The organism is Nocardioides ginsengisegetis (assembly GCF_014138045.1).
GTDB lineage: Bacteria > Actinomycetota > Actinomycetes > Propionibacteriales > Nocardioidaceae > Nocardioides > Nocardioides ginsengisegetis.
Map to the genome: position 1 here is coordinate 224,961 of NZ_JACGXA010000003.1, position 56,842 is coordinate 281,802.

General features: G+C 73.0%; 51 protein-coding genes (2 of these 51 only partly in view). 21 read left to right on the top strand and 30 right to left on the bottom strand.

What is annotated here, in order from left to right; all coding sequences use genetic code 11:
• From FB382_RS20620 to FB382_RS20640, 5 genes are all read right to left on the bottom strand, one after another.
• Positions 1–1,414, bottom strand: partial view of an FAD-dependent oxidoreductase gene (locus FB382_RS20620; RefSeq protein WP_182541835.1) — the 5' portion only. It extends 626 nt beyond the left edge of the window; only the first 1,414 of its 2,040 coding nucleotides appear in the window; its start codon is at positions 1,412–1,414; the stop codon falls past the left edge of the window.
• Positions 1,414–2,160: an anti-sigma factor gene (locus tag FB382_RS20625; protein WP_182541836.1), complete on the bottom strand. Its 747-nt coding sequence runs from the start codon at positions 2,158–2,160 to the stop codon at positions 1,414–1,416. The genes FB382_RS20620 and FB382_RS20625 overlap by 1 nt, the downstream gene beginning before the upstream one ends.
• Entirely contained in the window at positions 2,157–2,759 is a 603-nt protein-coding gene (sigK, locus tag FB382_RS20630; protein ID WP_182541837.1) for an ECF RNA polymerase sigma factor SigK, read from the bottom strand. The genes FB382_RS20625 and sigK overlap by 4 nt, the downstream gene beginning before the upstream one ends.
• 37 nt (positions 2,760–2,796) lie before the next feature.
• The gene (locus FB382_RS20635) at positions 2,797–3,432 is read right to left on the bottom strand and encodes a fasciclin domain-containing protein (protein ID WP_182541838.1); all 636 of its coding nucleotides are present in this window, start codon (positions 3,430–3,432) and stop codon (positions 2,797–2,799) included.
• 115 nt (positions 3,433–3,547) lie between these two features.
• Positions 3,548–5,077 carry a molybdopterin-dependent oxidoreductase gene (locus tag FB382_RS20640; RefSeq protein ID WP_182541839.1) on the bottom strand — a complete coding sequence of 510 codons (1,530 nt, stop codon included), beginning with the start codon at positions 5,075–5,077 and terminating at the stop codon, positions 3,548–3,550.
• Positions 5,078–5,133: 56 nt separating this feature from the next.
• On the opposite strand from FB382_RS20640, the gene FB382_RS20645 reads away from it, so the two are divergent.
• Positions 5,134–5,892, top strand: a complete 759-nt coding sequence (locus FB382_RS20645) for an enoyl-CoA hydratase-related protein (RefSeq protein ID WP_343055708.1) — start codon at positions 5,134–5,136, stop codon at positions 5,890–5,892.
• A 266-nt stretch (positions 5,893–6,158) separates the two neighbouring features.
• Positions 6,159–8,327: a HelD family protein gene (locus FB382_RS20650; RefSeq protein WP_220481947.1), complete on the top strand. Its 2,169-nt coding sequence runs from the start codon at positions 6,159–6,161 to the stop codon at positions 8,325–8,327.
• Here the strand turns inward: FB382_RS20650 and FB382_RS20655 are convergent.
• The gene (locus FB382_RS20655) at positions 8,320–8,856 is read right to left on the bottom strand and encodes a dihydrofolate reductase family protein (protein ID WP_182541842.1); all 537 of its coding nucleotides are present in this window, start codon (positions 8,854–8,856) and stop codon (positions 8,320–8,322) included. The genes FB382_RS20650 and FB382_RS20655 overlap by 8 nt on opposite strands.
• A 98-nt stretch (positions 8,857–8,954) precedes the next feature.
• On the opposite strand from FB382_RS20655, the gene FB382_RS20660 reads away from it, so the two are divergent.
• From FB382_RS20660 to FB382_RS20675, 4 genes are all read left to right on the top strand, one after another.
• Complete coding sequence (locus FB382_RS20660) at positions 8,955–10,868, top strand: anthranilate synthase family protein (RefSeq protein ID WP_182541843.1); 1,914 nt, start codon at positions 8,955–8,957, stop codon at positions 10,866–10,868.
• 277 nt (positions 10,869–11,145) lie between these two features.
• Positions 11,146–12,966 carry a sulfatase-like hydrolase/transferase gene (locus tag FB382_RS20665; RefSeq protein ID WP_182541844.1) on the top strand — a complete coding sequence of 607 codons (1,821 nt, stop codon included), beginning with the start codon at positions 11,146–11,148 and terminating at the stop codon, positions 12,964–12,966.
• A gap of 38 nt (positions 12,967–13,004) precedes the next feature.
• Positions 13,005–13,589, top strand: coding sequence for a glutamine amidotransferase-related protein (locus FB382_RS20670; protein ID WP_182541845.1), 585 nt, complete (start codon positions 13,005–13,007; stop codon positions 13,587–13,589).
• Positions 13,586–14,872 (top strand): chorismate-binding protein, encoded by a 1,287-nt coding sequence (locus FB382_RS20675; RefSeq protein WP_182541846.1) that lies wholly within the window; start codon positions 13,586–13,588, stop codon positions 14,870–14,872. Before FB382_RS20670 ends, FB382_RS20675 begins: the two co-directional genes overlap by 4 nt.
• A gap of 9 nt (positions 14,873–14,881) precedes the next feature.
• Here FB382_RS20675 and FB382_RS20680 read toward each other — a convergent pair whose 3' ends face one another.
• From FB382_RS20680 to FB382_RS20690, 3 genes are read right to left on the bottom strand one after another with little or no spacing between them, the layout of a single operon-like run.
• The gene (locus FB382_RS20680) at positions 14,882–15,430 is read right to left on the bottom strand and encodes a DUF3558 family protein (protein ID WP_182541847.1); all 549 of its coding nucleotides are present in this window, start codon (positions 15,428–15,430) and stop codon (positions 14,882–14,884) included.
• Positions 15,427–16,887: a HAMP domain-containing sensor histidine kinase gene (locus tag FB382_RS20685; RefSeq protein WP_182541848.1), complete on the bottom strand. Its 1,461-nt coding sequence runs from the start codon at positions 16,885–16,887 to the stop codon at positions 15,427–15,429. The genes FB382_RS20680 and FB382_RS20685 overlap by 4 nt, the downstream gene beginning before the upstream one ends.
• Entirely contained in the window at positions 16,884–17,588 is a 705-nt protein-coding gene (locus tag FB382_RS20690; protein ID WP_182541849.1) for a response regulator, read from the bottom strand. Before FB382_RS20690 ends, FB382_RS20685 begins: the two co-directional genes overlap by 4 nt.
• A 115-nt stretch (positions 17,589–17,703) precedes the next feature.
• Between FB382_RS20690 and FB382_RS20695 the strand changes: the two genes are divergently transcribed.
• Positions 17,704–18,060 (top strand): VOC family protein, encoded by a 357-nt coding sequence (locus FB382_RS20695; RefSeq protein ID WP_182541850.1) that lies wholly within the window; start codon positions 17,704–17,706, stop codon positions 18,058–18,060.
• A 15-nt stretch (positions 18,061–18,075) separates the two neighbouring features.
• Here FB382_RS20695 and FB382_RS20700 read toward each other — a convergent pair whose 3' ends face one another.
• From FB382_RS20700 to FB382_RS20710, 3 genes are read right to left on the bottom strand one after another with little or no spacing between them, the layout of a single operon-like run.
• Positions 18,076–18,933 (bottom strand): fructosamine kinase family protein, encoded by an 858-nt coding sequence (locus FB382_RS20700; protein WP_182541851.1) that lies wholly within the window; start codon positions 18,931–18,933, stop codon positions 18,076–18,078.
• Positions 18,930–19,454 (bottom strand): low molecular weight protein-tyrosine-phosphatase, encoded by a 525-nt coding sequence (locus FB382_RS20705; protein WP_182541852.1) that lies wholly within the window; start codon positions 19,452–19,454, stop codon positions 18,930–18,932. The genes FB382_RS20700 and FB382_RS20705 overlap by 4 nt, the downstream gene beginning before the upstream one ends.
• Positions 19,454–19,852: a phage holin family protein gene (locus FB382_RS20710; RefSeq protein WP_182541853.1), complete on the bottom strand. Its 399-nt coding sequence runs from the start codon at positions 19,850–19,852 to the stop codon at positions 19,454–19,456. The genes FB382_RS20705 and FB382_RS20710 overlap by 1 nt, the downstream gene beginning before the upstream one ends.
• A gap of 72 nt (positions 19,853–19,924) precedes the next feature.
• On the opposite strand from FB382_RS20710, the gene FB382_RS20715 reads away from it, so the two are divergent.
• Positions 19,925–20,488 (top strand): VanZ family protein, encoded by a 564-nt coding sequence (locus tag FB382_RS20715; RefSeq protein WP_182541854.1) that lies wholly within the window; start codon positions 19,925–19,927, stop codon positions 20,486–20,488.
• Positions 20,489–20,498: 10 nt separating this feature from the next.
• The gene (hisC, locus tag FB382_RS20720; RefSeq protein ID WP_343055709.1) at positions 20,499–21,578 is read left to right on the top strand and encodes a histidinol-phosphate transaminase; all 1,080 of its coding nucleotides are present in this window, start codon (positions 20,499–20,501) and stop codon (positions 21,576–21,578) included.
• Here the strand turns inward: hisC and FB382_RS20725 are convergent.
• Together FB382_RS20725 and FB382_RS20730 are read right to left on the bottom strand one after the other, a co-directional pair.
• The gene (locus FB382_RS20725; RefSeq protein ID WP_182541855.1) at positions 21,550–22,842 is read right to left on the bottom strand and encodes an MFS transporter; all 1,293 of its coding nucleotides are present in this window, start codon (positions 22,840–22,842) and stop codon (positions 21,550–21,552) included. The genes hisC and FB382_RS20725 overlap by 29 nt on opposite strands.
• Entirely contained in the window at positions 22,839–23,417 is a 579-nt protein-coding gene (locus tag FB382_RS20730; protein ID WP_182541856.1) for an ArsR/SmtB family transcription factor, read from the bottom strand. The genes FB382_RS20725 and FB382_RS20730 overlap by 4 nt, the downstream gene beginning before the upstream one ends.
• Before the next feature lie 116 nt (positions 23,418–23,533).
• On the opposite strand from FB382_RS20730, the gene FB382_RS20735 reads away from it, so the two are divergent.
• The 3 genes from FB382_RS20735 to FB382_RS23020 are packed head-to-tail and all read left to right on the top strand — an operon-like array spanning position 23,534 to position 30,173.
• Positions 23,534–26,803 carry a transglutaminase family protein gene (locus tag FB382_RS20735; RefSeq protein WP_182541857.1) on the top strand — a complete coding sequence of 1,090 codons (3,270 nt, stop codon included), beginning with the start codon at positions 23,534–23,536 and terminating at the stop codon, positions 26,801–26,803.
• On the top strand, positions 26,800–29,304 hold the full coding sequence (locus FB382_RS20740) for a circularly permuted type 2 ATP-grasp protein (RefSeq protein ID WP_182541858.1): 2,505 nt from the start codon (positions 26,800–26,802) through the stop codon (positions 29,302–29,304). The genes FB382_RS20735 and FB382_RS20740 overlap by 4 nt, the downstream gene beginning before the upstream one ends.
• On the top strand, positions 29,301–30,173 hold the full coding sequence (locus tag FB382_RS23020; protein ID WP_182541859.1) for a transglutaminase N-terminal domain-containing protein: 873 nt from the start codon (positions 29,301–29,303) through the stop codon (positions 30,171–30,173). The genes FB382_RS20740 and FB382_RS23020 overlap by 4 nt, the downstream gene beginning before the upstream one ends.
• Position 30,174: 1 nt before the next feature.
• Here the strand turns inward: FB382_RS23020 and FB382_RS20750 are convergent, their stop codons facing one another.
• Positions 30,175–31,584, bottom strand: coding sequence for an ATP-binding protein (locus FB382_RS20750; RefSeq protein WP_182541860.1), 1,410 nt, complete (start codon positions 31,582–31,584; stop codon positions 30,175–30,177).
• Positions 31,581–32,126, bottom strand: coding sequence for a heme NO-binding domain-containing protein (locus tag FB382_RS20755; RefSeq protein WP_182541861.1), 546 nt, complete (start codon positions 32,124–32,126; stop codon positions 31,581–31,583). The genes FB382_RS20750 and FB382_RS20755 overlap by 4 nt, the downstream gene beginning before the upstream one ends.
• A 143-nt stretch (positions 32,127–32,269) precedes the next feature.
• Between FB382_RS20755 and FB382_RS20760 the strand changes: the two genes are divergently transcribed.
• Positions 32,270–33,283 carry a putative zinc-binding metallopeptidase gene (locus FB382_RS20760; protein WP_182541862.1) on the top strand — a complete coding sequence of 338 codons (1,014 nt, stop codon included), beginning with the start codon at positions 32,270–32,272 and terminating at the stop codon, positions 33,281–33,283.
• Between the two features lie 3 nt (positions 33,284–33,286).
• Here FB382_RS20760 and FB382_RS20765 read toward each other — a convergent pair whose 3' ends face one another.
• The gene (locus FB382_RS20765) at positions 33,287–34,384 is read right to left on the bottom strand and encodes a family 43 glycosylhydrolase (protein ID WP_182541863.1); all 1,098 of its coding nucleotides are present in this window, start codon (positions 34,382–34,384) and stop codon (positions 33,287–33,289) included.
• Positions 34,385–34,516: 132 nt separating this feature from the next.
• Here FB382_RS20765 and FB382_RS20770 point away from each other — a divergent pair, with 132 nt between their 5' ends.
• From FB382_RS20770 to FB382_RS20780, 3 genes are all read left to right on the top strand, one after another.
• On the top strand, positions 34,517–35,449 hold the full coding sequence (locus tag FB382_RS20770; RefSeq protein WP_182541864.1) for a cation diffusion facilitator family transporter: 933 nt from the start codon (positions 34,517–34,519) through the stop codon (positions 35,447–35,449).
• A 34-nt stretch (positions 35,450–35,483) separates the two neighbouring features.
• Positions 35,484–35,693 (top strand): hypothetical protein, encoded by a 210-nt coding sequence (locus FB382_RS20775; RefSeq protein ID WP_182541865.1) that lies wholly within the window; start codon positions 35,484–35,486, stop codon positions 35,691–35,693.
• A gap of 571 nt (positions 35,694–36,264) precedes the next feature.
• The gene (locus FB382_RS20780; protein ID WP_182541866.1) at positions 36,265–37,605 is read left to right on the top strand and encodes an HNH endonuclease signature motif containing protein; all 1,341 of its coding nucleotides are present in this window, start codon (positions 36,265–36,267) and stop codon (positions 37,603–37,605) included.
• Between the two features lie 3 nt (positions 37,606–37,608).
• Here the strand turns inward: FB382_RS20780 and FB382_RS20785 are convergent, their stop codons facing one another.
• From FB382_RS20785 to FB382_RS20800, 4 genes are read right to left on the bottom strand one after another with little or no spacing between them, the layout of a single operon-like run.
• Positions 37,609–39,402, bottom strand: a complete 1,794-nt coding sequence (locus FB382_RS20785) for a sugar phosphate isomerase/epimerase and 4-hydroxyphenylpyruvate domain-containing protein (protein ID WP_182541867.1) — start codon at positions 39,400–39,402, stop codon at positions 37,609–37,611.
• On the bottom strand, positions 39,402–40,277 hold the full coding sequence (locus FB382_RS20790) for a shikimate dehydrogenase (protein ID WP_182541868.1): 876 nt from the start codon (positions 40,275–40,277) through the stop codon (positions 39,402–39,404). Before FB382_RS20790 ends, FB382_RS20785 begins: the two co-directional genes overlap by 1 nt.
• A complete protein-coding gene (locus tag FB382_RS20795) occupies positions 40,258–40,731 on the bottom strand; it encodes a type II 3-dehydroquinate dehydratase (protein WP_182541869.1) in 474 nt (157 codons plus the stop codon). The genes FB382_RS20790 and FB382_RS20795 overlap by 20 nt, the downstream gene beginning before the upstream one ends.
• A gap of 20 nt (positions 40,732–40,751) precedes the next feature.
• Positions 40,752–42,149: an MFS transporter gene (locus FB382_RS20800; RefSeq protein WP_182541870.1), complete on the bottom strand. Its 1,398-nt coding sequence runs from the start codon at positions 42,147–42,149 to the stop codon at positions 40,752–40,754.
• A gap of 124 nt (positions 42,150–42,273) precedes the next feature.
• On the opposite strand from FB382_RS20800, the gene FB382_RS20805 reads away from it, so the two are divergent.
• Positions 42,274–43,299, top strand: a complete 1,026-nt coding sequence (locus tag FB382_RS20805) for a LacI family DNA-binding transcriptional regulator (RefSeq protein WP_182541871.1) — start codon at positions 42,274–42,276, stop codon at positions 43,297–43,299.
• On the opposite strand, the gene FB382_RS20810 is transcribed toward FB382_RS20805, so the two are convergent.
• Both FB382_RS20810 and FB382_RS20815 read right to left on the bottom strand, forming a co-directional pair.
• Positions 43,268–43,702 carry an SRPBCC family protein gene (locus FB382_RS20810; RefSeq protein WP_182541872.1) on the bottom strand — a complete coding sequence of 145 codons (435 nt, stop codon included), beginning with the start codon at positions 43,700–43,702 and terminating at the stop codon, positions 43,268–43,270. The genes FB382_RS20805 and FB382_RS20810 overlap by 32 nt on opposite strands.
• A 23-nt stretch (positions 43,703–43,725) precedes the next feature.
• Positions 43,726–45,057, bottom strand: coding sequence for a PQQ-binding-like beta-propeller repeat protein (locus FB382_RS20815; RefSeq protein ID WP_182541873.1), 1,332 nt, complete (start codon positions 45,055–45,057; stop codon positions 43,726–43,728).
• 292 nt (positions 45,058–45,349) lie between these two features.
• Here FB382_RS20815 and pdhA point away from each other — a divergent pair, with 292 nt between their 5' ends.
• The 4 genes from pdhA (at position 45,350) to FB382_RS20835 (ending at position 50,300) form a co-directional block, all read left to right on the top strand.
• Positions 45,350–46,507 carry a pyruvate dehydrogenase (acetyl-transferring) E1 component subunit alpha gene (gene pdhA, locus FB382_RS20820; protein ID WP_425490141.1) on the top strand — a complete coding sequence of 386 codons (1,158 nt, stop codon included), beginning with the start codon at positions 45,350–45,352 and terminating at the stop codon, positions 46,505–46,507.
• Positions 46,507–47,487 (top strand): alpha-ketoacid dehydrogenase subunit beta, encoded by a 981-nt coding sequence (locus tag FB382_RS20825; protein ID WP_125037259.1) that lies wholly within the window; start codon positions 46,507–46,509, stop codon positions 47,485–47,487. The genes pdhA and FB382_RS20825 overlap by 1 nt, the downstream gene beginning before the upstream one ends.
• 10 nt (positions 47,488–47,497) lie before the next feature.
• Positions 47,498–48,970: a dihydrolipoamide acetyltransferase family protein gene (locus tag FB382_RS20830; RefSeq protein WP_182541874.1), complete on the top strand. Its 1,473-nt coding sequence runs from the start codon at positions 47,498–47,500 to the stop codon at positions 48,968–48,970.
• Positions 48,971–49,064: 94 nt separating this feature from the next.
• Positions 49,065–50,300, top strand: a complete 1,236-nt coding sequence (locus FB382_RS20835; protein ID WP_182541875.1) for a protein kinase domain-containing protein — start codon at positions 49,065–49,067, stop codon at positions 50,298–50,300.
• On the opposite strand, the gene FB382_RS20840 is transcribed toward FB382_RS20835, so the two are convergent.
• The 7 genes from FB382_RS20840 to FB382_RS20870 all read right to left on the bottom strand — a co-directional run.
• Positions 50,275–51,081 carry an SDR family oxidoreductase gene (locus FB382_RS20840; RefSeq protein ID WP_182541876.1) on the bottom strand — a complete coding sequence of 269 codons (807 nt, stop codon included), beginning with the start codon at positions 51,079–51,081 and terminating at the stop codon, positions 50,275–50,277. The genes FB382_RS20835 and FB382_RS20840 overlap by 26 nt on opposite strands.
• 7 nt (positions 51,082–51,088) lie before the next feature.
• Entirely contained in the window at positions 51,089–52,567 is a 1,479-nt protein-coding gene (locus FB382_RS20845; RefSeq protein WP_182541877.1) for a carboxyl transferase domain-containing protein, read from the bottom strand.
• On the bottom strand, positions 52,564–53,565 hold the full coding sequence (locus tag FB382_RS20850; RefSeq protein ID WP_182541878.1) for a Rossmann-fold NAD(P)-binding domain-containing protein: 1,002 nt from the start codon (positions 53,563–53,565) through the stop codon (positions 52,564–52,566). The genes FB382_RS20845 and FB382_RS20850 overlap by 4 nt, the downstream gene beginning before the upstream one ends.
• Positions 53,566–53,644: 79 nt before the next feature.
• Positions 53,645–55,129: a M1 family metallopeptidase gene (locus FB382_RS20855; RefSeq protein WP_182541879.1), complete on the bottom strand. Its 1,485-nt coding sequence runs from the start codon at positions 55,127–55,129 to the stop codon at positions 53,645–53,647.
• A complete protein-coding gene (locus FB382_RS20860; protein ID WP_182541880.1) occupies positions 55,126–55,692 on the bottom strand; it encodes a sigma-70 family RNA polymerase sigma factor in 567 nt (188 codons plus the stop codon). Before FB382_RS20860 ends, FB382_RS20855 begins: the two co-directional genes overlap by 4 nt.
• 117 nt (positions 55,693–55,809) lie before the next feature.
• Positions 55,810–56,628: an ABC transporter permease subunit gene (locus tag FB382_RS20865; RefSeq protein ID WP_182541881.1), complete on the bottom strand. Its 819-nt coding sequence runs from the start codon at positions 56,626–56,628 to the stop codon at positions 55,810–55,812.
• A protein-coding gene (locus FB382_RS20870) for an ABC transporter ATP-binding protein (protein ID WP_182541882.1) crosses the window boundary here: on the bottom strand, positions 56,625–56,842 show its 3' portion. 694 nt of this gene lie beyond the right edge of the window; 218 of the gene's 912 nt are visible here — the last part of the coding sequence; the start codon falls outside the window, past its right edge; the stop codon is at positions 56,625–56,627. Before FB382_RS20870 ends, FB382_RS20865 begins: the two co-directional genes overlap by 4 nt.

Sequence of the window (56,842 nt, forward strand, 5' to 3'; positions counted from 1 at the left end):
CGACCCACGTGCGGCTGCGGTGGGTGAACGTGCGCGTGAAGGGCTGGCGGCGGGTGTGACGGATGGTGGTCTCGTAGACCCCGGTCGTGGCCCGCTCGGAGGGTGCGGACGGCGCGCTGGGCCAGGTGAGGCCGAGGTGCCCGACCGCGGCCAGGCCCGAGCGCGCACCGTCCTCGTGGAAGCCCCAGCCGTGGTACGCGCCGGCGAAGGCGACCCGGTCGGAGTTCAGCGAGGGCAGACGCCGCTGGGCCGCGACCGAGGTGGGGTTGTAGAGCGGGTGCTCGTACTCCATCCGGTCGATCACGGTGGCGGGGTCGACGAGGTGCTCGCCGCCCAGCGTCACGAGGTAGTGCGTCTCGGTGTCGAGGCGCTGCAGTCGGGTCAGGTCGTAGGTGACCGTGACGCCGTCTGCCTCCGGTCGTCGAGCCTGCCGAGACGGGCGGCGGAAGTTCCAGGACGCGCGGGCGTTCTCGGCCCGCGGCAGCAGCGAGGTGTCGGTGTGTAGCAGCGCGGTGTTGGGGGAGTAGGGCATCGCGCCCAGCACCTCCCGCTGCTCGGCGGTCGGCTCGGCCAGCATCGTCAGCGCGTGGCTCGGGTGGGTGGCGATCACGACGGCGTCGTACGTCGTGGTGTCGCCGTTGCCGTCGGTCACCTCGACCCCGGTCGCCGTCTCCAGCACGGAGGTGACCTTGGCGCCGAGCCGGACCTCCTGGAGGGCGGCGCCGACGCGGCGGACGTACTCGCGGGAGCCGCCGGTGACGGTGCGCCAGGTCGGCGAGCCGTAGATCGAGAGCATGCCGTGGTGCTCGAGGAAGGCGAAGAGATAGCGGGCCGGGTAGTCCAGCGAGACCTCGGGGTCGCACGACCACACGGCGGCCACGACGGGCTCCATGAAGTGGCGGGCGAAGTAGGGGGTGAAGCCGCCGGTGCGCAGGAAGTCGCGCAGCGTGGTGTCGTCGCCGGCGTCGGTGCGGCTCTCGGCCAGCAGCGCGCGGGCACGGCGGTGGAAGCGGGGGATCTCGGTGAGCATCCGGAGGTACGCCGGACGACGCAGGTTGTCCGAGGTCGGGAAGACGCCCTTGCGACCCAGCGCACCGGCCCACTCCAGGCCGGTCTCGTCGTCGCGGATGGACATCGACATCTCCGACTCCTGGGTCTGCACGCCGAGCTCGGCGAACAGGCGGAGGAGGGTCGGGTAGGTGCGCTGGTTGTGCACGATGAAGCCGGTGTCGATGGCCAGCTCGCGGCTCTGCCCGTTGCTGACCTCCGGCACGAGGTGCGTGTCGGCGTGGCCGCCGAGCCGCTCGTCGGCCTCGAAGAGGGTGACGTGGGCGCTGCGGGAGGCGACGTAGGCAGCGGTCAGCCCGGCGACGCCGGAGCCGATGACGGCGACCCGGCTGGGTGGCGTGCGCATCAGGCGTTCTCGAAGGCGAAGAGCGCCACGGGCTCGGTGGTGGGGACGTGCGAGCCGCCGGCGGGCTCGACGGTGATGCCGGCCCCGAGCGCGTTGGCAAGGTTGCCGTCGAGGACGACGGTCGCGTCGGCCGCGGTCATCAGCCCGCCGGGCACCGGGACCATGCCTTCGTCGGCGTCCTGGAGCCACATCTCGTAGACCTTCCCCGCCGGCAGCGGGGGCAGGCCCTCGGTGCTGACGAGGAGCTGGTTCAGCGACTTCGAGGCGATCACGGTGGCCTGACCGCCGTCGACGCGCTGGGTCACGGTCACCGCGTCCGGCGCGTTGCGGATCCGGTCGGCGGCGCTGAGCTGGGTCTGGCTGGTGGAGTCGTGCCAGGGCTGCCAGACGGCGCCGGTGCCGATCGCGGCCACGGCGGCCGCGGCGGCGACCAGGCCGGTCAGCCGGCGGCGCAGCGGACGACGCAGCGGCACGACGTTCGCGGGGGCGTCCGCGGGCTCGAGGTTGGTGCCGGTCAGCGGCGGCAGCGGGCGGATCGCGGTGATGTCGGCCAGCACCCGGGCCCGGAGGCCCTCGGGCGGGGCGGCCATGGTGGTCTCGGGCAGCAGCGCCGACGCCTCGCGGAGGCTGTCGACCTCGGCCTGGCAGTCGGCGCACACCGCGAGGTGGCGCTCGAACTGGGCGCGCTCGATGTCGTCGAGGGCGTCGATGGCGTAGGCGCCGGACAGCGCGTGGATGTCGATCATGCTCCTACTCCCATCGTGTCTCTGAGTCTGATGAGGCCGTCCCGTATTCGGGTCTTGGCGGTGCCGACCGGCAGGTCGAGCATGCTCGCCACCTCGGTGTGGGTGTATCCCCCGAAGTACGCCAGCTCCAGTGCCTCGCGCTGGACCTCGGTGAGGGTGGCCAGTGCGGTGCGGACCCGGTGTGCCTCGAGCGAGGCGTGTGCGGCCTCGGCGGTCGAGTCGTGCTCGACCGGCTGGTTCTGCTGGTGGTACGACGTGTCGCGTCGGGTGGACGCCTCGGCGGACCTGACCCGGTCGACCGCCTTGCGGTGGACGATCGTGAGCATCCACGCGAGCGGGCTGCCCTTGGCGGGGTCGAACCGGCCCGACGTCCGCCAGATCTCCGTGAAGGCCTCCTGGGCGACCTCCTCGGCCTGGGCCCGGTCCCGGACCACCCGCACCGCGAGTCCGAAGACCCGCGTCGAGGTGGCGTCGTACAGCTGGGCGAAGGCGGCCTCGTCACCCTTCCCGGAGAGCTTGAGCAGCTCGGCGAGGTCGGGCGCCACCGGCGCTCCCCCCTCGGAGGGAGCGCCGGAGGCCACAGGCCGGATCTGGTTCACGGAGTGATCCTTGCGTGTTTGTCCCGGGATCGGAACGTCAGGACGGCATCAGGACGGAGTCGATGACGTAGACCGTGGCGTTCGAGGTGGGGATGTTGCCGCAGAGGACGTTCGCGGGGGTGTCGCCGTTGTCGACGGTCATCCCGTTGGTGTCGCCGGAGACGGTGACCTGGTCCTTGTTGAGCGTGTCGTGCGTGCCGACGATCGCGGAGGGGTCCATCTGGCCGGCCAGCACGTGGTGCGTGAGGATCGCGGTCAGGGTGGCCTTGTCGGCGAGCACCTTGTTGAGGGTCGCGGCCGGGATCTTCGCGAACGCGTCGTCGGTCGGCGCGAACACGGTCAGGGCGTCGGCGGAGTTCAGGGTGTCGACGAGGCCGGCCTTGGTCACCGCGGCGACCAGGGTCTTCAGGAGCGGGTTGGCGCTCGCGGCGGAGGCGACCGGGGCGGTGGCCATGCCGTTGAAGGAGCCGTCACCGGAGGCCGGGATGGCGGAGCAGCCGGGGCCGAACGTCTGGGCGCCCGCGTCGTCGGCGGAGGCCGAGGCGCTGCTGCCCATCGAGTCGTCGGCGGCCTTGGCGCTCGAGTCGTCGGAACCGCAGGCAGCGAGGCCGAAGGAAGCGGTGAGCGCCAGGGCGGCGATGCCGGTGGCCTTGCGGAGGTTGGTGCGCTTCATGGTGGGACCTTTCGTTGTGGTGCGGTGGTGTGTTGGTGACATCTGGTGTTCGGTGCCGGGGGACCGGCGGATTGGGCCGATGGGCCCGAATGCGGAAACTTCTGTGTGGGCTGGGTCACTCGACGGTGACGACGACCTCCTGGATGCCCGACGAGCCGTCGGGGAAGGGGGTCGCGCGAACAGCGGTCTGGTCGCCCTGCGAGCTGACGGCGCGTACCGCGAGGGAGTGCTGGCCGGGCTCGGCGGTCCAGGGGAGGTACCACTGGCGCCAGTAGTCCTGGCCGCCCGACGGGCCGAGGCGGGCCTCCTGCCAGGCGGAGCCGTCGATGCGGACCTCGACCTTGTCGATCCCGCCCTGGTGCTGGGCCCAGGCCACGCCTCCGATGACGGTGCGGCCCTTCTTGACGGTCGACAGCGGCTTGGGGGTGTCGATCCGGCTGGAGATCTTGATCGGGGCGTCCGTGGCCCAGTCGCGCTGGGTCCAGTAGACGTCGGTGTCGGCGTACGTCGTCAGCGTGATCCGGGTGATCCACTTGGTCGCGCTGATGAAGCCGTAGAGGCCCGGGACGATCATGCGGGCCGGGAAGCCGTGCTCGCGGGGGAGCGCGGCGCCGTTCATGCCGACCGCGATCATCGCGTCGCGGCCGTCGGTGGCCAGGTCGAACGGCGTGCCGATCGTCATCCCGTCCACGTCGGTCGAGACGATCTGGTCGGCCCTGGTGTTGTCGATGCCGGCCTTGTCGAGGAGGGTCTTGAGCGGGACGCCGAGCCAGCGGGCGGCGCCGATGTACTTGCCGCCGATGTCGTTGGAGACGCAGGTGAGCGTGATGTCGCGCTCGATCAGGTCCATCGCCAGCAGGTCGTCGAAGGTGAAGGTGACCTCGTTGTCGACGTCGCCGTCGATGGTGAGGCTCCAGCCGTCGATGCTCACGACCGGCAGCGAGAGCCGGGTGTCGACGCGGTAGAAGTCGGCGGTGGGGGTGCGGAACGGCGAGATGCCGGGGACCCGGTCGTCGAGGCCGGCGGGGAGCGCCTTCGCGGCGTCCTTCGCGGCGGGGAGCTGCACGTTCTCCGGGCGGGTCCGGTAGGAGGTGATCCAGCGGCCCGCGCCGCCCATGACGGCGGCGGCCGCGGTGAGCACGCCGGCGGCGACGAGCACCGTACGGCGGTTGGTGCCGGCTCCCTCGACCGCGGGGGCGCTGTTCGCGGCGCCGGTCTCGGGGTGCCGGGAGCGGTCCAGCCACCAGAGCGAGGCGACGCCGGCGACCGCGGCGGCCAGGCTCGGCAGCAGGTCGCCCACGTCGGCGCTGGGCCGGTTGAGGGCGGTGAACGCGGCGACCGCGACCAGCAGGACCAGCAGCGCGGCGCCGTACACGAAGCGCTTGAGGGCCAGCAGGCCGGCGACGGCTGCAAGGAGCAGCACGCCCGCGAAGACGTTGCCGATCAGGATGGTCTTGTCGTTGCTGCCGAAGTGGGCGATGGCCCACTCCTTCATCGGGGTCGGGGTGAGGTCGATGACCTGCGAACCCACGGCCAGGACCGGGGAGGCGGAGGGGTTGGTGAGCGACGCGACGAGGTGGCCGAGGGCGACACCCACGACCGTGGACAGCACGCCGAAGAAGGCGTACAGAAGTCGGGTTCTCATGGGTGTTGTTCGGAGCCGCGGCCGGTTCGGATGGGTGGTGCGGCAGGATGACCGGCATGTCTGAGACCCCCGCCGAGCTCGTGCACCTGTCCGTCGCCGACTCCGTCGCGACGATCACCCTGGACTCCCAGCACAACCGCAACGCCCTGTCGCGGCAGCTGGTGACGGAGCTCTTCGGGCACCTCGAGGCCGCCGAGGCCGACGACACGGTGCGGGTCGTGCTGGTCCGGGCCGAGGGCCGGGTCTTCTGCTCCGGCGCGGACCTGGCCGAGGCGAGCACCGAGGGCATGGAGGTCGGCGCCCGCCGGATCGTGGACCTGCAGCGCCTGATCGCGACCATGTCCAAGCCGGTCGTGACCCGACTGCACGGCGCGGTCCGGGCCGGCGGCATCGGCATCGTGGCCGCCTCCGACATCGCGATCGCCTCCGAGGACGCCACCTTCGCGCTCACCGAGGTCAAGCTCGGCCTGGCCGCCGCGATCATCTCGCTGACCGTGCACGCGCGCATGAACCCGCGCGCCGCCGCGCTGACCACGCTGGGCGGCGAGGTCTTCACGGGCGCCGACGCCGCGGCGTACGGGCTGGTGACGAAGGCGGTCCCCGCCGACGCCCTCGACGACGAGGTCGCCGCGGTCTGCGCCTCGCTCGCCACCGGCGCGCCCCAGGGGCTGCGCGAGTCCAAGCGGATCCTCAACCGGGACCTGGTCGCCCGGATCGACGCCGGTGGCGAGGAGATGGCGCGCCTCTCGGCCTCGCTGTTCGCCTCGGACGAGGCGCGCGAGGCGATGACCGCCTTCCTGAACCGGAAGAAGTAGCTCGTGCGGAGATAGTCCCCACCGCAATTGCTGCCGATCGGCTGAATGTTCGACAGTTTCGTTGGGGACTATCCCGGCGGTGCGCCTCGACGTCCACTTCTCGAACGGTTCCGGGTGTCCCGGGAGCGGGGTGCGCGCGATCACCCCTTCGGGCCATGAAAACCGGTCATTGGCGTGTTCGGGGGCAGGTAGGCTTGTCGACTCGCCAGTCCCGGGTCGGGGCTGGACGTTTCGGGGGAAGTTTTTCGGGTCTGAGGGGAACGGCGTTGTCAGAAGAGCTCGTCGAGAACGAGATCGCCCAGGAGCAGGCGTTCGTCGACCGTGTCCAGGTGCAGCTGGTGAAGTCCGCGAAGGCGGCGCAGGAGCTGGCCCGGGAGGGGCACGGCCGCGGCCGGCTCGGCCACGAGGGTGGCTTGGTCGAGCGCGACGCGATGGTCTTCCAGGCCGCCAAGCGGATCGCCCAGCTGGACGCCGCCCACGAGGGCCTGGTCTTCGGCCGGCTCGACCTGCGCACCGAGCTCGACGCGGCGCCGCGCTACATCGGCCGGATCGGGCTGCGCGACGAGCAGCGTGACTCCCTGCTGATCGACTGGCGCGCCCCCGCCGCCGCGGTGTTCTACCAGGCGACCGCTGCCGAGCCGCAGGGCGTCGTACGCCGTCGCGTGCTCCGCTCGACCGGGCCGACGGTGATCGGCGTCGAGGACGAGCTGCTCGACGCCGAGGCCGAGACCGACCTGCCGATCGTGGGCGAGGGCGCCCTGATGGCGCAGCTCTCGCGCGCCCGCGATCGCTCGATGCACTCGATCGTGGCGACCATCCAGGCCGAGCAGGACAAGGCGATCCGGGCGCCCGGCAAGGGCGTCGTGTCGATCTCCGGCGGTCCCGGCACCGGCAAGACCGTGGTCGCGCTGCACCGCGCCGCCTTCCTGCTCTACACCGACCGTCGCCGCTACGAGGGCGGCGGCGTGCTCGTCGTCGGCCCCAGCGGCGTCTTCATGCGCTACATCGAGCGCGTCCTGCCGAGCCTCGGCGAGACCGCCGTCGCGCTGCGCTCGCTCGGCGAGGTCGTCGACGGCGTGAAGGCCTCCCGCCACGACGAGCCCGCCGTGGCCGACGTGAAGGGCTCGGCCCGGATGGCCGAGCTGATGCGGCGTACGGCGCGCCAGCAGGCGCCCGGCAGCCCGCAGGAGTTCAGGGTTTTCTGGCGCGACGACACGATCGTGCTCGACCGCGGCACGCTCGGCCGGCTGCGCCGCCAGCTGATGAGCCAGGGCCGCCGCAACCGCCAGCTGCCCCGCGTCGCCACCACGCTCCTCGACGCCATGTGGCGCCAGGTCCGGGGCGAGCGCGGCCGTGACCGCGGGCGCGAGGCCTTCAACGACGACATGCTCGGCAACCAGGCCTTCGTGGAGTTCGCGGTCGCCTGGTGGCCGCCGCTCGACGCCCCGCAGGTGCTCGGCTGGCTGCGCGACCCCGAGCTGCTCGCCCGCGTGGGCGAGGGCCTGGTCTCGCCGGAGGACCAGCGGCTGCTGGCCAAGTCGTGGAGCGGCGACGGCTCGCTCTCGGTCGAGGACGTGCCGCTGCTCGACGAGCTGCGCTACGCCCTCGGCGACGTGCCGGCGCGCACCGAGGAGGACCACGACCTCGACGACCACATCGGTGGTGACCTCCAGGAGCTGACGACCGCCGCCGAGCGGGAGTACGCCCCGTCGGGTCGCGCCTGGGCCCCGCCCACGCACCGGATCGAGGACGACGGCTACGCCCACGTGCTCGTCGACGAGGCCCAGGACCTCACGCCCATGCAGTGGCGGATGGTCGGCCGTCGCGGCCGCGGCGCGTCGTGGACGATCGTCGGCGACCCCGCGCAGTCGTCGTGGCCGGTGCCCGCGGAGTCCGCCGAGGCCCGCGCCGCTGCGCTCGAGGGCAAGGAGCTCCACGAGTTCCACCTGTCGACCAACTACCGCAACTCCTCGGAGATCTACGCCTACGCCGCGGCCTATGCCGAGCGCGTCGGGCTCGACGCCGACCTGCCCACCGCCGTCCGCTCGACCGGCATCGACCCCAAGGTCGTCACCGGCTCGGCCGACCTCGAGTCGGCCACCCGGGAGGCGGTCCGCGAGGTCGCCGACCAGGTCGCCGGCACCGTCGGCATCGTGGTCCCGGTCGCCCGGCGCTCGGAGGTCAACGCCTGGCTGGCGTCCTGGCCGGAGTTCGCGGACGACGCGCCGGGCGCCCGTGCCGCGGTCGACTCGGCCGTCGCCCCCTCCGGCGAGGACCGGGTCGTGGTGCTGACCGGCCTCGACACCAAGGGCCTGGAGTTCGACGGCATCGTCGTCGTCGACCCCCAGCAGATCGAGGACGAGTCGGTCACCGGGCGCGCGACGCTCTACGTCGTGCTCACCCGCGCGACGCAGCTGCTCACCACGGTCAGCTGACGCGGCGGTAGTGCACGAGCAGCGCCCCCGACGGGGTGGCGCTGCTCGACACCAGCTCGTACGCCGTCGGCGTGCCGTCGCCGAACAGGCGTCGGCCCTTGCCGGCGACCCGCGGGGCCACCACCAGGCGCAGGTCGTCGACGAGCCCGGCGGCGAGCAAGGACGAGGTCAGCTCCATCGACCCGTGCACCCCGACGTCGCCCCCGTCACCGGCCGCGAGCCCGCGGACGAACTCGAGGACGTCGCCCTCGATGGCGCGCGCGTGCGGCCAGTCACCGGTCAGGGGCGACGACGTGGCGACGTGCTTCTCGACCGCGTTGATGAAGTCGGCGAAGGGCTGGATGTCCGAGGACGGCCAGTAGCGCGACCACTCGTCGTACATCCCGCGGCCCAGCAGCACCGTGTCCTGGGTGCCGATCACCTCCGCGAGGTCGGCGTCCATCTGCTCGTCCCACTCCAGGACGAACTCGTCGGGGTCCTGCGCCACCCCGTCGATCGACACCAGCATGTAGGCCACGATCCTGCGCATCTCTCCACCTCTCGGAAGCATCCTCGACGGCCCGTGACCGGGCCACCACGCGTTGGACCGCGCCCGGCGGCCGAAATCATCGCAACTAGGCTTTGCCCATGACTGCGACGACCTCTGCCCGGGAAGCCATCGAGGCGCTCCAGGGGCACGAGGCCTGGGCCATCATCCGGCGCTCGACCCGCGGTGGCGACCGCGACACGGTCGGACTGGTCGGCGGCCGGCGCAGCGTGGTCGAGTCGATCCTGGACGTGCCGCTGGCCGACGGGGCGCCCGACGACGGGCACATCGCCGACCGGCTGCTGGCGATCCCCTTCCGCCAGGTGGCGGAGCGTGGCTTCGAGGCGCACGACGACGGCACCCCGCTCGTCGTCGTGGACGTCGAGACCGAGCTGGAGTTCTCCGTGGCCGAGGTGGTCGACGCGATCGACGACACCGGCGTCGAGTTCGCCGACCGGGGCGGCTTCGAGACCGACGACGCGACGTACGGCGAGCTCGTCGACGCCATCATCCGCGACGAGATCGGGCAGGGCGAGGGCGCCAACCTCGTCATCGGCCGCCACTACCGCGCCACCGTCGCCGACTGGGGCGCGGACAAGGCGCTCACCGTCTTCCGCCGCCTGCTCGAGCGCGAGCGCGGTGCCTACTGGACCTACGTCTTCTTCACCGGCGACCGCTACCTGATCGGCGCGAGCCCGGAGCGGCACGTCTCGATCCACGGCGGCGACGTCCGGATGAACCCCATCAGCGGCACCTTCCGGATCCCTGCCGACGGCGACACCACTGAGCCGTCTCTGAGGGCCAAGCTCCTCGACTTCCTGCATGACGAGAAGGAGATCTACGAGCTCTTCATGGTCGTCGACGAGGAGCTGAAGATGATGTGCGACATCTGCAACGAGGGCGGCCAGGTGCTCGGCCCGTTCCTCAAGCCGATGAGCCGCCTCGTCCACACGGAGTACCTCCTCGCCGGGCGCACCAGCCGCGACCCCCGCGAGGTGCTGCGCGACACGATGTACGCCGCCACCGTCACCGGCAGCCCGGTCGAGAACGCCTGCCGCCTGATCAAGCAGTACGAGCGGGACGGGCGCGGCTACTACGGCGCCGCCCTCGCGATCCTGGGCCGGGACGCCGCCGGCGGGCCGGTCGTGGACAGCCCGATCGTGATCCGCACCGCCGACGTCGACCTCGAGGGCAACCTCACCGTGACCGCCGGGGCCACGCTCGTGCGCGACTCGGACGCGGCGTACGAGGTCGCGGAGACCCACGCCAAGGCCGGCGGCATCCTCAGCGCCTTCGGTCTCGTGCCGCCGGCGCCGGTGCCGACCGCCAACCTCGCCGAGCTGGTCATCGACGAGGACGTGCTGCTCGCCCTCAACGCCCGCAACCGCCGCCTCAGCCGGTTCTGGCTCACCGACCAGGGCGGCTCGCCGCCCGACCCGCGCCTCAAGGGCCGGTCGGCGGTGATCCTCGACGGCGAGGACGACTTCGTGAACATGCTGCGCCACGTCCTCGGCGTGCTCGGCATGACCAGCGAGGTGGTGCGCCACGACGAGTACGTCGACGGCGTGCTCGACGGCTTCGACCTGGTCGTCGTCGGGCCCGGCCCGGGCGACCCGCGCGACGACGCGGACCCCAAGATGGCCAACCTGCGCGCCGCCGTCGCCCGGCTGCTCGAGCGCAAGCAGCCGTTCCTCGCGGTCTGCCTGGGCCACCAGGCGCTGTGCCACCAGCTCGGCATCCCGCTCGCCTACAAGGACATCGTCTTCCAGGGCACCCAGTCGCCGGTCGAGATCGACGGCCGGACCGAGCGGGTCGGGTTCTACAACACCTTCGTCGGCCGTGCGGACGGCGCGCTCCCGGACGGGGTCGAGGCCTCGGCCGACCCCGTCACCGGCGACATCCACGCGCTCCGCGGGCCGCACTACCGGGGCATCCAGTTCCACGCGGAGTCGATCCTCACCGAGCACGGCTACGACCTGCTGCACGACCTGGTGGGCGGCCTGCTCCTCGACTGAGCGGGCAGCACGCACCTCTCAACGGACGCAAACCGTCCAAATCGTGATGATCGTCGCGCCCGATCGGCTTCGGCCGGGCCCGCCGGGGAGGTACCGTCAGAGGTGCCAAGTGGCTCATGGGCCCGGTGGAGACTGCCCCCCAGCTCCATCGGGCCCACCGCTTTTGCCAGACCTTTTGCCAGACCAGGGCACCTCTCGGGCCCCCGACCAACATCTTTGGGTATTCCTTGGGCAACTCACATGTTTCCTCGCACGTCTCACCGGTAGGTATGGAGAGGTGAGGGGACCGATGCTGCGCAGGCTGTCCGGCAGGCTGACGGGCCGAGTGTCGGCCGTCGCGGGGGTGCTCGCGCTCGCGACCGCCTGCACGGCGACGCCGGCCGTCGGGCCGTCGCCGTACGCGTCGCGCCCGCTGCCGCACGTGCCGCAGTCCGCGGTCCCGGTCCAGCAGGTGAGCGGCAAGAGCCCCAACATCGTCTTCGTCCTCATGGACGACTTCTCGATGGACCTGGTGCCCACGCTCAAGCACGCCCGCACGATGACCCGGCTGGGGGCGTCCTACCAGAACGCCTTCGTCGTCGACAGCCTCTGCTGCGTCTCGCGGGCCGCCACCTTCACCGGGCAGTACCCCCACCAGACCGGCGTGCTCACCAACACCGCCAACATGCCCAACCGGGTGGGCGCGATGGGCGGCTACCGGGCGTTCGCCGCCCACGGCGACGAGCAGCGCACCTTCGCGGTCCGGCTCCAGCAGGCCGGCTACACGACCGGCTTCGTGGGCAAGTACCTCAACCAGTACGAGTACTACCCCACCAAGGGCGTGCCGAGGCCGCCGCTGGGGTGGTCGGACCTGCGCGTGGTCTTCGGGACGGCGTACGACGGCTGGGACTACAACGCGACCTACACCCAGGACGGGCAGGTGCGCGTCCAGCACTACGACGCCCCCGCCGCGTCGGAGCCGGACGTCGTGAAGGACAAGGCGTACGCCGGCACCGTGATCGACAACGACGCGCTCGACTTCATCCACGAGCACCGCCACGACACCAAGCCCTACTTCCTCGAGGTGGCGCCCTACGCCCCGCACGGGCGGATCAACAGCAACCCCGCCTACCCCGGCGACCCGATGTTCCCGCCGGCGTTCCGCGACCGGCCCGGGCACGGCTCGGCGCACGGCAACTGCGGCCCCGTCGACTGCCACGACCTGACGGTGGCCGACCTGCCCGGCTACGACGACTGGCAGGGCGACAACGCCCCCGTGCGGGCCGACGGCACGCTCGCGCCGGCGTGGAGCCGCTCGGGCAAGGGGCTCTCGGTCGCCGACGCGGAGACCTCGATGCGCGACCGGGCGCGCATGGCGCAGTCGATCGACCGGATGCTGGGGCGGATCCTGCGCAGCGTGGACGACAACACCTACGTCGTGCTCACCTCCGACAACGGCTTCCACCTCGGCCAGCACGGCCTCACCCGCGGCAAGGGCACCGCCTACGACACCGACGTGCACGTGCCGCTCTACGTCATGGGTCCCGGCGTCGTCCCGGGCCCGCGCGACGGGATGGTGTCCAACATCGACCTCGCGCCGACCTTCGAGGACCTCGCCGGCATCGGGTCGCCCGACTACCGCTCGGGGCACTCCTTCGCGCCGTCCTTCGCCGACCCGGCCAGGGACACCGGCGACTACGCGTTCTTCGAGCACACCTGGTCGCAGTCGCCGGGCAACGACCCGGACCGGCCGTTCAGCGGCCACGACCTGGACCACATCCCGTCGTACGTCGCCGTCCGCAGCCGCACCGGCCTGCTGATCCGCGACGACCTCGACTACAGCTACACCGGCACGGACTACGCCTACGAGTTCTACGACTATGCGACCGAGCCGTGGGAGCGCCGCAACCTCTACGGCGACCCGCGCTACGCCGCCCAGGTCTCGGAGCTGATGGCCAAGCTCGACGAGTTCGACCGGTGCGCGCGCGAGCAGGCGCTGACGCCGGACGTGTCGGACACCTGCAAGGCGCTGCCGTTCGCCGACAAGGCCGCCTGGGAGCAGCGGATCCCGCGGCACGCCGTGGCGCACACCTCGCGGAGCGGCTCCGGGAAGGCCTGAGCGTTCGGCGTGGGGGCCGGCACCAGTAGGTTGGGCCGGTGGTCGTTCCGGACGTGGTCGTCGTGGACCACCACGACTCCTACACGTGGAACCTCGTCCACCTCGTCGCCTCCGTCACCGGACGCCTGCCCACGGTCGTCCAGCACGACGAGGTCGAGGCCGCCGAGGTGCTGCGGCACTCCCACGTCGTCCTCTCGCCGGGCCCGGGGCGTCCCGACGACCCCCACGACTTCGCGGTCGGTCGCGCGGTGCTCGAGGCGGCGACCCGTCCGGTGCTGGGCGTCTGCCTCGGCATGCAGGGCCTCGTGACGACGTACGGCGGGGCCGTCGACCGGATCCTGCCCGCGCACGGCGAGGTCGGGCCGGTGGTGCACGACGGCCGCGGGGTGTTCGCCGGGCTGCCGCAGCGGTTCCGGGTCGTCCGCTACCACTCGCTGGCGGCCCTGCACGTCCCCGACGTGCTCGAGGTCAGCGCGCGCGCCGACGACGGGACGGTCATGGGCGTGCGGCACCGGGAGCTGCCGCTGGAGGGTGTGCAGTTCCACCCCGAGTCGGTCCTGTCCGAGCAGGGCGCCGCCCTCGTGGCGAACTTCCTGGCGCCGGGCTTCGGGGGTGCGTCGTGACCGCGGACCCGGCCTCGGTCTTCCGCGCGGTGGCAGCCGACCACGCCCGCTGCTTCTGGCTCGACGGCGGCGGTGCCCGGGAGTGGTCGGGTCGCCGGTCGATCATCGGCTGGCTCGACGACGACGACGTCTCGCTGACCTACTCGGCCGCCCGGCGCGAGGTGCTGCGCCACTCCGGCGGCCGGGCGACCGTCGTCGGGTCGGACGTCTTCGCGGTCCTCGAGGCGGAGCTCGCCTCCGGCGACCCGGCCGACCAGTGGTTCGGGTACTTCGGCTACGCGTGCCGTCCCGACCTGCCCGCCCGCCCGGACCCCCTCCTCCCCGACGCCGTCTGGATGCGGGCCCGGCACGTCCGCCTCTTCGACCACCCGGCGCCGGGGGTCGCTGCGTTGCCGTTTGGTCCCCAACGGCATGAAATCGACCCCGAAACATGCCGTTGGGGACCAAACGGCAACGGAAACGGCGCCCCGGCCGACTACGCGGCGGCCTTCGAGGAGGTCCAGGAGGCGCTGCACGCCGGCAACTCCTACGAGACCAACCTGACCTACCGGGTCGGCATCGACAGCGACGTCGACCCGGCGGCGGCCTACCTGCGGCTGCGCGAGCTCAACCCGGCGCCGTACGCCGGCTTCCTCCAGCACGACGTGCCCGGGCAGCGCGCGTGGCTGCTCAGCTCCAGCCCGGAGCGCTACGCGCTGGTGACCGGCGACCGGACCCTGGAGACCAAGCCGATCAAGGGCACGACGCCCCGCGGCGAGAGCGCGGCCGAGGACGAGGTGCTGCGCGAGCGGCTGGCCACGGAGCCGAAGTTCCGCAGCGAGAACCTGATGATCGTCGACCTGCTCCGCAACGACCTGTCGCTGGTGTGCGAGCCGGGCAGCGTCGAGGTGCCGGTGCTGATGGAGGTGGAGTCCTACGAGGCCGTGCACCAGCTGGTCTCCACCGTCCGCGGCCGGCTGCGCGACGACGTCACCACGATGGGCGCCCTGAGGGCGCTGTTCCCCGCCGGCTCGATGACCGGGGCGCCCAAGCTGCGGACCATGGAGGTGATCGACGCGGTCGAGGCGACGCCGCGCGGCGCCTACTCCGGCGCGTTCGGCTGGGTCGCCGCGGACGGCCGGGCCGACCTGGGGGTGGTGATCCGCTCGCTGATGACGGCCGGCGACGGGCGGTGGTCGCTCGGCACCGGCGGGGGCATCACGGTCCGGTCCGAGGTGGCCGAGGAGTGGGCCGAGTCCCGCTGGAAGGCCGACCGGCTGCTGCGGGTCTTCCAGCCCGACTGACCAGCAGGCTCAGGGCGCCGTGGCGACGAGGGTGCGCATGACGGCCTCGGTGGCGTCGCGCATGGTGCCCGCGTCGTACGGCGCCAGCTGGATCGCGTTGACGGTCTCGATCAGGCCGTGGACCTGGACGAAGCCGGTCACGAGCACCACCTTCCTCGAGGCGTGCACGACGACTCGGGCGGCCGTCGCGCCGGGGATGCGGACGTCGCTCACCCGGCCCTTGATCTGGCCCATCGCGGCGAAGGCCTTGTCGAAGTCGCCGCCGAACTCCAGGTAGGTGACGTTGAGCGTCGGTCCGCCCTTGGCGACGGGCAGGAACGCGCAGCGCGGGTTGTCGGAGGTGCCGGTCGTCTCGCGGACCTTCTCCCGCAGCGCCTTGCCGACGGGCCCGGCCGAAAGCCCCGAGCACGGGTTGAACGCCGGCTTCGAGGGTGAGGGCGAGGAGGAGGCGGTCGGGGAAGGGGACGACGACGTCGACGAGGTTTCCGTGGTCGCGTCCGTGGACGAGCAGCCGGCGAGCAGGAGCAGCAGCGCCAGCGCGGGAGCGGCGCGCCTCATGCGGTGGTGGCCGGGCCGGCGGCGGACATGGTGTGGGGCTCGCGGCTGCCGGGCAGCCGCAACGTGAGCCGGGCTCCGCCTGCGGGAGACACGCCCGCCTCGACGCTGCCGGCGTGCCGCTCGGCGACCTGGTGCACGATCGAGAGGCCGAGGCCGGAGCCGGGCATCGAGCGCGACTCGGGGGAGCGGTAGAAGCGCTCGAAGACGTGCGGCCGGTCCTGCTCGGCGATGCCGGGGCCCTCGTCGTCCACGGTCAGTACGCCGTCGGCGAGCCGGGTCCGGACGGTGCCGTGCGGAGGGCTCCACTTGGCGGCGTTGTCGAGCAGGTTGGTGATCGCGCGCTCGAGCCCCGCGGGCTCGCCGACGACCCACCACGGGTCGGTGTCGACCTCGAAGGCGATGCCCGGCGCGCGACGGCGGACCCGGGCCAGCGCCTGGTCGAGCACCTCGGCGATGTCGACGGACTCGACGACGTGGGTGAGCGGCTCGTCGCGGGCGAGCTCGACGAGGTCGCCGATGAGCGTGGTCAGCTCCTCGATCTGGGCGCGGACGTCGTCGAGCAGCTCCGCCCGCGCCTCCGGCGGGAGCGTCATGGCGGGGTCGCCGTCGGCCTGGCTGAGGAGGTCGAGGTTGGTGCGCAGCGAGGTGAGCGGGGTGCGCAGCTCGTGGCCGGCGTCGACGACCAGCCGCCGCTGCCGGTCGCGCGAGGCGTCGAGGGCGACGAGCATCTGGTTGAAGGCGTAGGCCAGGCGGGCGATCTCGTCGTCGCCCTCGACCGGGAGCGGGTCGAGCTTCTCGGTGCGGGCGATCTCCTCGACGGCGGTCGTGAGCCGACGCACGGGTCGCAGGCCGTTGCGCGCCACGCCCCACCCCGCCATCGCGGCCGCGATCACGCCCGCGAGGCCGAAGAGCAGCATCACCGCGCCGAGCTTCTCCAGCACCCGCTCCTGGGGTGCGAGCGACTGGGCGAGGACGAGGGACTGGCCGTCGGCGTAGGGGACCGAGACGACCCGGTAGTCGGTGCCGCCGGAGCTGACCGTGCGGATGCTCGAGGAGGCCTGGCCCTTGGCCACGGCGAGCTCCTGGGCGCCGAGCTGCGGGAAGCGGGTCATCCGGTCGGGCTGGTAGACGGTCTCGTCGGAGGAGACGAGCGCGATCCGCAGGTCGGAGGCGACCAGCGCCCACACCGGGATCTCGTTGCCGGACGGGAAGCGGATCAGCGTCGGCGACGCGGCCGACTTGTGCGCGCGGTCGAGCAGGGACTGGTCCAGCGTCTCGGTCATCTGCATCCGCACGGTCACGTAGGCGCCGAGCGCCACGAAGGCCACCGCGAGGCCCACCGCCATCGTGGTCAGGAGGATGACGCGGCTGGCGAGCGAGCGCCGGTAGTGCCAGCGGCGCTCCTCCCACGTGCGGGTGCCGAACGGGGCGTGACCGAAGGGGGCCGGGCCGCTCATGACTCCTTCAGCACGTAGCCCACGCCGCGCACGGTGTGGATCAGCCGCGGCTCGGACTCCGCCTCGGTCTTGCGGCGCAGGTAGCCGACGTAGACCTCCAGCGAGTTGGCGGTGGTCGGGAAGTCGTAGCCCCACACCTCCTCGAGGATGAACGAGCGCTCCAGCACCCGGCGCGGCCGGCGCAGGAACATCTCCAGCAGCGTGAACTCCGTGCGGGTCAGCTCGATCGCCCGGTCGCCGCGCCGCACCTCGCGGGTCGCGATGTCCATCGTCAGGTCGGCGAAGGAGAGCGTCTCGTCGGGGGCGTCCTCGCGAGGCACGACGCGACGGAGCAGCGCGCGCAGCCGGGCCAGCAGCTCCTGCAGGGCGAACGGCTTGGTGAGGTAGTCGTCGGCGCCGGCGTCGAGGCCGTCGACCCGGTCGCCGACCGCGTCGCGGGCCGTCAGCACCAGGATCGGTACGTCGTTGCCGGCCGACCGCAGCGCCCGCGTCGTCTCGATGCCGTCGAGCCGCGGCATCATCACGTCCATGATCACGACGTCGGGGCCGGCTCCGGCAATGCCGGCCAGCGCCTCGGCGCCGTCGGAGGCCAGCGCGACGTCGTACCCGTTGAACTCCAGCGACCTGCGCAGCGACTCGCGCACGGCCCTGTCGTCGTCGACGACGAGGACGCGGGGCTTCGCGGGCGCGGTGCTGGTCACGCTCCTACTCTGCCAGTCGTGCCTGAACGGTGACTGAGATTGCGCCACGCTCTGGGTGAGCGACGCGCGCAACAACCGGAAGCAGGTCGTCCGGTTCCTTGCCTAGGGTGCGGGCATGGCCATCGCACGCTTCCCGAGCTTCGTCCTCGACTGCCCCGACCCCCGCGCGCTCGCGACCTTCTACGCGACGATGCTCGACTTCACGCTGGTGGAGCAGGAGGACTGGTACGAAGCACGCGCCGACTACGGCATGTGCCTGTGCTTCCAGAAGGTCGAGGACTACCGGGCGCCGGTGTGGCCGGGTCAGGACTCGCCGCAGCAGATGCACATGGACGTCGTGGTCGACGACCTCGACGAGGCCGAGGCGGCGGTCGTGGCGCTCGGTGCGACGCGGCACGAGCACCAGCCGGGTACGACGTTCCGGGTGTTCCTCGACCCGGCGGGGCACCCGTTCTGCCTGTGCCTGAGCTGACCTGCAGCTGACCGGTCAGGTGTAGCGGCGCGCGGCGTCGGCCGCGCGGGCGCCGTAACCGCCGCCGAACAGGCAGGCGTGCACGAGCAGCGGGTGGAGCTGGTGCAGCGCGACCCGGTCCTGCCAGCCCTCGGCGAGCGGCGCGACCTCGGCGTAGGCGTCCAGGACGCGGGGCAGGTGGGGCAGCCCGAACAGGGCGAGCATCGCGAGGTCCACCTCGCGGTGGCCACCGTGGGCGGCGGGGTCGATGACGCGGACCCGGCCGTCGAGACCCCACAGGACGTTGCCGTTCCACAGGTCGCCGTGCAGCCGGCTCGGCGGCTCGACGGGCACGAGCTCGGGCAGCCGGCCGATCACGGTCTCGACCGCGACGGCCTGCTCGTCGGTGACCGCGCCCCGGTCGCGGGCCACCTTGAGGTAGGGCAGCACCCGGCGTACGGCGTAGAACTCCGCCCACGTCTCCGTGGGCTTGTTGGGCAGCGGCAGCTTGCCGATGTAGCCGTCGTGGTCGAGGCCGAAGCCCTCGCACCCGGCGGTGTGGGTGGTGGCGAGCGCGCGGCCGAACTCCGAGGCCGCGTCGACGGCGTTCTTGCCGGGCTCGACCCACGCCAGGATCAGGCACTCGTGGTCGACCGCGAGCACCTCGGGCACCGAGACGCCGCCGGTCTCGGCCAGCCACGCCAGCCCGCGCGCCTCGGACTCGAAGAAGTCGGGTGGGGCGTGCGGGTGGGTCTTCATCAGGGCCGTGGTGCCGTTGCTGAGCCGCAGCCGCGTGGCCGTGGAGATGTCGCCGCCCGCGACGGGGGCCGTGGCCACGACGGCCGAGCCGAGGAGCTCCTCGGCACGCCTGGCGACCAGCGGCAGCCGGGTCATCTGGCTGCGACCCCGACGCCGGGCAGGCGGTGCAGCTCGGCGACGATCGTCGCTGCTGTGCGCTCCACCATCGTGAGGACCTCCTCGAAGCCGGCAGGGCCACCGTAGTACGGGTCGGGCACCTCGCCACCGGTATCGACGGGATCGAAGTCCCGGAAGAGCCGCACCCGGTCGTCCCCGCCGCCGATCCCGCCCACCGAGATGTCGGACAGGTTGCTGTCGTCCATCGCGAGAACGAGGTCGTAGGCGCCGAGCCAGGAGTCGTCGTACTGCTGGGCGCGGTGCCGTGAGGGGTCGTAGCCCGCGGCCGCCAGGGTGGCCGCCGCGCGGCGGTCCATCGGGTCGCCGACGTGCCAGCCACCCGTGCCGGAGCTGGCTACCTCGACGCGATCGTCGAGCCCGTCGTCGGCGATCCGCGCGGAGAGCACGACGTCGGCCATGGGCGAGCGGCAGATGTTGCCCAGGCAGACCAGCGCGATCCGGTAGCGACCGGGCGTCCGGGGTTGCGGCAGGCGGGACATCAGCGGCGGTCGTCCTCCGGGCCGATCAGTCCGTCGACGACCCAGCCGACGATGGTGATGACGATGGACCCCCCGACCGCGGTCCAGAACCCGTTGACGTGGAAGCCGATGCCCAGGCCGTCGGCCAGCCAGCTCGTCAGGCCGAGCATCGCGGCGTTGATCACGAGCAGGAAGAGGCCCAGCGAGAGCAGGATGAAGGGGATCGAGATCAGCTTCAGCACCGGCTTCACGGTCGCCGAGACCAGGCCGAGGATCAGCGCCACGAGCAGCAGCGGCAGCAGCTTGTGCTTGATCTCCTCCTGCCCGTGGATCGGGCCGGTGAACCGGATGCCGTCGAAGAGCTGCGCGGCCACGGCGAGCGCGACGGCGTTGGTGATGAGCCAGGAGATGATCCGCACGCGTCGATCCTAGTGTCGCGTCCGGGAAGTGGATGGACGGTTGGCGTTCTCGCGGTGAGTACCCTTCCCCGCGTGTTTCCTGTCGGTGGGGTGGGCGTCATGCTCCTGGGCGCGTTCGTGTCCGGGGGCCTCTGCCTGCTGCTCGGCACCGCCCTGCGTCGCCGCCTCGGGCCGACGACGGGCCTGTCGATCGCCGGACTGCTCTGGTCGGTCGTCGTGATCGCCGTCGTCACGCTCATCCCGGCCAACGGTGCCCCGGGCATCGTCTCGGCCGAGGGCCGGCTGACCACCTGCTCGTGGGACATCGGCGGGCCCGCACCCACGGGCTTCTGGATCTTCCAGTCCGGCCAGCGGCTGCTCAACACGGTGCTGTTCGTGCCGTCGGGGGCGCTGCTCGTGCTGGCCGCCGCGCGGTGGCGGGCGGCCCGGGTCCTGGTCCCGGTCGGCTTCGCGCTGCTCGCGTGCTACTCCGCCGGCATCGAGCTCACCCAGCTCCAGCTGGCCCGGATCGACCGTGCCTGCGACGTCACCGACGTCATCGACAACGTGTCGGGCGCGGCGATCGGCGTCCTGGTCGGCGGGCTGCTGGCGCTGGTGCTCCGCCCGTGGCGGCGCCGCGGCCAGGTCCGCGGTTAGGGTGCCGTCTGTGCCCAGCCTGAGCAGCCCGCAGCCTCGTCCGAACGTCTCCGAGATCCCGCGGTACGTCGCGGGGAAGCCGCCGACGGTCCGGCCCGGGCTGACGTCGTACAAGCTCTCCTCGAACGAGAACCCCTACCCCCCGCTGCCCGGCGTGCTCGAGGCGGCGCAGGCCGCGGTGGCGCAGATGAACCGCTACCCCGACATGGGCGCCACGGCGCTGTACGACGCCCTCGCGGAGCGGTTCGAGGTCCCGGCCGAGCACCTGTCGCTGGCGACCGGGTCGGTCGGCCTGATCTACCAGCTGGTGCAGGCCTTCTGCGACCCCGGCGACGAGGTCGTCTTCGCCTGGCGGTCCTTCGAGGCCTACCCGATCGCGGTCACCGCCGCCGCCGCGACGTCGGTCCGGGTGCCGGTGCTGCCCGATGGCCGCCACGACCTCGACGCGATGGCCGCCGCGATCACCGACCGCACCAAGGTCGTGCTGGTCTGCACCCCCAACAACCCGACCGGTCCCGCGGTCACCCAGGCCGAGCTCGACGCCTTCCTCGCGAAGGTGCCGCCGCACGTGCTCGTCGTGGTCGACGAGGCCTACGTCGAGTTCGTGCGGATGGACGACGCCGTCGACGGCATCGCCACCTACGCGCAGCACGACAACGTGGTGCTGACCCGCACCTTCTCCAAGGCCTACGGGCTGGCCGGCTTCCGGGTCGGCTACGCCGTGGCGCCCGCCGACATCGCGGGCGCCCTGCGCGCGGTCTCGCTGCCCTTCGGCGTCTCGACCGTCGCGCAGGCCGCCGCGATCGCCTCGCTCGCCGCCGAGGACCTGCTCGTCGAGCGGGTCGAGGCGCTGGTCGGCGAGCGGGCCCGGTTCCGCGACGGTCTCCTCGAGGCCGGCTGGGCGATCCCCGAGGCCCAGGGGAACTTCGTGTGGTTCGACCTCGGGGACCGCGCGGCCGACTTCGCCGCCGCGGCCGACGCCGTCGGTGTCACCGTCCGTCCCTTCGCCGGTGAGGGCGTGCGGGTGTCGATCGGTGAGACCGAGGCGAACGACCGGATCCTCACGCTGGCGCGGGAGTTCCCTCACTGACCTGCTCGGCCGGCTCGACCGCCGGGCGGACGTCGATCTCGCGCCACTTCGGGTCGACCGCCGGCAGCATCGTGACCAGGAAGTACGCCGAGCCGGCGACCAGCATGGCGACCATCAGGCCGGCGCCGCTGATGATCGCGCCGCCGAGCAGCGGACCGATCGGCATGAGCGCGAAGCACAGCGCCGTGATCAGCGACGAGACGCGACCCACCAGGTGGCCGGGGATCCGCTCGTAGATGACGGCGCCCAGGATCGGGTTGATGAACCCCGACCCGAAGCCCGAGACGACCGCGATCGCCAGCACCGTCCACAGCGGGTTGTCCCAGGCCAGGACGAAGAACCGGGGCGAACCGCAGACCAGGAAGGTCACGAGGTACGTCGTGTAGCGGGGCAGCCGGGCCGCCCAGGTCGCGGCGCAGATCGCGCCGAGGGCCGCGAAGCCGCCGAACACCGCGAAGACCAGGCCCAGCACGGCCGGGCCGCCGCCCCAGGTCCGGGCCCACACCGGCATCAGGACCGAGGCGTACGCCGCGTCGATCATGTTGGTCAGCGCGACCATGAAGGCGATGGCGAGCAGCACCCGGTCGCCGCGCAGGAAGTGCCAGCCCGCGGCGAGCTGGGCGCGGTAGGGGAGCGGGTCGCCCTCCTCGCCCTCCGCGCCCGTCGCGGCCGGTCGGGCCATCGAGGCCGTCGCCCAGGCCAGCAGCAGCGCGGAGAGCCCGAAGCTGACGGCGTCGACGACCAGGGCGTTGGCCGCGCCGATGACGGCGATCAGGCCGCCCGCGAAGGCGGCGCCCAGCATCGTGGCGGAGCGCTCGACGGTGGCGTGCAGGCCGGTCGCCCGCTCCATCGGGACCTGCGCCGACTCGACCAGCCCCGGCACGATCGCGCCCTTGGCGGCATCGCCGGGACCGCGCAGGGCGCCGGCCAGGGCGACCAGTGCCAGCAGGGCACCGAATCGCAGCAGCCCCGCGTCGTACAGCAGCGGGATCGAGCCGACCACGAACAGCGAGCCGACGTCGCAGGTGATGCTGACCCGGCGCGCGCCGACCCGGTCGATGATCGGCCCGCCGAGCACCTTGAGCAGCACCAGCGGCACCATCTCGAAGAGGGCGACCAGGCCGGTCTTCACCGGGGAGTCGGTGGTCACGAGGACGAAGTACGGCAGGGCCAGCATGGAGACGCGGGTGCCCGTCAGGGACACGGCCTCGGACGTGAGCCAGCCGTAGAGGGGCCGGCGGTTGGCGGTGGTCGTGCTGCTCATTGCTGGTCTCCTGTCACGGTCCCGGGTCGCGGGAAGGCGGCGATCTGGATGACGAAGTCCGCGGTGGCGGGGTCGTCGGCGGGCTCCTCGTCCTGGCTCATGAACCAGTCGTGGACGTGGTCGAGCAGTGCCCTGGCCCGGGCCGGGGTGAGGCGGATGCCGTAGTCGCTGAACGTCGAGGCGTGTCGCCACTCGTCGGACAGCAGGCCGTGCTCCTCGACGGCCCGCTGCAGCTGCTCGGTCAGCACGGTGGCCACCGACTGGAGGTAGGCGTCCATCGTCTGCCGGGTCTCCTCGTCCGCCGGCTCCTCGCGCTCGGTCATGGTCGCCTGGTGGGCGGCCTTCCACCAGCGGTCGCGGGCATTGCCCCGCTCCTCGTCGTCGACGATGAAGCCGTGCTGGGCCAGCTGGCGGAGGTGGTACGACGTGGCGCCGCTGTTGAGGCCGAGGCGGGTCGCGAGCTGGGTGGCCGTGGCCGGCCCCTCGATCCGCAGCAGCCCGAGCATCCGCAGCCGCACGGGGTGCGTCAGCGCCTTGAGCGCCTGCGGCGACGGGGTGATCGAGGTGAGGTCCATGGCAGGACTGTAGAACCGCAAAGAGATGTTTGCAAACACTTCTTTGCGATCAGTCTGGACCAGCGGGGACGAGACGGTGTTACCCCGAAGCAACGGGGACCGGGCAGGCTAGGGCCATGTCGGTCAAGGTCGCGCTCGAGCACCGCACCACCTACGAGTTCGCGCGCCCGATCGCGGTGGCGCCCCACGTGGTCCGCCTGCGGCCCGCGCCGCACTGCCGCACGCCCATCGAGGCCTACTCCCTCGAGGTCTCGCCGAAGAACCACTTCGTCAACTGGCAGCAGGACCCGTTCGGCAACTGGCTGGCACGGCTGGTCTTCCCCGAGCCGGTCCAGACCCTCGACATCACCGTCGGCCTGGTGGCCGACCTGATGGTGATCAACCCCTTCGACTTCTTCATCGAGGAGAGCGCCGAGCGCTTCCCGTTCGCCTACGAGCCGGTCCTCGCGGCCGACCTCGCGCCGTACCTCCGCCCGGTCGAGGACAGTGCCGAGGCCGCCGCGTGGAAGGACCGGCTGCCCCCGCTGCCCGAGGACGGCACCCCGACCGTCACGTTCCTCGCCGACCTCAACGCCGCGGTGCACCGCGACGTGGCTTACTCCGTGCGGATGGAGGCGGGCGTCCAGACCCCCGACGAGACGCTGCGCGCCGGGATCGGCTCGTGCCGCGACAGTGCCTGGCTGCTGGTCAGCCTCCTGCGTCAGCACGGCCTGGCCGCCCGCTTCGTGTCCGGCTACCTCGTGCAGCTCACCGCCGACACCGAGGCGCTCGACGGCCCGAGCGGCCCCGAGGCCGACTTCACCGACCTGCACGCGTGGGCCGAGGTGTTCGTCCCGGGCGCCGGCTGGGTCGGGATGGACCCGACCAGCGCGCTGTTCGCCGGCGAGGGCCACATCCCGCTGTCCGCGACCCCGCACCCGTCCAGCGCCGCGCCGATCGAGGGCGCCACCGAGCCGGTCGAGGTCAGCTTCTCCTTCCACAACCAGGTGCGCCGCGTCCACGAGGACCCGCGCGTCACCAAGCCCTACACCGACGAGCAGTGGGCCCGGATCGACACGCTCGGCGAGGCCGTCGACAAGCGGCTGGCCGAGGGCGACTGCCGCCTGACGATGGGCGGCGAGCCCACCTTCGTCTCCCTCGACGACGCGACCTCCGCCCAGTGGAGCTCCGAGGCCGACGGCCCCGAGAAGCGCCGGCTCGCCAACGACCTGGCCGAGCGGCTGCGGCGCGTGTACGCCGAGGGCGGGGTCGTCCAGCGCAGCCAGGGCAAGTGGTACCCCGGCGAGCCGCTGCCCCGCTGGCAGATCGGGCTCCAGTGGCGCACCGACGGGGAGCCGCTGTGGCAGGACCCGGCATTGCTGGCCGACCCGTGGGCCGGCGATTCGTCCCCGACGGCCGTCGCGGACGCGCGGGCCCTCGCGGAGCGGATCACGCAGACACTCGGGCTACCCGGCGACCTGCTGCACGCGGCGTACGAGGACCCGCTCGCGGTGCTCGCCACCGAGGTCCGGCAGCCCCACGGCGCGCGTCCCCGGGACGGGGAGATCGACGCCGACAGCCTCGCCCACCTCGACGCCGCGGTGACGGACGCGGTCGCCTGGGTGCTGCCGCTCGTCACCGGCGAGGACTGGACCGTCCCGGCCTGGTCGTTCCGGCGCGGTCGCCTCGTGCTCACCCCCGGTACGTCGCCGGCGGGCCTGCGGCTGCCGCTCGACTCGATCGCGTGGGAGGACCCCGAGGCCGCGGTCGCGCCGTCGTACCTCGAGGCCGGGCCGCCGCTGGTGCCGAGGGTGCCGACCGTGTCCGTGGTGGGCCCCGAGGGCGTGCCGACGACCGCGCTGGTGGTCGAGGCCCGCGAGGGCAACGTGTTCGTGTTCCTCCCGCCGACCGAGCGGCTCGAGGACTATGCCGACCTGCTCCGCCTGGTCGAGGTGGCCGTGCGCAAGCTGCGGATCCCGGTCGTGCTGGAGGGCTACGGGCCGCCGCCGGACCCGCGGCTGACCCAGCTCGTGGTGACGCCCGACCCCGGCGTCATCGAGGTCAACGTGCAGCCCACGTCGAGCTGGGCCGAGCAGCGGGAGCTCACCGAGACGCTCTACGCGCAGGCCCGCCTGGCCCGGCTGTCGACGGAGAAGTTCGACCTCGACGGGCTGCACACCGGCACCGGCGGCGGCAACCACCTGACCCTCGGTGGCGGCCAGCCCGTCGACTCGCCATTGCTGCGTCGCCCGGACGTGCTGGTCAGCCTGATCCGCTACTGGCAGCGGCACCCGTCGCTGTCCTACCTCTTCTCCGGCCGCTTCATCGGCCCGACCAGCCAGGCGCCGCGCTTCGACGAAGGCCGTCCCGAGGCGGTCTACGAGATGGAGATCGCGTTCGCCGAGATCGCCCGGCTCACGGAGGAGGGTGGCGAGGCCCGGCCGTGGCTGGTGGACCGGGCGCTGCGGCACCTGCTCACCGACCTGACGGGCAACACCCACCGCGCGGAGTTCTGCATCGACAAGCTCTACAGCCCCGACTCCTCGCGCGGCCGGCTCGGCCTGCTGGAGCTGCGCGGCTTCGAGATGCCGCCGCACCCGCAGATGGCGCTGCTCCAGGCCCTGCTCGTGCGCAGCCTGGTCGCGATGTTCTGGGAGGAGCCCGACACCGCACCGCTGGTGCGCTGGGGCACCGCCCTGCACGAGGACTTCCTGCTGCCGCAGGGCGCGATCACCGACATCGAGGCGGTCGTGGCCGACCTGCGCGCGCACGGGATCGACTTCGAGTCGTCGTGGCTCGACCCGTTCACGGAGTTCCGGTTCCCGCGGATCGGCGTGACGGTCGTGGACGGCGTCGAGCTCGAGCTGCGGTCCGCCATCGAGCCGTGGCACGTGCTGGGCGAGGAGGCGACCGCCGGCGGCACCGCGCGCTTCGTCGACTCCTCGGTCGAGCGGATCCAGGTGAAGGTCCGCGGGCTCGACCCGCACCGCCACCTCGTGACCTGCCAAGGTGTCCCCGTGCCCCTGACGAGCACCGGCGTGGTCGGCGAGTTCTACGCCGGCGTGCGCTACCGCGCCTGGCAGCCGTGGTCGGCGTTGCACCCCTCCATCGAGGTGCAGGCCCCGCTCCACGTGGAGGTCGTCGACGTCGCGTCGGCGGTCTCGCTCGGCGGCGCGACGTACCACGTCGTGCACCCGGGTGGCCGCTCCTACGACACCCCGCCGGTCAACGCCAACGAGGCGGAGGCCCGGCGCGCGAGCCGCTTCGAGGCCCGCGGCCACACCGCCGGCCGGATCGACGTCGGCGCGCTGCGCGAGGCCGGCCGTCGGGCGGCGACCGAGGAGTACCCGCACACGCTCGACCTGCGGCGGGTGCCGCCCCGCTCCCCGCGGTCGGGGCGCACGTGACGCTGCTGCGGGACTACTCCGCCGCCGTCACGCAGCCCACGCTGCCCGGCGGAGATGACGGCAGGGACGACGGCGGGGCCCGCTACGACGAGGTGGTCGGCCCCGACGGCACGCTGCGCCCGGCGTGGAAGGGGATGGCCGAGGTCGCGGTCACCCTGACCCCGCACGACCTGATGCGCGTCGACGAGGAGATCAAGCGCTTCCTCGCCGACGACGGCGTCACCTACGCCCGGCCCGGCGAGGGCCTCGGGCCGTGGCGGCTCGACCCGGTCCCGCTCGTGCTCGACGCCGCCGACTGGACCCCGCTCGAGGTCGGCCTCGCCCAGCGCGCCGAGCTGCTCAACGCCGTGCTCTCCGACGTCTACGGCGAGCAGCGGCTGCTCGCCTCCGGCCTGCTGCCGGCGCCGGTGGTGCTGGGCCACGGCGGCTTCGTCCGTGGTCTGGCCCGGGCCTCGGCCACCGACCCGCGGCCGCTCGTGCTCTCCGCCACCGACCTGGGCCGCAACGCCGCCGGGGAGTGGACGGTGCTGGCCGACCGGGCCCAGGCGCCCTCGGGGCTGGGCTACGCGATGGAGAACCGGCGGGTGGTGTCCCGGGTGATGCCCGAGCTCTACCGCGAGGCCGGCACCCACCGGATGGAGCCCTACTTCTCGGCGCTGCGCTCGGCGCTGATCCAGTCCGCTCCGGGCGAGCCCGGGGACCCGCGCGTGGTCGTCCTGTCGCCCGGCACGGCCAGCGAGACGGCGTACGACCAGGCCTTCCTGGCCACCACGCTCGGCTTCCCGCTGGTGCAGGGCAGCGACCTGCTCATGCGCGACGGGTCCATCTACCTCAAGGGGCCGGGCCGGCTCGAGCGCGTGCACGTCATCCTGCGCCGGGTCGACGCCGCCTGGTCCGACCCGCTCGAGCTGCGCGGCGACTCCCAGCTCGGCGTCGCCGGGCTGGCCGAGGCCGTACGCCGCGGCACGGTGCGGGTCGTCAACGGCCTCGGCTCCGGGGTCCTGGAGAACCCCGGCCTGCTGCCGTACCTGCCCGCGCTGTGCGAGGAGCTGCTCGGCGAGCCGCTGCGGCTGCCGTCGGTCCGCACCTGGTGGTGCGGCGATCCGGCGGGGCTCGACCACGTCCTGGACCACCTCGACGCGCTGGTCGTGCGCACCCTGGACGGCAAGCCCGAGGACCTGGCCGCGCTGGGGCGAGACGAGGTGCGGACCCGGATCCTGGGCGCGCCACACCGCTACGTCGGGCAGGAGGCTGCCGCCCTGTCGCAGGCGCCGACGCTGCGGTTCGGGTCGGTGCGCCCGCAGGCGCTGACCCTGCGGGCGTTCACGCTGCGCTACGGGTCGGCCTACCGCCCGCTCGTCGGCGGCCTGGCCAACGTCTACGAGGGGGAGCGGACCACGACCTCCAAGGACGTGTGGGTCCTCAAGGCCGAGCCCGACGCGCCGGACCAGGGGCTCGCCGACGTGCTGCCGCTGACGCGGGTGCGGTCGGTCTCGCCGTTCGTGCCGCGTGTCCTGGAGGACATGTTCTGGCTCGGTCGCTACGCCGAGCGGGGCGAGGACATGCTGCGACTCGTGATGGCCGCACACGCGCTGGCCGACGACTTCCGCGCCCGGCCGCACTCCGCCGGCGGCGAGAGCCTGGCGGTGCTGATGCAGGCGGTGACGCGGCTGGCCGGCACCCGCTTCGAGCCCGACGACCTCGACCAGGAGTTCCGGTCGCTGCTGCTCGACCCGCACCGGTCCGGCTCCGCGGCGCACGCGATCGCCGGGCTGCGCGAGGCCGCGATGGGGGTCCGCGACCAGCTCTCCCCCGACACGTGGCGGGCGTTCGGCGTCGTGGAGCGCGCCCACGACGTGCTCGTCGGCTCCACGCACAGCCACCAGGTCGCGGAGTCCGCGGGCCGGATGCTCACCGGGATCCTGTCGCTGCAGGGCGTCACCGCGAGCATGATCCGCGACGCCGGCTGGCACACCATCGGCCTGGGCCGCGCCCTCGAGCGGGCGATCCAGCTCTGCCACCTGCTGCGCGCCACGGCCACGCTGCGGCGCGGCATCGACGTGGACCGCGACGTGCTCAACGCGGTGCTGGCCGCGTCCGAGTCGGCGGTCACGCACCGGCGCCGCTACCGCGGCTACGTGCGTGCCGCCAGCGTCCTCGACCTGCTGCTCACCGACCCCGACAACCCGCGGTCGCTCGCGTTCTGCCTCGGCGAGGCCGCGACCCACCTGGCCGCGATGCCCGGCTCGACCGGCTCCTCGCGGCCCGAGCGGCTGCTCGACGACCTCACCGGGCAGCTGCGCGACGCCTCGGTGGCCGAGCTCGTGGCGATCGGCGGCGTCGGCCGGCCCAACCTCGAGGCCTTCCTCGACGGGCACCTCGCCCAGCTCGCCCGGCTCTCCGACGCGGTCGCCGACCTGCACTTCGCCAGCGGTCCCGCGCCGAGGACATTCGACTCGACGCTGTTCATCGGCTCCGAGCCGTCGGGGGTGGCGCCGTGAGGTACCGCGTCAGCCACGCCACCACCTACACCTACGACGAGCCGGTCACCGACAGCCTCGGCATCGCCCACCTGCTCCCGCGGGTGCTCCCGTGGCAGGAGGTGGAGGAGGCCCGCGTCGAGGTCAGCCCGGTGCCCGGCGACATGTCCTGGGACCGCGACTACTACGGCAACACCGCGACGTACTTCCAGGTGACCGAGGCCCACACCGTCCTGGAGGTCCACGCGACGAGCGAGGTCGAGGTGTCGTCCCCGTCGTACGACGCGGGGCTGCTCGCGCGGCCGTGGACCGCCCCGCGCCCGCTGGTCCACCCGGCCACGCCCGGCGCCGTCGCGGCCACCGACTTCGCGCTCGCCTCGGGGCAGGCGCCGCACCACCCCGAGGCGGCCGCCTACGCCGCCGCGTCCTTCCCCGACGGCCGGCCGGTGGGGGAGGCGGTGACCGACCTGGTGCGCCGGATCCACGCCGACTTCGCCTACGACAAGACCGCCACGACCGTGACGTCCACGATCGAGGAGATCCTGGAGAAGCGGGCCGGGGTCTGCCAGGACTTCGCGCACCTGACGCTGGCCTGCGTCCGCTCCCTCGGGCTGGCCGGTCGCTACGTCAGCGGCTACCTCGCGACCACGCCCCCGCCCGGGCAGGAGCGGCTCGTCGGCGCCGACGCCTCCCACGCCTGGGTCGCGGTCTGGGTCGGCGACGACGAGTGGCTCGCGCTCGACCCGACCAACGACAGCCGCGCCGACGACCGCTACGTCACCGTCGCGTGGGGCCGCGACTACGCCGACGTCGTGCCGGTCAAGGGCGTCATCTTCACCGAGGCCAAGCGCTCGACGCTCCAGGTCGCGGTCGACGTCGCGCCGTACTGAATCAGGCTGACGCCGGTCCGGCGGGCACCGCGCGCGGCAGCCGCACCCGGACCGTGGTTCCGGCGTCCGGCTCCGAGGTCAGCTCGATGTGCCCGGCGTGGTGGTCGACGATGGTCCGGACCACGGCCAGGCCGAGGCCGGTGCCCTGGACGGCGTTGGTGGTCGCGCTCTGCGCTCGATAGAAGCGGTCGAAGACCAGCGGTACGTCCTCGGCGGCGATCCCGACCCCGGTGTCGGCGACGGTGAGCGTGACGTGGTCCTCGGTGGTCGTCAGCTGCAGGCAGACCTCGCCGCCGGCGGGCGTGAACTTGATGGCGTTGGACACCAGGTTGATGACGAGGCGCTCGAGCTCGTCCCGGCTGCCGTGCACCGGGCTCGGAGCGGACTCCACGACGCGCACGGACACCTGCCCCGCCTGGGCCGCCGGCTCGAGGACGCGGTGGCTCTCACGGACCACCTCGACCAGATCGAGGAGCGTGTGGTCGATCCCGGTCTCGCCGGAGTCGGAGCGGGCCAGGGTCAGCAGGTTCTCGACGAGGCTCGCCAGCCGGTCGCCGTTGCGGCTGATGACCTCGATGACGCGTCGTTGGCGGTCCGTGATGGCGCCCAGGTCCTCGTCGGCGAGGAGCTCCAGGTAGCCGTTGATGCTGGCGAGAGGGGTGCGCAGCTCGTGGGAGACGGTCGAGACCAGCTCGGACTTGACCCGGTTGGCCTCCTCGAGGTGCTCCACCGCCTCGGTCATGTGCCGGTAGGCCTGCGCCTGTGACAGGGCCGAGCCCAGGTCGCTCGCGAGCTGCTCGACCAGGGCCCGCCGGTCCGGGCTCCAGGGCCGGGACGTCCGGACGGCGTGCAGGGCCAGCCAGCCCACGAGCTCGCCCGCGACCCACATCGGCGCGCCGAGGTAGGAGCCGATGCCCATCACGTCGACGAGGTGCGCCGTGTTCTCGGGGCCGATCCGCGGGTCGGCCGCGACGTCGTCGATGCTCAGCGTCTCGCGCCGATGGGCGGTCTCGAGACACAGCCCGGCGAACCCCGGCGGTACCTCGAGCCCCGCGGCCAGGTGGCAACCCGGCAGCGACCACTGCTCGACCACCGAGCCGATGCTCACGCCGTCGGCGAGCCGGATGACACAGCGGTCGGCCTGGACCACGGGGCCGATCGCGGTCACGGCGCGGCGGAGCACGGCCTGGGGGTCGAGGTCCTGACGCACCAGGCCGGCCACGAGCCGCAGCTGCGCCTGCTGCTCGGCCCTGGCGCGCAGCTCGGCCTCGGCCTGCTGGAGCTGCACCACGGCGTCGTACAGCTGGGCGGTCGACTGCTCGCCCACCGTCTCGGCCGTCGTGCGCGCGCGGCGCTCCCGCTCCAGCTGCCGCCGGAGGAGGGCGATCTCCTCATCGGCCTCGCTGGTCACGCACGGGCCCGGAACTCACACACCAGCACGCAGTCGGCCGCGCCGTCCTGCTGGCAGCGGGGCTGGGTGATGGAGACGTCCTCGCCGAAGTGCTCGGCCGCTCCGGCGATCATGCCCTCGGCGAACGCGCACATCCGGCGGTCCGAGCCGTAGCCGATCCGGAGCGTCGAGGGCCCGGACCGTTCGAACTCGAAGGTGGGCGGGTTCGCCTCGGCGTGCAGCTTGCGCACCTCGGTGTGGATGACGTCGTTGAGGGTGAGCAGGAAGTCCACCGTGTGCGCGTGCGGCTCGAAGAACTGGGGGTACCGCTCGGCCAGCGCGACGATCGCGTGGCGACCGAACGCCCGCTGGACCTCGGCCCCGGTGCTGTCCTGGTCCTCGGCGAAGGCGCCCACCAGCGTGGCGAGCTCGGCGTCGCGGTAGGTGCCGAGCGACGTGTAGCCGCCGGTGAGGTCCGCGTCGGTGAGGAGCTGGTCCCACACGCGCTCGCCGCCCCGGCCGACCACGAGCTCCTCGAACAGATTGAAGATGATGCCCTTCATCCGAGACCCCTGATCGATACGCCCCCGTATTGAATGAATGTCAGTTCGCGATCATAGGACCCCGCCGGGGTGAGCAGGCGGCCGTGCGGGCGAGTGTCTCGAAGGTGTGGCCGCGGCACCGGTCCTCTGTCAGTCTTCGGGGCGTGAAGGCCTTCCGCTGCCGGGTCTGCGACAACCCGCTGCACTTCGAGAACTCCGTCTGCGTCTCCTGCGGCACCGCGCTCGGCTTCTCGCGCTCCGAGCGCGCGATCGTGCCGCTCGACGACACCGGCCGGTACGTCGATCCCGCGGGGCTGGTCTGGCACGTCTGCGCCAACCTGAACCTCAGCGGCTGCACCTGGCTGGCGCCGGTGGAGGGCGCGTCCTGCTTCGCGTGCGGCCTGACCCGGACCCGCCCGAGCGACCACGACCTCGAGGGGTTGGCGAACTACCCGCTTGCCGAGCAGGCCAAGAGGCACCTGGTCTTCGAGCTCGACGGGCTCGGCTTCCCCGTGGTCGGCAAGGACCCCGCGACGGGCGGCGACGAGGAGAACGGCCTCGCCTTCGACCTGCTCTCCTCCAGCAACGGCGAGGACGTGACGATCGGCCACGAGAACGGCGTCGTCACCATCGACCTCGCCGAGTCCGACGACGCCTACCGCGAGAAGATCCGCGCCCAGCTGGCCGAGCCCTACCGGACGATGCTCGGCCACTTCCGGCACGAGGTCGGGCACTACTACGAGTGGCAGCTGGTCCGCGGCGACGAGCGGTTCACCCGCTGCCGGGAGCTGTTCGGCGACGAGTCGATCGACTACGCGGCCGAGCTCCAGCGGCACTACGAGCAGGGCCCGCCCGACGGCTGGGAGCAGTCGCACATCTCGACGTACGCGACGATGCACCCCTTCGAGGACTTCGCGGAGACCTGGGCGCACTACCTGCACATCTGCGACACCATCGAGACCGCCGGCGAGTACGGCCTGACCGCGGTGTCCTCGCCCGCGCTGTTCTCGTCGTTTCGCGACCTCGTCGTGGGCATCTGGGTGCCGCTGTCGATCGCGCTGAACATGATCAATCGCAGCATGGGCAAGGACGACCTCTACCCGTTCGTGATCCCCGCGCCGGTGCTCGACAAGCTCGACTTCGTGGCCTCGCTCGCCGACCGCCCGGACAGCCCGTAGCCGTCAGCGCGGGTGCAGGAAGCCCCGGACCTTCGGGGTGCCGCGCCGCGTCCAGCGGAGGTGCGCGGCGTACAGCGACCGCTTCGGGTGCATGCCGCGCGACCGGTTGATGTGGAACGACGGCGGGCAGGGCAGGTGGCCCCAGCACGTCCAGCCGTGGAAGAACACCAGCGGCTGCTCGTGCTTGCGGGTCACCACGTCGGCGCCGCCCGGGCCGCAGACGCCCATGCGGGAGCGGCGCAGGAGCAGGTGTGGGCGGCGGTGGCCCCAGTGGAGCAGGCGGTGCGACCGGCGCCAGGTGGTCCGGTAGTGGCACCCGCCGTAGAAGCCCTCGGACGTGAACAGCACGAAGTGCTGGTGGCGACGGACCAGGACGGGGTTCTCGATGATGCCGCGGGCGCGGACCAGCTGGCGGCTGTGCGCGTGCCGGGCCACCCGGGCGCCACGGCTGGTCAGCCGGACGATCCGGATGCTCGAGGGGTAGCCCTGCGTCTTGTAGAGCAGGTAGCGGCTGCCGCCGGCGCCGCGGAAGCCGGAGGGGTCGATGACGCCGGAGCGCGGCATGTGCCGGCCGCGGTGCCGCAGCTGGTCCCACGCCCGCGGGGCGTCGGCCCCGCGCGGGCAGACGAGCGGACGTCGGCCGACGGAGCGGAACGTGCCGAGCGCGCTGTGCGAGGTGGCCACGCCGATGCAGCGGGCGCCGCGGCCGAGGCCGCGGACCGGGGCGGAGTAGTAGAGCAGCCAGCGATGCCGGACCTTGACCATGTCGGAGGCCCAGATCTCCTGGTTCACGCTCCAGCGGGGCAGCTTGAGCATGGCGCGGCGCCGCATCGTCCACGGGCCGGTCGGGCTGGTGGCGGTCGCACGTGGGGCGCCGCGGCCGGTCGACACGGCGACGTACCCCCCGCCGTACCGCGTCACCGACGGGTCGGCGAAGCCGCGCTGGTGCAGCAGCGGATGGGCGCGCAGCGGGCGTTCGGTGGAGGGTCGCGCGCTCGCGCCGGACTCCAGCCCGGTGGCGAGGAGTGCCGCCAGGATGATGATGATCGTCGTCGCCAGAAGTGCACGACGGGCCGGAACGGCCCCGTTCCCCCACTGCATGTGCTGCCGTCCCAAGAGTGTTGCTGTGCTGATGCCGAGGGCAGAAGGATCCCCCGAGACGGACCGGCTGTCGCGCGAATCGCCGAGTCGAGACAATGGTGTGACCAACGGGCGGAGGAGGGGGGTACGTCGATGGGTGCTGGCCACGGCCATGCCCACGGTTCGGGGCACGCCGCCGGTCGCGCCGAGGACCGCGGCCGGCTCCGGCTCGTGCTCGCGATCACCCTCGCCGTGCTGGTCGTCGAGCTCGTGGGTGCCTGGGTCGCGGGCTCGCTCGCGCTGCTCGCCGACGCCGGCCACCTCGCCACCGACGCGGCCGCCATCGTGCTCGCGCTGGGCGCCTCACTGGTGGCGACGCTGCCGGGCGGGCCGCGCTCGACGTTCGGCTACCACCGCGCCGAGATCCTGGCCGCGCAGCTCAACGCCCTGGTCCTGCTGGGGGTCTGCGGCTACCTCGCGTACGCCGGGGTTGCCCGTCTCGTCGACCCGCAGACCGTCCGGGCCGGCCCGATGATGGCCTTCGCCGCGGTCGGGCTGGTCGCCAACGGCGTCGCGATGTCGATCCTCGCCGGGTCGACCACCGGCTCGCTCAACCTGCGCGGCGCGGCCACCGAGGTCCTCGCCGACCTCGTCGGGTCGGCGCTGGTGCTGGCCGCGGGCGCGGTCATCTGGTTCACCGGCTTCCAGCGCGCCGACCCGCTCGCCTCGCTGTTCATCGCGGTGCTGATCCTGCCCCGCTCGGTCGGGCTGCTCCGGGAGTCCACGTCGGTGCTCCTCGAGATCGCCCCGGCCGGGCTCGACCTCGCCGACGTACGCCGCCACCTGCTCGAGGTGCCCGGTGTTGTCGACGTCCACGACCTGCACGCCTGGACGATCACCAGCGGGATGCCCAGCCTGTCGGCCCACGTGACCGTCACCGACGCGGCCCTGGACGAGCACGGGGTCGGCGCGATCCTGGACCGGCTCTGCCACTGCACCGCGGAGGTGTTCGACGTCCGGCACGCGACCTTCCAGGTCGAGCCGGTGAGCCACCGGGAGCACGAGGACCTCGGCGAGGCCCACTGACGCGCTCGTGTCGGCGGTCGGGGATCATCGTCCGGTGCGCGTTCTCGAGACCAACTACCTGGTGCCGGACGGGCCCTTCCTGCTCCTGCTGGTGGTGCCGCTGGTCTTCCTCCTGATCCTGCCGCTGGGCCAGGCCCTGCACCGCGGCCGGCTCGGCTGGGCCGTGGCGATCGTGCTGCTCTCGCCGTGGGCCGGGATCTGCTGGTGGCTGTTCGGGCGGCGGAAGGCCGTCTCGACTTCGTGACCGGTGTGGCGCCCGGTCGCCGTCCGTGCGGGGTGGAATCATCGGCGTCGTGGGTGACATGGACTGCGACAACTGCGGCGCGACGATGCGGTGGGAGACCTCCCACTCGCGGTGCGACCGCTGCGGCTACATCCGTCCGTGCTGCGAAGGCGCCCCTGTGACCGCGAGCTGCGTGGTCCCGAGCGCCCAGTAGGCCTTCGCCTCGATACCCGTTGAGTCGGCGCAACTGCCTGCGGGACTGGCGCCCGCGCGCGTAGCCGACCGTCTCCCGGCGTCCAGGACCTCCGCTTCGCTCCGGCCGCTGCGCGGCGGCTTCGCCGTCCTTGACCCCGGGACCCGGACGGTCGGCTGTGCGGCGCGCTGTCGGCACGGGCTCCGCCCGCGCCGCCCGCATGCGCGGACGCACACCACCGTTGGTTGAGGTGTGAGCGAGCGTCAGCGAGCGAGCCTCGAAACCCGGTGAGTCGAGGATCGACGCTGATCGAAAACAATTGCGAATAGTGTCTCCTATGGTGGAATATCCGCTGGTCAGCGAGGTCTGACTGTCGGTGGGCTCTGGTTGAGTCAGGTCATGGAGCAGCCGACGACTTCCCTGACCACACCCGCGGGTGTGGTCGCGGACGCGGGCGGGCTGCTGGCCTCGCTGGGTGAGGTGTTGTGGGCCGCGCGAGGCTCGCACGAGCTGGTCGGGACGCTGGAGGAGCTGGAGACAGTGCGGTCGCAGCTGGCGGCGGTGGAGCTGGCGGTGCTGGCCGAGATCGACGCCCGGGAGGTGGCCAAGACCGAGCTGGGCTGGGGCTCCACGGCCGACTGGTTCACCCACCTGGCGGGGCTGTCCCGACGTGAGGGTCACCGGATGCTCCGGCACGCGGTCGCGCTGGCCGAGCGGCCCGCGACCCGGGCCGCGCTGGTCCAGGGAGCGGTGTCCCCGGAGCAGGTCGGGGTGGTGCTCGACGCGGTGGACAAGCTCCCGACGGCCGAGTCGGTCCGGGCCCGGGGTGAGGCGTTCCTGCTGGAAGAGGCGGGGCGGCTGAACGCGACCGACCTGGCGAGGGCCGCGCGGCACCTGGTCGAGGTCGCCGACCCCGAGAGGGCCGAGCGTGAGGCCGAGCGGGCGCTGGACCGCGACGACCGGGCCGCGCACCTGGGCCGGTTCCTGGCGATCACCGAGGACGGCGCGGGCGGGGTCCGGCTCAAGGGCCGCGGGACCGTGGAGGATGCGGCGGTGATCCGGGCGGCGCTGCTGCCGTTGACCACCCCGGCCCCGGCCATGGACACAGGGATGGACCCCGAGACGTGTGAGGAGGGCCGGGATCCCCGTGACCACGGCGCCCGGATGTGGGACGCCCTCGTCCAGACCGCCCAGCACGCGCTGGACACCGACCTGCCGCCGGAGTGCCACGGCGCCCGGCCCCGGGTCGCGGTCACCACCCGCCTGGACGTGCTCCGCGGCCGGATCGACTGGGCCACCCTCGGCACGAGCGGAGCCGCGACCACCGAGGACGGTCTCGAGCTCGCCCCCTCGGTCGTCCGGCGGCTCGCCTGCGACGCCGACATCATCCCGGTCGCCCTGGGCGGCAAGGGCGAGGTCCTCGACGTGGGCCGGACCTGCCGGCTGGTCACCCCGGCGATCTGGCGAGCCTTGGTCTGCCGGGACCGGCACTGCGTCTTCCCGGGCTGCACTCGTCCGCCGGTGATGTGCCACGCCCACCACATCGTGCACTGGGCCGACCACGGCCCGACCTGTCTGGCCAATCTCGTGTTGTTGTGCGGCCACCACCACCGCGTCATCCACCACACCCCCTGGCAGGTCCGGCTCAACCCCCACGACGGCAAACCCGAGTTCCTCCCACCACCCAGACGCGGCCGACCGGCAGTCGAGTGGATCCGGAACAGACCCAGGCGGGAGTGAGCGTCAGCCCTGCGCCGCGAGCCGCACGTGCGTGTTGGCCGAGCCGTAGCCGTCGTACCCACCTCGGCGCTCGAGCAGCTCGACGTAGAAGCCGGTCTCCAGCCACGCCGTGTAGGCGTGCAGCAGCTCACCGCCGTGCGCGTCGCGGTCGTAGAGCAGGCCGTGCTCGCGCAGCGACGCGAGCAGCTCCGGCGCCAGGGCGAAGCGGGCGTCGAGGTCGACGTAGTAGTTGTCCGGGACCGGCATCATCGGCACGCCGTTGGACCGCAGCGCCCGTACGCCGGCGGCGACGTCTTCACACCCGAACGCCACCTGCGTGACGCCCAGCCGCGGCGCCGACCCCGCCCGCACGTCCTCGACGTTGAGCACGACCCGCAGGTCGCCCTCGGCCGGTCGCAGCGCGCGGCTGCGCAGCCGGCCCTGCGGCTCCATGAACTCCTCGACGGCCCCGGGCGTGAGGTCGAGGACGGTGCGCAGGAAGCCGATCTCCTCGTTGAGCTGGGTGGCAGGCACACCGATCCCGACGTGGTCGATGCCGCGCCAACCGTCAGGGGCGGCACCCGTGGGCTCGAAGTCGTGCTGCCAGTCGTCCTCCCCGGCCGCCGCGCTGACGAAGACGTGCAGCCCGGAGGGAGAGGTGATGCCGGGAAGCAGCGCCTCGCCCGTGCCACGGGTCCGGTCGACCTCTGGCCAGAGCAGCGCCTTGGCGCGGGCGGCTACGGCCTCGACGGGCGGGGCGACGACACCGAGCGCGCAGGTGCCGGCGGGCTGGGAGCCCGACTCGTTGACGACGACGTGCGCGTCGCCGTGGCGCCACCAGGTCACCGGCTTGGTGCGGTGCCGGCCGGCCACCGTGAAGCCCAGCCCGGTGAGCAGGTTGGGCACGACGGGGGACGCCGAGGCGATCTCGAGGAAGGCGGCGTCGACCCGCGGCGCGGGCGGCGGTGCGGCAGCAACCATTCGCGCGGCGGGTTTGGTTGCCAGCTCACCGCTCACCTGGTCCTCGAGGAACAGCAGCGACCGCATCGCGTCGCGGGCAGTCTCGACGGGGTCCGTCTCACGCACCACGTCGCTGAACACCTCCAGGGACAGCGGGCCGTCGTAGCCGGCGGCGAGGGTGGCGGCGACGACGCCGGTGACGTCGAGCGTGCCCTGCCCGGGGAAGCAGCGAAAGTGTCGGCTCCACTCGAGCACGTCCATGTCGAGCAGCGGCGCGTCCGCGACCTGGAGGAAGCCGATGCGGTCGCCCGGGATCCCGGCCAGCGCCGATCCGTCGTCGCCGCGCGCGAGCATGTGGAAGGTGTCGACCGCCAGCGTCACCGCCGGGTGGTCCGCCGCCACGACCGCGTCCCACGACTGGCCGACCCGGTGGACGTGACGCCCCCAGGCGAGCGCCTCGAAGGCGATCGTCACGCCGTGCTCGGCGGCCAGGACGCCGAGTCCGTGCAGCTGCGACGCCAGCAGGTCGGGGTCGGCCGGCGCGTCCGGCAGCACGGTCGAGCAGACCAGGACGGTCGAGGTGCCGAGCTCGTCCATCACGCCGAGCTTGGTGCGGAAGCGATGCAGCGCGGCGTCGTACGCCGTGGGGTCGATGCCCGCGACGTCGCGCACCGGCTGGAACAGGTCGATGGTCAGCCCCAGGTCGGCGCAGCGGGCCGCGACCTGGCGCGGGCTGAGACAAGAGGCGATCAGGTCGTTGTCGAAGACCTCGATCCCGTCGAAGCCCGCCGCCGCGGCCGCCGCGAGCTTGTCCTCCAGCCGCCCGCTCAGCGAGACCGTCGCGATGCCCCGGCGCATCAGGCCGCCGTGCCCGTCAGCTCGGCGAAGTGCCGGGCGATCCGCTCGGCGTCGGGCACCCTGCCGGTGAAGTACTCGAACGCCCCCACTGCCTGGTGCACCGCCATCCCGCCTCCGGGCACGACCCGGCAGCCCCGCTCGCGGGCCAGCCGGACCAGCTCGGTCTCGAGGGGGAAGTAGACGACGTCGGAGACCCACAGGCCGTCGTGGACGAGCCGCCCCGGCACGGCCATCCCGGGGTGTCCGAGCATCCCGATCGGCGTCGCGTTGACCAGGCCCTGCGCCTCGGCGAGCGCCCGCTCGAGGTCGCGCACGGCGGTGACCCGCTCGTCGCCGAACCGCTTCGCGAGGCGTACGGCGCACGCGTCGGCGCGCTCCGGGTCGCTGTCGAGGACGGCGACGTGCTCGGCCCCCTGCTCGAGCAGCCCGTAGCCGACCGCCACGCCCGCGCCGCCGGCGCCGACCAGGACGGCCCGGTCCTCGACCCGGTCGGGCAGCACCTGGCGGAAGGCCCTGCCGTAGCCGGACCAGTCGGTGTTGCGTCCGAGCATGCGGCCGTCGCGGAACACCACGGTGTTGACGGCGCCGAGGTCGGCCGCGTCGTCGGACAGCTCGTCGAGCAGCGGCACGACCGCCTGCTTGAACGGGTGCGTGACGTTGAGGCCGTCGAAGCCGAGCCGCCGCGCCCACGTCAGCAGCTCGGGCAGGTCGTCGGCACCGAAGCCCATCCGGTCGGCGTCGAGCAGCCGGTAGCTCAGGTGCAGGCCGCTCTCGCGGCCCTCGCGCTCCTGCATGGCCGGGGTCAGCGAGGCGCCGATGCCCTGGCCGACGAGGCCGAGGAGGTAGCTGTGCCGCTCAGGCGCGGGCGAGGTCATGGAGCTGCCTTTCGGAGCAGAGGGAGGAGCAGAGGGCGGCGACGTGGCGGACGGCGTAGGCGTAGCCGTCCGGCCCGCAGCCGGCGATGACGGCGTCGGCGACGCCCGAGACGTACGACGTGTGCCGGAACGGCTCGCGCGCGTGGACGTTGGTGAGGTGCACCTCGACGACCGGCCCGGGGACCGTGGCGAGGGCGTCCCGCAGGGCGACGGAGGTGTGGGTCAGCCCGGCGGCGTTGACGACGACGCCGGCCGACCCCCGGGCGGCCTGCACCTGGTCGACCAGGACGCCCTCGTGGTTGGTCTGGTGGAACTCCACCCGGTGGCCCAGCCCGGCCGCCGTGCGGTGGCAGAGCTCCTCGACGTCGGCCAGCGTGGCCGTGCCGTAGAGGCCGGGCTCGCGGGTGCCGAGCAGGTTGAGGTTGGGTCCGTTGAGGACCGTGATGGTGCCCATGACGACGACCGGCGGCCGGGTCAGAGCGCCGGGACGGCGACGCGGGCGTCGACGGGCGCCGTACGCCGGCCGATGTCGCGGGTCGCGATCCGGTGGGTGTTGCTCGGCCCGGACAGGACCGCGATCGCCGAGACGACGCAGGCGCCGGCGGCGAACGCCGCGACCTTCCACCAGTTGCCGGCCTCACCGGCCATGATCCAGCCGGCGATCGTGGGCGTGAAGCCGGCCAGGGCGAAGCCGAACTGCGTGCCCACCGCCATCCCGGAGAGGCGGACGCTGGTGGGGAAGTACTCCGCGTAGGTCGCGGGCCACACCGCGTTGGGCATCGAGTAGACGACGCCGGCCAGCGCGACGCCGAGCAGGAAGACGAGCGGGGTGTTGCCGGTGGAGATCGCGCCGAGGAACGCCGTGACGAGGACGGCGGTGCCGATGAGGCCGGTGACGAAGACCGGCTTGCGGCCGATCCGGTCCGAGAGCCGCGCCCAGAAGGGGATGGTGCCGATCGCGACCAGGTTGGCGACGATCGCGAGCCAGAGCATGGCGGTCGAGCTGATGCCGACGCCGTAGTCGTCGGAGGTGGCGAAGTTCAGCGCGAAGACCTGGAAGGTCGTGTTGACCATGGCGATGAAGGCGGCGAAGAAGACCCGCAGCACGCCGCGCCAGTGGTGGCGGAAGAGCAGCCCGAGCGGGGTGTGCGACGCGGCGGTGGTGATGTCGGACCGCTGGTCGGTCGCGGACTGGGCCTCGAACTCGGGGGTCTCGTCCAGGCTGCGGCGGATCTTGAGGCCGGCGAAGACCACGATCGCGCTGACCCAGAAGGGGATCCGCCAGCCCCAGGCGAGCAGCTGGTCCTCGGACAGCACGGCCGCGAGCGGCAGGAACACCGCCGGCGCCAGCACCTGCCCGCCCTGCGTGCCGCTGAGGGTGAAGCTGGTGAAGAACCCGCGCCGGTCGTCGGGCGCGTGCTCGAAGGACATCGAGTTGGCGCCGGCCTGCTCGCCCGCGGCGGAGAGGCCCTGGAGCAGGCGGAGCAGGACGAGCAGGGCCGGGGCCAGCAGCCCGACCTGCTTGTACGTCGGGAGGCAGCCGACGAGGAACGTCGAGATGCCCATCAGGAGCAGGGTGCCGACCATGACCTTCTTGCGGCCGAGCCGGTCGCCGACGTGGCCCATGAAGAACGAGCCGATCGGGCGGGCGACGTACGCGACGCCGAAGGTGGCGAAGGCGGCGATGGTCGCGGCGGAGTCGTTGCCCTCCGGGAAGAAGACCTTGGGGAAGACCAGCGCGGCCGCGGTGCCGTAGATCGCCAGGTCGTAGTACTCCAGGGCGCTGCCGCTCCAGGCGGCGAGGGCCGCCTTGCCGGGCGTGCGGCGGCGCGACGGCTCGAGGCCGGCCTGCTGGTGGTCCGTGGTGGTCATGGCACCTGTCCTTCGATGGTCACCCTGCTCTGCCAGGGGGGATGCCGTCGAGTGTTGGAGTGGCCGCCGTCACATGGCAAGCGTTTGCCATTATTTGCCACACTGGGGCCATGAGGCACCTCCGATGACGTCCGGACAGCCCCGGCGGCGGGCCACGATCACCGACGTGGCCGAGGCGGCCGGCGTGGCCGCGTCCACGGTGTCGCGTGCGTTCACCCGTCCCGGACGCGTCAACCACGCGACCCGCGAGCACGTGCTGGCGGTCGCCGAGGAGCTCGGCTACACCCCGAACCCCGCGGCCCGCGCGCTGGAGTCCGGCCGCACCAACACCCTCGGCCTGCTCGTCCCCGACATCACCAACCCCTACTTCGCGGGCGTGATCAAGGGCGCCGAGCGGGCGGCCACCGCGGCCGGCCTGACGCTGGTGCTGGGTGACACACAGGAGAACCCCGCCACCGAGGAGCAGCTCGTACGACGCCTCGGCCCGGCCGTGGACGGCTTCGTGCTCAGCGCCTCGCGGCTGCCCGATGACGAGCTGCGCCGGGCGGCCGAGCTCTGCCCGATCGCACTGATCAACCGGGCCACCCCGGGCGTCGCGTGCATCGTGGCCGACTACGACACCGGCACCCGCCAGATCGTCGACCACCTCGCGAGCCTGGGACACCGGGGCTTCGTCTTCCTCGGCGGACCGCCGGAGTCCTGGTCCGGCGCCCGTCGCTGGTCGGGGCTGCGGGCTGCGGCCCAGGCCCACGGCATGGTCGCGACCCGGTTCGGGCCGTACGCACCGACCCTGGCCGGCGGCCCGGCGGCTGCCGATGCGGTGCTCGCCTCGGAGGCCACGGCCGTCGTGGCGCACAACGACATGCTCGCCATCGGCGTGATGCGCCGGCTGGCGGAGCGGGGCGTCGACGTGCCCGGCCAGGTGAGCGTCGTGGGGTTCGACGACATCTTCGGCGCCGACTTCTGCAACCCCGCCCTCACGACGCTGGCCGAGCGCACCGAGGACGCCGGCTCCCGCGCGATCGAGGCGCTGGTGCAGCAGACGCACGCGCGGATCGAGCATCCGGCTGCGCGGGTGCTGCCGACGCAGCTCGTGGTGCGGGCCTCGACGGGCCGGGTCAGGCGCGCGTCGCCGCGGCGTCGAGCTTGACCAGGGTCTCCTCGATGGCGCGCTGGTTCTTCGCCGGGTAGCCCAGCAGCCGGAACGCCAGCCGCCCGGCCGCGGGGTAGCGGCTGTCGTCCCAGGTCTCGGTGACGCGGGTGCCGCCCTCGACGGGCTCGAGCTCGTAGCGCCAGCGGTGCAGCCCGACGTGGCGCCACGCGATCAGCCGGCCCTCCTCGAACTCCACCACCCGGTTGCGGATCCGGTAGGGCACCCCGCGGTGCATGTCCATCCCGAAGCGGGCGCCCAGGCTCAACCGTTCGGGACCCGAGATCGAGGCGAGGACGGTGCCGGAGCCGTCGATCAGCGGGTGCTGCCGCGGGTCGGCGAGGATCGCGAAGATCGCCTCGGGCGGGGCCGCGATGGTGGTGCTGGCCTGGACGGTGCTCATGCCCCGACGGTAGCCGCCGGGGATCAGCCGGTCGGCGGGGCCGTCGGCGACTCGGTGGGGAAGTCGCCGCCGCCGTCCTTCGACGGGGTGGTGGCGGGCAGGAACAGGGCGGTGCCGTCGTAGAGCAGGACGCCGCCCCAGTCGTTGAGCGCCATCGGCGCGCCGCCGGTGTCGCCCGCGACGTCCTCGCCGGTGACCCCGTCGAGCACCACGCCCTGGCCCGAGTCGAGCAACCCGTAGACCAGGTTGCCGCGGACCGCCGTCACGATCGGCGCGAACCGGTTGGCCGTGGGCAGCGACCACACACGCCGGTTGGTCGCGAGGTCCCAGCCGACCACCCGGTCGGCGTCGCCCTGGTCGTTGTCGGCCAGCGTGCAGACGGTGACGGTGCCGGTGGTCGGCGTGCAGGACCAGTCCCAGGCGGTGGCCGGGACGGGCCTGGACGGCGTGCCGTCGGCCAGTCGGAGCCGGGTGACGGTGGCGTCGGGGAAGACGTTGTCGTCGCGGGCGATGGTCACCGTGTCGTCGGTGGTGCCCACGGCGGTGGCGCCGAGCGTGCCGGGCAGGGCGGCCCACTGGCGTCGGCCGGTCCGCAGGTCGAGCGCCTCGACGCGTCCGGCCACCTCGGTCGTGCCGGTGTCGACGACGACCAGGTCGTCGGTCGCGGTGAGGACCTGGGCGGGACGGGCCTGCCAGGGGCGGGCCCGGTTGGCCAGGTCGACCACGACGGCCGTGTGGCTGCTGCCGGCGCCCGGCACCCACGAGTCCAGCACGACGCGGTCGCCCTCGACTCCGGCGATTCGGGCAGTCGCGTCGCTCGCGGAGCCGCCGGGGTCCTGCGGCAGGGTGGCCGTGACGGTCTCGGCGATCTCGCCGGTCTCGAGGTCGAAGCGCTGCACGGCGTAGTGCTCCCGGCCGACCGCGGTGCCCGACCCGGCGTCGGTCGAGACCTCCAGCGTGTAGCCCACGCCCGCCGGCGGGTCGGTCCACAGGTCGGTGAAGCGGTCCTCGGCCGCCGACAGGGAGTACGCCGTGTCGAGGTCGGGCAGCGATCGCGCGACGACCGTCGAGTCGGTCATCGTCAGCACGACGTCACGGCCGACCGCAGCGGTGCGCACGCCCTCCTCGGGGAAGCGCCGCTGGTCCTTCTCGGCGAAGGCGATCGGCGCGCTCGTCGGCGAGGCCGAGGCCACCGGGCCGGTCGGGCTCACCGAGGGGCCACCGGGCCGGGGCCGTGCGGCCGGGTCCTTGACCAGGCTGCAGCCGGACAGTCCGCTCGACAGGCCGCACGACAGGGCGAGCGCCACGAGCGATGTACCGATCAGGGAACGGGTGCGCAGGGTCCTGCTCGCCACCGCTCCACTCCCTTGCTGCTCGCTCGCTGCTCGCCGTGCTGTGCCGGGCCAACGATAGGGGCCAACGATAGGGGGAGGACGCCGGATTGGCGGCCCGACCGGGACCCCCGGTAGGTTGGGCGGTGCACGATGTGGTGCCGATCACAGCAGCTTTCGAGACGCTGGGGTGTCACGTCGTGACGCCCTCAATCAGTTGGACCGGGCACGACGGCGGACCACCCCCTCGCCCGTCACCCCCGGTTCCTGCGGCATGCGGAGACCCCGCGGAGCCGGTGACCTCGAAGGAGAGCACGTGACCCAGCAGCCAGGCTTCGGCCCCGACCTGGTGGAGGTCTTCGGACCCTCCCAGCGTGACGGTGGCCCCGACCTCGTCCAGCTCCTGACGCCGGAAGGCGAACGGGTTCACCACCCGGAGTTCGACCACGACTTCTCCGCCGAGGACCTGCGCGGCTTCTACCGCGACATGGTCCTGACCCGGCGGATCGACACCGAGGCCACCGCGCTGCAGCGCCACGGCGAGCTCGGCATCTGGGCCCAGCTGCTCGGCCAGGAGGCCGCGCAGATCGGCGCCGGCCGCGCGCTGCGCCCGCAGGACTACGTCTTCCCGACCTACCGCGAGCACGGCGTCGCCTACTGCCGCGGCGTCGACCCGCTCAACCTGCTGGGCCTCTTCCGCGGTGTCGACCACGGCGCGTGGAACCCCAACGACAACAACTTCGGCCTCTACACGATCGTGATCGGCGCGCAGGCGCTGCACGCGACCGGCTATGCCATGGGCATCCAGCGCGACGGCGACGTCGGCACCGGCGACCCCGAGCGCGACGCGGCCGTGATCGCCCACTTCGGCGACGGGGCCTCCTCGCAGGGCGACGTCAACGAGGCGTTCATCTTCGCGGCGTCCTACAACGCTCCGGTCGTGTTCTTCTGCCAGAACAACCAGTGGGCGATCTCCGAGCCCATCGAGCGCCAGACCCGCATCCCGCTCTACCAGCGCGCCCTGGGCTTCGGCTTCCCGGGCGTCCGCGTCGACGGCAACGACGTGCTGGCGACGTACGCCGTCACGCAGGCCGCGCTCCAGCGCGCCCGCGACGGCCAGGGCCCCACGCTGGTCGAGGCCTACACCTACCGCATGGGTGCGCACACCACGACCGACGACCCGACCCGCTACCGGCTCAGCGACGACGTGGAGCACTGGAAGCTCAAGGACCCGATCGCCCGCGTCGAGGTCTACCTCAAGCGCAACGGCCTGGCCGACGACGCGTTCTTCGACGGGGTGAAGCAGGAGGCCGACGAGCTCGGCCACCACCTGCGCGAGGGCTGCAAGGCCCTGCCCGACCCCAAGCCGATGAGCATGTTCGACCACGTCTACGCCGAGGAGACCGAGGAGCTGCGCGTGCAGCGCGAGGGCTACGCGGCGTACCTCGAGACCTTCGAAGGAGCGCACTCCTGATGAGCACCAAGATCACGCTCGCCAAGGGCCTCAACATGGGGCTGCGCAAGGCGATGGAGGACGACCCCAAGGTCCTCATCATGGGTGAGGACGTCGGCAAGCTCGGCGGCGTCTTCCGGATCACCGACGGCCTGCAGAAGGACTTCGGCGAGGACCGCGTCATCGACAGCCCGCTCGCGGAGTCCGGCATCGTCGGCACTGCAGTCGGCATGGCGCTGCGCGGCTACCGCCCGGTGGTGGAGATCCAGTTCGACGGCTTCGTCTACCCCGCCTACGACCAGATCGTGTGCCAGGTCGCGAAGATGCACTACCGCTCCAAGGGCCGCTCGAAGATGCCGATGGTCATCCGCATCCCGTTCGGCGGTGGCATCGGCGCGGTCGAGCACCACTCGGAGTCGCCCGAGGCGCAGTTCGCCCACACGCCCGGCCTCAAGGTCGTCGCGTGCTCCAACCCGGTCGACGGCTACTGGATGATCCAGCAGGCCATCGCCTCCGACGACCCGGTGATCTTCCTCGAGCCCAAGCGGCAGTACCACGCCGACAAGATGGACCTCGACGAGTCCGTGCAGCCCGAGCCGCTGTTCACCTCGCGCGTGGTCAAGCAGGGCACCGACGCCACCGTGCTGGCCTACGGCCCGATGGTGAAGACCGCGCTCAAGGCCGCCGAGGCCGCCGCGGGCGAGGGCAAGTCGCTGGAGGTCATCGACCTGCGCACGCTGTCCCCGCTGGACATGGGTCCGGTCTTCGAGTCGGTGCGTCGCACGGGCCGCGCGATCATCACCCACGAGGCGCACGTCAACCTCGGCATGGGTGCCGAGGTGTCGGCCCGGATCACCGAGGAGTGCTTCTACTCCCTGGAGGCGCCGGTGCTGCGCGTCGGCGGCTTCGACACGCCGTACCCCGCCTCGCGGATCGAGGAGGACTTCCTCCCCGACCTCGACCGGGTGCTGGACGCCGTCGACCGCTCGCTGGCCTACTGAGGAGCCCTGCATGTCTGAGTTCAAGCTGCCCGACGTCGGCGAAGGCCTGACCGAGGCCGAGATCGTGGCCTGGAAGGTCAAGGTCGGCGACGTCGTCGCGATCAACGACATCATCGTCGAGATCGAGACCGCCAAGTCGCTGGTCGAGCTGCCGTCGCCGTTCGCCGGCACGGTGCTCGAGCTGATGGTGCCCGAGGGCGAGATGGTCCCGGTCGGCACGCCGATCATCTCGATCGGCGACCCGAACGCCGCTGCCGCGGCGCCGGCCGCCCCAGCCCCGGCCGCGAGCACCCCGGCACCCGAGATGGAGATCGACCTGTCCAACCCCGCCGCCAGCGGTGGTGGCGAGGGCGAGAGCCTGGTCGGCCGCAACAAGGCCGACCGCGGCCCGATCCGTCGTGCCCGCAAGGGCTCGGCGTCGCCCGCGACCGAGGCCGGCGCCAACACCCAGCTGCAGCTGCAGGGCGCCTTCGCGCCCGGTGGCGCGCAGAGCGACGAGGTCATCGCCGCCGACGAGACGCCGGTCCCGGCCACCTCGGCCCGGACCCCGGAGCCGGCGAGCGAGTTCGTGCCGGCCGCCGCGACCACCCCGGGTGCCGTGCGTGCGCTGGCCAAGCCGCCGGTGCGCAAGCTGGCCAAGGACCTCGGCGTCGACCTCGCCTCGCTGGTCGCCAGCGGTCCGGGCGGCACCATCACGCGTGGCGACGTCGAGGCGGCCGCCTCGGGCGCGACGTCATACGCGTCGGCTGCCCCGGCAGCCACCTCGCATGACGTCCGGCCCGGCCAGCGGGAGACCCGCGAGCCGATCAAGGGCGTGCGCAAGATGATGGCGCAGGCGATGAGCCAGTCGGCCTTCACCAGCCCGCACGTCACCGAGTGGATCACCGTCGACGTGACGGCCACGATGGAGTTCGTCGACCGGCTGAAGAAGCGGCGCGAGTTCAAGGACGTCAAGGTCAGCCCGCTGCTCGTGCTGTCGCGTGCGGTGATCCTGGCGATGCGCCGTACTCCTGAGATCAACTCGTTCTGGGACGACGCGGCGCAGGAGGTCGTGCTCAAGCACTACGTCAACCTCGGCATCGCGGCCGCGACCCCGCGCGGGCTCGTCGTCCCGAACGTCAAGGACGCCGACAGCCAGTCGCTGCTGGAGCTGGCGGGCTCGCTCAACCAGCTCACGGCCACGGCCCGCGAGGGCAAGACCCAGCCGGCCGAGATGAGCGGCGGCACGTTCACGATCACCAACGTCGGCGTCTTCGGCGTCGACGCGGGCACGCCGATCATCAACCCCGGGGAGTCGGCGATCCTGTGCTTCGGCGCGGTCCGCAAGCAGCCGTGGGTGGTGGACGACGAGATCGTCGCCCGCCAGATCACCACGCTGGCGCTGTCCTTCGACCACCGCCACATCGACGGCGAGAAGGGCTCGCGCTTCCTCGCCGACGTGGCCGGCATCCTCGAGGACCCCGCCTCCGCCCTGCTGTTCTGAGGTCGAGTCGGCGCAACTGCCCGGCAGTTGCGCCGACTCGTCGCCTGTGGACGGGGCGAGGCATGGGACCCCTCGCGCGGGGTAGAACGAGGGCGTGACCACCGGCTACCCAGCGCTCGGGGAACTCCTGGGGCCCTACCGGGTCGGCCGTCGCCTCGGGGGCGGCGGCATGGGGGTCGTGTTCGCGGCGACCGACGCGATCCTGCGCCGGCCGGTGGCGCTCAAGGTGATCTCCCCGCACCTGGCCGACGACCCCGGCTTCCGCGCGCGGTTCACCCGCGAGGCGCAGGCGCAGGCGTCGCTGGACTCCGAGCACGTGGTGCGGGTCTTCGCCCACGGTGAGTCCGGAGGCCGGCTGTGGATCGCGACGCAGCTCGTCCCCGACGGCGACCTCGGACACCTGCTCCACGCCCACGGGGCACCCCCGGTGCGGACCGCGCTCGACCTGATCGCCCAGGTGGCGTCCGGCCTCGCCGACGCCCACGCCGCCGGGCTGGTGCACCGCGACATCAAGCCGGCCAACGTGCTGCTCCGGCGGCGCGAGGGCCACGTGGATGCCTACCTCGCCGACTTCGGGATCGCGCGCCTCGTCGGCGACGGGTCCTCGGCGACCGTGCACACGGTCGGCACCCCGGCCTGGATGGCGCCCGAGCTCCACACCGGCGGCACGGCCGGCGTCGCCAGCGACGTCTACTCCCTGGGCTGCCTGCTCTGGGCGACCCTCACCGCGAGGGCGCCGTACTCCGGCACGTCGGACTTCCAGGTCGTCACCGCCCACCGCGAGCAGCCGGTGCCGCAGCTCCCGGGCACGGGACCGCTGGTCGAGGCCGTCAACGCCGTGCTGCGGTCCGCCATGGCCAAGCGGCCGGACGACCGCTTCCCGTCGGCCACCGCGATGCGCGACGCGCTCCGGGCGGCCGTGGCGCTGCCCGACGCTGCGCCCGCCCCCTCCCGACGTACGACGATCGTCGCGGCGGCCGCCGTCGCGCTCCTGCTCGTGGGCGGGGGAGGTGTCGCCTGGGCCGCGTCGCGCGGGGACGGGCCGACGAGACCGCCGCCGACCGGCCCCAGCGCTTCCGTGTCCCCGGCCGCAGACCGCACGGCAGAGCAGCGGGCGACCGCCGGGCTCGCGCAGGCGCTGGCCGCCCGCGGCGACGTGACGCCCGCCCAGGCGCGGTGCGTGGCCCGCGACGTGCTCCGGCGGGTCGGGCTGGGGGAGATGGCGGCCGATGGTCTGTTCGACGCGCGGATGAACTACCTCGACCGGGACCTCGCGCCGTTCCCAGCCGTCGCGGCGGCGGTCGTCAGGGCGACGGTCGCCTGCCGCTGACCGGGGACCCGGCGGGCTCGAGGGGGTGCAGCAGGGCGTCGGTGCCGCCGTCGACGAACAGCACCGACCCGACGACCAGGCTGGCGGCGTCGGAGAGCAGGAAGGCGATCGCGGCCGCGACCTCGTCGGGGCGACCCGGGCGCCCGATCGCGGAGGGGTAGGCGTCGGCGAACGCCCCCAGCACCGGGTCCTCGCGCAGCCGGTCGGTCATCGGGGTGGCGACCAGGCCGGGGGCGACGGCGTTGAGCCGGATCCCCGCCCCGATCCAGTCGGGGGTGACGCCTGCGCGCCGCGCCCAGTGCGCCAGCGCCGCCTTGGTGGCCGGGTAGACCTCGACCGCCTCGACGCCGGCGGCCACCTCGCGGGCACGGCTCTCGTCGCCGGCCAGGCAGGCCTGCGCGACGTCGCCGCTCCAGCCGGGCTGGGCGGTGATCGAGTTCGACGACAGCACCACGACCGACGCGCCGGGCCGCATCAGCTCCCGCAGCCCGGTCAGCACCTCGACGGCGCCGAAGTAGTTCACGGACACGACCAGCTGCGGGTCGACGCCGGTGAGCCCGGCGATCCCCGCGCACGGCACGCAGCCGTCGAGGGCGTCAGTCAGCGCAGCGATGCCGGATACCGCCGCGGCCCGACCCGACGCCGACGACAGGTCGGCCAGCACGTCGATCCCCGACCCGGCGACGTCGACGGTCAGCACCCGGTGGCCCTGCGCGCGGAGCAGTGCGGTCGTGGCTGCCCCGATGCCGGACGCAGCGCCCGTGACGACGTAGGTCTTCACGGCGGGCTCAGATGTAGCGGGCCGCACGGTCGGCAGGCGACCCGGGCCCGGCCTCGAGCAGCGCGGCCAGCTCGTGCTCGAGCACCGACCCGACCCGCTGGCAGAAGGCCTCGGGCTCGTCCGCGGCGTCGGGCAGCTCGGCGACGATCCGGTCCACGATGCCGAGCTCGGCCAGGTCGAGCGCCCGCACCCGCTGCTGCCGCGCCATCTCGGGGGCGTGGTCGAGGTCGCGGTGCACGATCGCGCTCGCCCCCTCCGGCGGCAGCGGCGAGAGCCAGGCGTGCTGGGCCGCGACGACCCGGTCGGCCGGCAGGAACGCCAGCGCCCCGCCACCGTTGCCCTCGCCGAGCATCAGGCACAGGGTCGGGGCGTCGAGGGTGACCAGGTCGGCCAGGCTGCGCGCGATCTCGCCGGCCAGGCCGCCGTTCTCCGCCTCGGGGGAGAGCGCCGCGCCCTGCGTGTCGATGACCGTCACGAGCGGCAGCCCCAGCTCGGACGCGAGGCGCATCCCGCGCCGCGCCTCGCGCAGCGCCTCGGGCCCCATCGGGTGGTCCGCGGTCTGGCCTCGCCGGTCCTGGCCGAGGAACACGCACGGCGCCTCGCCGAAGCGCACCAGCGCGATCAGCAGGCCGGGGTCGTGCTCGCCCTGCCCGGTGCCGTTGAGGGGTACGACGTCGGTGGCGGCGTACTTGAGGAGACGACGTACGCCGGGCCGGTCGGGGCGGCGCGAGCGCGTGACGGCGTCCCACGTCTCGACGTCGGGGAGCGGCGTCAGCGGCACCGGCGCCGGGACCGGCTTGATGCCGTGCCGGGGCGCCAGCAGGATCGTCAGCGCGCGGTCGAGGATGCCGGCGATCTCCTCGGGCGGGACGACGGCGTCGATGATGCCGCGCGCGTAGAGGTTCTCCGACGTCTGCACGTCCGCGGGGAACTCCTTGCCGTAGAGCGCGGAGTAGACACGCGGGCCCAGGAAGCCGACCAGCGCGCCGGGCTCGGCGACCGTGACGTGGCCGAGCGAGCCCCACGACGCCATCACGCCGCCGGTCGTGGGGTGCCGCAGGTAGACGAGGTAGGGGAGGCCCGCGGCCTTGTGCGCCGCGACGGCCGCGGAGATCCGGACCATCTGGACGAACGCCGGCGTTCCCTCCTGCATGCGGGTGCCGCCGCTGACGGGCGCGGCGAGCAGCGGCAGGCCCTCGACGGTCGCCCGCTCGATGGCGGCCACGAGCCGGTCGGCCGACGCGCGCCCGATCGACCCGGCCAGGAAGCCGAACTCGCCGACGACCACGGCCACACGGCGGCCGTGCATCAGGCCCTCGCCGGACAGCACGGACTCATCGACGCCGCTCTTCTCCGCGGCTGCGGCCAGCTCCGCGAGGTACTCCTCCGACAGCCCCGACCGCAAGGGCGGGACGTCCCACGAACTCCAGGAGCCCGCGTCGAGGACCAGGCCGATGAGCTCTGCTGCGTTGAGTCGATGCGTCACGCGGGCAGGCTATGCCCTGCCTCGTGCCAGGCGGCGAGGACCTCGAGCTCGTCCTCCCGGCTGACACCGGTGACGGTCGCGTCGGGGTGGGCCCGCAGCCAGGCCAGCGTGTCGCGGGCGGTGTCGGCGACCGGCCGCGGCCGGAGCCCGGCGTCGAGGGAGGGCTGGACGTCGTGCGCCAGCATGCCGTCGTACTCCGGGCGCGGCAGCCACAGCGGCACCGCCTGCGGGCCGGCCCACGGCGCGACCTCGCGGTCGGCCAGGAACTCCTGCGGCACCCAGGTCCACGCGGGCGCCACGCCCGCGCCCTGCGCCGTCGCGGCCAGCACGTCCTCGATCCGCATGGTCGGCCCGACGCCGTCGTACACGCCCTCGGTGCGGGCCTCGCAGGAGTCCACGACCCACTCCGCCAGGTCGCGTACGTCGATCACCTGGACCGCGTCGTCCGGCGAGCCCGGCGCGAGCACCTCGTCGCCGTCGGAGACCGCGCCGAGCCGGGCCGGCCAGTAGGTGAACCGGCCCGTGGGGTCGCCGGGGCCGACGATCAGCCCGGGCCGGACCACCATCGCGGACGCGACCCCGTCGAGCACGATCTCCTCGCACGCGACCTTCATCGGACCGTAGGCCTCGCCGTCGACGGAGAGGTCCACGTCCTCGTGGATCGGCTCGCGCAGCGGGAGCGTGCCGGGACGACCCCCGGGTGTCGACTCGTCCTCGTAGACGTTGACGGTGGACACGAAGACCCAGTGGGCACGCGGGAAGCGCGCCACCGCGGCACGGACCCACGACGGGTGCCGGGCCACGTCGACGACCGCGTCGAAGTCGCCCAGCTCGTCGGGCAGCCCCGCGGCCCGGTCGGTCACGACGTGCCGCGCGCCGAACGGCACCGACCCCGACGAGCCGCGGCACGCGCACGTGACCTCGTGGCCGCGGCGGACCGCGTCCTCGGCGACCGCACGCGACAGGAACACCGACCCACCCAGCACCAGGAGCTTCATGGGTTCAGCCGACTACGGCGCCGACCGGACCGCAAGGGTGTTCGCCCAGAGCACAGATCCAACAAGAGACGGGGCGGCGTCAGGTGCGGGGCGGGGACTTCCGGCCGAGCAGCCACGCGTCGAAGAACGGCTGCAGGTCGCGCCCGGTCTGCTGCGACCACCACGACGTGATGTCGTCGTAGCCCGCGTTGCCGTCCTCGTGCACGGTCGGCCACTTCCGCACGAGCCGCCAGAACTCGTCGTCGCCCAGCCGCTTGCGCAGTTCGTCCCACATCAGCGCGGGGCCGTAGTAGATGTTGCCCTCGCCGAACGTCGCCGGGTCGTAGTCGGCCGGCGGCCCGGACTCGCGGCGCATCTGCGGCTCGATGCTGCCCCACTCGGCCATCAGCGACGCGACCGACCGATGGTCGTGCTCGGCCTCCCACAACCCCTGCAGGTAGAGCGCCATCCCCTCGCTCATCCACACGTCGCGCCAGTCGCGCGGGGTGACCTCGTCGCCGTACCACTGGTGCACGATCTCGTGCACGAGCACCTGCGGCGCGGTCGTGTAGTCGGTCCGCCCGAGCGTGATCATCGACTGCGTCTCCATGCCCGACCGCGAGTCGACGAGCAGGATGCCGAGGCTGGAGAAGGGGTAGGGCCCGAGCTTGCCCTCCACCCAGTCGACGGCCGGGGCGGTCGACCGGAGCCCCTTGATCGTGTACGCCGCGCCCCGCGGGGTCCAGTAGGTGATCGGCACGCCGCTGGTCGAGCGGTCCTTGGTCTCCTGGAAGTCGCCGATCGCGATCGTGACGAGGTACGACGACGCCGGCTCGTCGAGGTGCCAGCGCGTGATGCTGGTGCCGTCCTGCTGGTCGCGCGAGTCCAGCGTGCCGTTGGCGACGCCCATCATCGGCTCGGGGGCCGCGATCGTGAAGGAGTAGAGCGCCTTGTCGGCCGGCTGGTCGTTGACGGCGTACCAGCTGTAGGCGCCGAAGGGCTCCTGCATCGTCCAGGCGGCGTGGTCGGTCGTCGTCGTCCAGCCGAGCGTGCTGAAGTCGCCCCGGGTCGTGGGGGCGCTGACCGGCCGCGGGGAGCCGGCGTAGGAGATCACCATCGTGTAGCGCCGGTCGGCCCGCGTGTCGAGGTGCACCACGAGGTCCTTGCCGGGGTGGTCGAAGTCCGCGTCCGCACCGTCCACCGTCACCGACGAGACGGTCAGCGCCTGGCCGAGGTCGAGCTGGACGTGGTCGCCGGTCGCGGTCGCCCGGAAGACCAGCGTCTCCACCGCGGTCAGGGTGTCGCTCGCGGGCGTCCACGCCAGGTCGAGGTCGTAGTGCAGCGCGTCGACCGACGGGTCGCCCACATCGGGGTAGACCCGGTCCTCGACCGGCTCGCTCACGGCGGCGTCGAGGGACGGGTCGTCGGTCGCGACGGTCGTCTCGCTCCCGACCGGCTCGACGGCCCGGGAGGCCGAGGACGAGGCGGAGACCGGCGACGGGTCGGCCTTCGGGGAGGAGGAGTCGCACGCGGCGAGCGACGTCCAGGCCAGGGCGAGGGCGACGACCCCGCCGGCGAGCCTCATTCGACGCCGCCGCGCAGCAGCGGCCGGGCGAGCCTGCGGCCGTGGTGGATCTGGGCCTTCACGGTGCCGAGCGGCGCGCCGACCTGCTCGGCGATCTCCTCGTAGGACATGCCGTAGACGTCGCGCAGGATCAGGGGCTCCACGAACTGCGGGTGGTCGCGCTCGATGGTCTCCATCGCCTCGAGCAGGTCGAGGCGGGTGCCGGCGATGACGCTGGTGGTGCGCGGGTCGGGCCGGTCCATCGGTCCGGTCGCGGCGTGCGGGTCGGCGGGCACGGCCTGGTTCTTCATCCGGCGGTAGGTCGACCTGGCGGAGTTGACCGCCACCACGTGCATCCAGGTGGTGAACCGCCCCCGGCCGCCCCACGAGCCGATCTTGGCGGCGATGTTGATCAGCGCCTCCTGGCAGGCGTCCTCGGCGTCGGGGGTGTAGGGGAGCACCCCGCGGCAGACGTTGAGCGCCCGCGGCCGGATCGCGCCGAGCAGCACCTCGAGCGCGTCGCGGTCGCCGTCCCGGGCGCGCCGCGCCAGCTCGTCGATCTCGTCAGCAGTGCGTGCCTCCACGCCGTTCTCCCCCGATTCGTGGGCCCCGAAGCCCCCTGTCGCAACAACCCGAAGATAGTCCAGAACGCGTAGGACCCGGCCGGGGCCGGGTCCTACGGTTCGGTCACGATTCCGGGGCTACTTCACCTCGGACCGCATCAGCATCGTGAGGCCGACGGCCAGCGGCGCGACCAGCCAGATGAGTCCGCTGGTGCCGAGCTGGCCCCACTGCTCGCCGGTCATGGTGCCGTTGAAGAGCTGGCCCTGGGCGAAGTTGAAGTCGACCCACGGCTGCAGGTCGTGGAACCACGCCTGCCCGTTGGCCAGCAGCATCGCCAGCGTCGGGAGCACGAAGCCGTAGACGAAGTAGCCCACGATCGCGCCCGCCGAGTTGCGGATCACCACGCCGAGCATGAAGCCGATCAGCAGGCCCAGGACGTTGCCGAGGACGATGAACGCGAGCGTCCGCGGCCCGTCGTCCCAGACGGTGTCGACGCCGGCGATCGCCGACCCGACGACGTTGCCGACCGCGCCGATGACCATGGCGACCAGCATCGAGCCGACGCCCACCGCCACGGCGACGACCGCCTTGGCGGCGATCACCCGGCCGCGGTGCGGCACGAGCGTGAACGTCGTCAGGCCGCTGCGCTGGCTCCACTCGCTGGTCACGGCGAGCACCGCCACCATCGGCAGGATCACCGCCATCGGGAAGCCGATCGCGCCGGCGAACGTGTCGTAGGTCAGCTCGTCGCGCGGCGCCCACAGCAGCACGGCGCCGGTGGCGAGCAGGGCGGTGATGCCGATGCTCGCGAGCAGCCAGAAGCCGGAGCGGGTGTCGAACGACTTGCGGGCCTCCACCGCGACGACCCGGGAGAACGGGATCGGCGCCGGAGGGGCGGTGCGGGTCACGGGCCGGCGGGCCAGGTCGCTGGTTGCTGCGGGGGTCATGGTGGTCATGCCGCCACTCCTTCTCGGGTTCCTTCTCGCTGGGTGTCCGCGGTGAGCTCGAGGAACATCTCCTCGAGCCCGGCGCCGTCGGCGCTGCGCAGCTCGCGCAGGGCGATGCCGGCCCGCAGGGCGACCTCGCCGACGAGGTCGGGGTCGGCGTCGGTGCGCAGGGCGTCGCCGCCGCTGGCGTGGTGGGTGATGCCGGAGGCGGTCAGCGCCCGCG

Bases quoted from the DNA above. Each gene is read 5' to 3' on its own strand.
- FB382_RS20765 (WP_182541863.1), bottom strand. From the start codon at position 34,384: ATGCAGTGGGGGAACGGGGCCGTTCCGGCCCGTCGTGCACTTCTGGCG.
- FB382_RS20725 (WP_182541855.1), bottom strand. From the start codon at position 22,842: ATGAGCAGCACGACCACCGCCAACCGCCGGCCCCTCTACGGCTGGCTC.
- FB382_RS20660 (WP_182541843.1), top strand. From the start codon at position 8,955: ATGACTGCGACGACCTCTGCCCGGGAAGCCATCGAGGCGCTCCAGGGG.
- FB382_RS20805 (WP_182541871.1), top strand. From the start codon at position 42,274: ATGACGTCCGGACAGCCCCGGCGGCGGGCCACGATCACCGACGTGGCC.
- FB382_RS20825 (WP_125037259.1), top strand. From the start codon at position 46,507: ATGAGCACCAAGATCACGCTCGCCAAGGGCCTCAACATGGGGCTGCGC.
- FB382_RS20810 (WP_182541872.1), bottom strand. From the start codon at position 43,702: ATGAGCACCGTCCAGGCCAGCACCACCATCGCGGCCCCGCCCGAGGCG.
- FB382_RS20685 (WP_182541848.1), bottom strand. From the start codon at position 16,887: ATGAGCGGCCCGGCCCCCTTCGGTCACGCCCCGTTCGGCACCCGCACG.
- FB382_RS20645 (WP_343055708.1), top strand. From the start codon at position 5,134: ATGTCTGAGACCCCCGCCGAGCTCGTGCACCTGTCCGTCGCCGACTCC.
- FB382_RS20705 (WP_182541852.1), bottom strand. From the start codon at position 19,454: ATGTCCCGCCTGCCGCAACCCCGGACGCCCGGTCGCTACCGGATCGCG.
- FB382_RS20795 (WP_182541869.1), bottom strand. From the start codon at position 40,731: ATGGGCACCATCACGGTCCTCAACGGACCCAACCTCAACCTGCTCGGC.
- FB382_RS20695 (WP_182541850.1), top strand. From the start codon at position 17,704: ATGGCCATCGCACGCTTCCCGAGCTTCGTCCTCGACTGCCCCGACCCC.
- FB382_RS20735 (WP_182541857.1), top strand. From the start codon at position 23,534: ATGTCGGTCAAGGTCGCGCTCGAGCACCGCACCACCTACGAGTTCGCG.
- FB382_RS20680 (WP_182541847.1), bottom strand. From the start codon at position 15,430: ATGAGGCGCGCCGCTCCCGCGCTGGCGCTGCTGCTCCTGCTCGCCGGC.
- FB382_RS20730 (WP_182541856.1), bottom strand. From the start codon at position 23,417: ATGGACCTCACCTCGATCACCCCGTCGCCGCAGGCGCTCAAGGCGCTG.
- FB382_RS20855 (WP_182541879.1), bottom strand. From the start codon at position 55,129: ATGAGGCTCGCCGGCGGGGTCGTCGCCCTCGCCCTGGCCTGGACGTCG.
- FB382_RS20625 (WP_182541836.1), bottom strand. From the start codon at position 2,160: ATGATCGACATCCACGCGCTGTCCGGCGCCTACGCCATCGACGCCCTC.
- FB382_RS20785 (WP_182541867.1), bottom strand. From the start codon at position 39,402: ATGCGCCGGGGCATCGCGACGGTCTCGCTGAGCGGGCGGCTGGAGGAC.
- FB382_RS20640 (WP_182541839.1), bottom strand. From the start codon at position 5,077: ATGAGAACCCGACTTCTGTACGCCTTCTTCGGCGTGCTGTCCACGGTC.
- FB382_RS20755 (WP_182541861.1), bottom strand. From the start codon at position 32,126: ATGAAGGGCATCATCTTCAATCTGTTCGAGGAGCTCGTGGTCGGCCGG.
- FB382_RS20850 (WP_182541878.1), bottom strand. From the start codon at position 53,565: ATGAAGCTCCTGGTGCTGGGTGGGTCGGTGTTCCTGTCGCGTGCGGTC.
- FB382_RS20830 (WP_182541874.1), top strand. From the start codon at position 47,498: ATGTCTGAGTTCAAGCTGCCCGACGTCGGCGAAGGCCTGACCGAGGCC.
- FB382_RS20635 (WP_182541838.1), bottom strand. From the start codon at position 3,432: ATGAAGCGCACCAACCTCCGCAAGGCCACCGGCATCGCCGCCCTGGCG.
- FB382_RS20770 (WP_182541864.1), top strand. From the start codon at position 34,517: ATGGGTGCTGGCCACGGCCATGCCCACGGTTCGGGGCACGCCGCCGGT.
- FB382_RS20865 (WP_182541881.1), bottom strand. From the start codon at position 56,628: ATGACCACCATGACCCCCGCAGCAACCAGCGACCTGGCCCGCCGGCCC.
- FB382_RS20800 (WP_182541870.1), bottom strand. From the start codon at position 42,149: ATGACCACCACGGACCACCAGCAGGCCGGCCTCGAGCCGTCGCGCCGC.
- FB382_RS20700 (WP_182541851.1), bottom strand. From the start codon at position 18,933: ATGACCCGGCTGCCGCTGGTCGCCAGGCGTGCCGAGGAGCTCCTCGGC.
- FB382_RS20655 (WP_182541842.1), bottom strand. From the start codon at position 8,856: ATGCGCAGGATCGTGGCCTACATGCTGGTGTCGATCGACGGGGTGGCG.
- FB382_RS20790 (WP_182541868.1), bottom strand. From the start codon at position 40,277: ATGACCTCGCCCGCGCCTGAGCGGCACAGCTACCTCCTCGGCCTCGTC.
- FB382_RS20780 (WP_182541866.1), top strand. From the start codon at position 36,265: ATGGAGCAGCCGACGACTTCCCTGACCACACCCGCGGGTGTGGTCGCG.